The following is a 57,392-nucleotide window of genomic DNA, read 5'->3' on the forward strand; positions in this document are numbered from 1 at the left end:
AGTCGAAGACAAGGACAAGGAAAACCGCGTCGATCTGCGCCACTTGCCGTTCGTGACTATCGACGGCGAAGACGCACGCGACTTCGACGATGCGGTTTATTGCGAAGCCAAACCTGGCAAGCTGCGCTTGTTCTCTGGTGGCTGGAAGCTCTACGTAGCCATCGCCGACGTGTCGAGCTACGTGAAGATCGGTTCCGCGCTGGATGCAGAATCCCAGGTACGCGGCAACTCGGTGTACTTCCCCGAGCGCGTCGTGCCGATGCTGCCTGAGCAGTTGTCCAACGGCCTGTGCTCGCTGAACCCGCATGTCGATCGTCTGGCCATGGTGTGCGAGATGACCATCTCCAAGACCGGCGAGATGACCGACTACGTGTTCTACGAAGGCATAATCCACTCCCATGCTCGCCTGACCTACAACAAGGTCAGCACTATCCTGGAACAGCCGAAAACCGCCGAGGCGAAAAGCCTGCGCGGTGAATATGGCGACGTGGTGCCGCACCTCAAGCAGCTTTACGCGATGTACAAGGTATTGCTGGGTGCGCGGCATGTGCGTGGCGCGATCGATTTCGAAACGCAGGAAACCCGGATCATCTTCGGTTCCGAGCGCAAGATTGCCGAAATCCGTCCAACCACCCGCAATGATGCTCACAAGCTGATCGAAGAGTGCATGCTGGCCGCCAACGTGGCCACCGCGCAGTTCTTGAAAAAGCATGAAATTCCTGCGTTGTACCGCGTTCACGATGGTCCGCCACCTGAGCGGCTGGAAAAGCTGCGTGCCTTCCTGGGCGAGCTGGGTCTGAGCCTGCACAAGGGCAAAGACGGTCCGACACCGAAGGATTATCAGGCGCTGCTCGAAACCGTTCGTGATCGTCCTGACTACCACCTGATCCAGACCGTGATGCTGCGTTCGTTGAGTCAGGCGGTCTACAGCTCGGATAACAACGGCCACTTCGGCCTGAACTACGAAGCGTATACGCACTTCACGTCGCCGATCCGCCGTTACCCGGATCTGCTGACCCACCGTGCGATTCGCAGCGTTATCCGTTCCAAGCAGGATACCCCGCACGTACGCCGTGCCGGTGCCGCAACGATTCCGAAAGCGCGCATCTATCCGTACGACGAAGCGCTGCTGGAGCAGTTGGGCGAACAATGCTCGATGAGCGAGCGCCGTGCCGATGAAGCCACGCGTGACGTGGTCAACTGGCTCAAGTGCGAATACATGAAAGATCGCGTGGGCGAGTCGTTCCCGGGTGTGATCACGGCCGTCACCGGCTTCGGTCTGTTCGTCGAACTGACCGACATTTATGTCGAGGGTCTGGTCCACGTTACGGCCTTGCCGGGGGATTACTACCATTTCGATCCGCTGCATCACCGCCTTGCCGGCGAGCGCACCGGGCGTAATTTCCGCTTGGGCGACACCGTTGAAGTGCGTGTCATGCGTGTCGATCTGGATGAACGCAAGATCGATTTCGAAATATCCGAAACGGCAGCGGCAGCTACGCCGGTCGGTCGCAAGCGTCGTGGTCATGACACGGCTCCGCCTGCAGCCGCTGCGGCTGAGAAAGACAAGGCGCCTGCAGCCAAGTCGGGACGTCGTACGTCTTCGACGAAAGAGACGGGCTCCGAGGCTTATCGCCCAAGCGATGCGGCTGCCAAAAATGCCGAAGTGCGTAAAAGCCGAGAGCTGAAAAAGGCTCTGCTGGCAGACGCGAAGGGCGGTAGCAAGGCGACGTCGGGAAAGTCTGACAGGTCGGGTTCTGCTCCTTCATCGAGCAAACCGGCCAGCAAACACCGTAAAGGCTCGTCAAAAACGGGCTCCGCGCCAACTGCAAAAAGCAGTGGCGCTCGTAAACCCAAGGCCAAGTCATGAGTCAGCTGGAAAAAATCTACGGCGTGCATGCCGTAGAAGCATTGCTTCGTCACCACCCCAAGCGCGTCAAGCACATCTGGCTGGCGGAGGGTCGTAACGACCCTCGTGTCCAGACGCTGGTCGCGTTGGCGAGTGAAAACCGCGTCACCATCGGCCAGGCCGAGCGTCGCGAAATGGACGCCTGGGTCGAGGGCGTCCATCAGGGTGTGGTTGCCGATGTCAGCCCGAGCCAGGTCTGGGGCGAAGCGATGCTCGACGAGCTGCTGGATCGCAGTGAAGGCTCGCCGTTGTTGCTGGTGCTCGATGGCGTTACCGATCCGCATAACCTGGGTGCTTGCCTGCGTACTGCCGATGCGGCAGGCGCGCTGGCTGTCATCGTGCCCAAGGACAAGTCTGCAACGCTGACGCCTGCGGTGCGAAAAGTCGCCTGTGGTGCTGCGGAAGTCATTCCGCTGGTGGCCGTGACCAATCTGGCTCGCACGCTGGAAAAGCTTCAGCAGCGCGGCTTGTGGGTTGTCGGTACGGCCGGCGAGGCGGAAGTCGAGTTGTATCAGCAAGACCTGACCGGGCCTACGATCATCATCATGGGTGCTGAAGGCAAAGGCATGCGGCGCCTGACCCGCGAGCACTGCGATTATCTGGTGCGCCTGCCGATGGCGGGCAGCGTCAGCAGCCTTAACGTGTCGGTTGCTACCGGCGTGTGTCTGTTCGAAGCGTTGCGCCAGCGCAGCGTCAAGGCTACCGGCAAGAAGGCCTGATCTTCTCGCTGTCTGCCGAGTGAGCAGGTCGCGCTCTGCGATCTGCTCAGAAATTCACCAATTGCCTTGCGCCTCCAGCGACCCTTCTCTACAATTGCGCCCCTTGCTGTCACGGCAGGCGCGCATGTGCCTGTCCCTGAGCAAGACCAACAGTGTCATTCACTCCTTGTCTGACCGCTTTTGAGCGGCAGGCTACAACCCGTAAGGAGCATTCATGCGTCATTACGAAATTATCTTTTTGGTCCACCCGGATCAAAGCGAGCAAGTCGGCGGCATGGTAGAGCGTTACACCAAGCTGATCGAAGAAGACGGCGGCAAAATCCACCGTCTGGAAGATTGGGGCCGTCGTCAACTGGCCTACGCAATCAACAATGTTCACAAGGCTCACTACGTGATGCTGAACGTTGAATGCACTGGCAAGGCCCTGGCCGAGCTGGAAGACAACTTCCGTTACAACGATGCTGTGATCCGTAACCTGGTCATCCGTCGCGACGAAGCCGTAACCGGCCAGTCCGAGATGCTCAAGGCTGAAGAGAACCGCAGTGAGCGCCGTGAGCGTCGTGACCGTCCTGAGCACTCCGACAGCGCCGATGGCGATGACGGCGACAACAGCGACGTTAGCGATAACGCTGACGAGTAATCCACGGACCTTTTGAGGAGCCAATTACATGGCACGTTTCTTCCGTCGTCGTAAATTCTGCCGCTTCACCGCTGAAGACGTCAAAGAGATCGATTACAAAGATCTCAACACTCTGAAAGCCTACGTATCCGAGACCGGCAAAATCGTTCCAAGCCGTATCACAGGTACCAAAGCACGTTATCAGCGTCAGCTGGCCACCGCTATCAAGCGTGCCCGCTTCCTGGCCCTGCTGGCCTACACCGACAGCCACGGCCGCTGAGACCAGGTAGTCGACAAAACGTAACAAAGGATAGAAAGCATGCGTGCCCTGGCTGAATTCATCATGCGCGGCCGTATGCAGGCCACTCTCGTAGTGGCTGGATGTGCGGCATTGCCGCTGTTGTTCTGGTTGAGTGCTGCCGCAGGGTGCCTTGTGCTCCTGCGACGCGGGTTCAGTGATGCCGTTGGTGTCCTGTCCTGGGCTCTGCTGCCGGCTTTGGTCTGGTGGTATTTCGGCGAACCTCGTACAGCCATGGTGCTGCTGGGTTCGCTGAGTTTGGCAATGGTTTTGCGTGCCAGCGAGTCCTGGGTCCGCGTGCTGCTGGTCAGCGTGGCGTTGGGTGTGGTGTATGCAGTAGTTCTGGGCACGGTTTTTCGCGAACCTCTGGAAGCAATGTCGCAGGAGTTGCAGAAACATCTGCCGACAATGCTGGCCGGGCTCTACGAGCAGTTGAACGTAGAAGAGCGAGCGCGTCTGGGATCACTGATTGCTCCCGTCCTGAATGGCCTGATAGCGGCTGTGTTGCAGATCGTCAGTGTGCTGTGCCTGATGCTTGGGCGGTACTGGCAAGCGATGTTGTACAACCCGGGTGGTTTCGGGCGTGAATTTCGCGCCGTGAAACTTCCACTGGTGCCTGCGTTGGCGCTGTTGGTGTGCATGCTGGTGGGGCCGAATTTCGGTCCTCAGATAGCGATGATTACACCGCTGTGCAGTGTGCCGCTGGCATTTGCCGGGCTGGCCCTGATTCATGGACTGGTCGCTGAAAAGCGCCTCTCCAGGTTCTGGCTGGTAGGGATGTACATCACGCTGCTGGTGTTCATGCAACTGATTTATCCGTTGCTCGTGGTAATTGCCATTGTCGACAGCCTGATTGATTTTCGCGGTCGCCGGGGTTCGAAAGATTCCGGCAATGGTCCTGCGAACGGTGAAGGTTAAAAGTTAAGAGGATTTCCACATGCAACTGATCCTTCTGGAAAAAGTCGCCAACCTGGGCAACCTGGGCGACAAAGTAAACGTTAAGGCCGGCTACGGTCGTAACTACCTGCTGCCTTATGGCAAAGCAACCGCTGCAACCGCTGCCAACGTGGCTGCGTTTGAAGAGCGTCGTGCCGAGCTGGAAAAACTGGCTGCAGACAAGAAAGCATCTGCCGAAACTCGCGCTGCCCAACTGGCTGAGCTGGAAGTGACTATCACTGCCACCGCTGGTGACGAAGGCAAGCTGTTCGGTTCGATCGGCACCCACGACATCGCTGATGCACTGACCGCCTCTGGCGTTGAAGTTGCAAAAAGCGAAGTTCGTCTGCCGAACGGCACTATCCGCAACGTTGGCGAATTCGACGTAGCCGTGCATCTGCACAGCGACGTAGAAGCGACCGTGCGCGTTGTCGTAGTGGCTGCTTAAGCAACACCGAATCGTCTGGCGGCATTGTCGTCAGGGGATTAACATCGGGCACGATCCTGTTTACAGGTCGTGCCCTTTGTCTTTGTGCCATCCTCATTCTGCAAACCCCGAATTAAAGTGGCCATGAACGATATATCCGCCCCCGAGCAATACGATCTGCAAACCGCTGCCCTGAAGGTGCCGCCCCATTCCATCGAGGCCGAACAGGCTGTGCTCGGTGGTCTGATGCTGGACAACAACGCCTGGGAGCGGGTGCTTGATCAAGTGTCCGATGGCGATTTCTATCGACATGACCACCGCCTGATTTTCCGCGCCATCGCCCGTCTGGCCGATCAAAACAGCCCGATCGACGTGGTCACGCTGGCTGAGCAACTGGACAAGGAAGGGCAGACCTCGCAAGTCGGTGGCCTGGGCTATCTCAGTGAGCTGGCGAAAAACACGCCGTCCGTCGCCAACATCAAGGCCTATGCGCAGATTGTTCGAGCGCGTGCCACGTTGCGGCAGTTGATCGGTATCAGTACCGAGATCGCCGACAGCGCGTTCAACCCCGAAGGTCGAACCGCCGAAGAGATTCTGGACGAGGCCGAGCGGCAGATCTTCCAGATTGCCGAAGCGCGCCCCAAGACCGGCGGCCCGGTCAGCGTCAATGATTTGCTGACCAAAGCCATCGACCGCATCGATACCCTGTTCAACAGCGACAACGCCATTACCGGCCTATCAACCGGTTATACCGACCTTGATGAGAAAACCAGCGGCTTGCAGCCGTCTGACCTGATCATCGTCGCGGGCCGTCCGTCGATGGGTAAAACCACGTTCGCAATGAACCTGGTCGAAAACGCCGTGTTACGCAGCGACAAGGTAGTGCTGGTCTACTCGCTGGAGATGCCAGGTGAATCGCTGATCATGCGTATGTTGTCGTCGCTGGGGCGTATCGACCAGACCAAGGTGCGTGCCGGTCGCCTGGACGATGATGACTGGCCGCGTCTGACTTCTGCGGTCAATCTGCTCAATGACCGTAAGCTGTTCATCGACGATACCGCAGGCATCAGTCCTTCGGAAATGCGCGCGCGCACCCGCCGGATCGTTCGTGAGCACGGCGACATTGCCATGATCATGATCGACTACCTGCAGTTGATGCAGATTCCCGGTTCAAGCGGCGACAACCGTACCAACGAGATTTCCGAGATTTCCCGCTCGTTGAAGGCGCTGGCCAAAGAGTTCAACTGCCCGGTCATTGCCCTGTCGCAGCTTAACCGCTCGCTGGAGCAGCGCCCGAACAAACGCCCGATCAACTCCGACCTCCGGGAATCCGGAGCGATCGAGCAGGATGCCGACGTCATCATGTTCGTGTACCGGGATGAGGTGTATCACCCGGAGACCGAACACAAGGGTATCGCCGAGATCATCATCGGCAAGCAGCGTAACGGCCCCATCGGCACTACGCGCCTGGCGTTCATCGGCAAGTACACCCGCTTCGAGAATCTGGCGCCGGGCAGTTATAACTTCGACGACGATTGATCTCGCCGTCAGATGCTGTTCCCGTTTCATCATGGCTCATGGTGAGACGGCGGCAGCATCTATCGGTGCGTATCCCCGATTCGGTGTGGACGCCATTGCCCTGTTTTGTCGTCTTTTGCCAGTAGCAAGCGGATTTTGCCTCTGCCTTTGGCGCTGGCTACCCCGGCAAGATCCAAGGAGATTTCCTTGCGTACCTTGTGTGCTGATGCGCCCTTAAAGCCTCGCTCATTGAAACTGTCGATCGCTTTGGTGACGGCTGATTCCAGATCATTCTGGCTATATTTATTTTTGGCATCCTCGAACACTGGGGAGCTAAAAAAGTCGCCAATATCAACGTTGATGACGAATTTTTTCTTTTGGGTTTTTTGTGCTGGGGTGTCAGGGCTGGGGGTCGCAGACGTGGATTTACTTGTTGTTCCACCTTCACGGTACTTCTTTTTTTCTGCAGTAGAGATGTCGAATTCCGACATCTGACTAAGAGACGTCAAGTTGCTTAAGTTGCTTATGGCACTCGCTCTGCGCGATGGCCTATATTCCTCCTCAGGGTACACGGGCCCTCTGATTTCACTTTGGAAGAGCACTTTTGTTGTTGAAAGGCTCATGAAGAGGGGGGACTGTTGGTTGTTTTTAAAATACTCTTTTTGCTTCAGGCTGGTCAGGTAGAACGCATTCAGGGCGTTAGTGGTGCTGTCATGCCGGAATGCAATATCCGAGGGCATTGCATTAATGCGGGTCATGAATACGTCAAGTTCCTCAATCTCTTTGCGGTCAAGATTATAGGCGTCGGCCGCTTGATCGAAAAAATCCGCATAGGCCTCTATCTTGGCGTTTTGCTTTGCCCACGCGCTGTACTTTTGAACCGCCCATAATGTCAGTCCTGTAATGATGACTCCCATAAAACCGCCCGCAGCAAGGGTGCCCATGTCATCGAAGTCAACGCTGATCCCGCCCTGCGAGTCGACTCTGCTGATGGGGTTGTTTCGGGTCATTCGGTAAAGATTCAGTCCTTCAACGTCGCCTAAAGGGTCCGCACTTATCCAGCGCATCAGCCAAGGCGCGTAATACCTCATACCGTAGTAGTAAAGCCCTGTGCTGTCCCGCTCCACTCCCGAGTAACGGATGACTTTGCAGGACGCTTCAACCGCTGAGTGCGCAGCCCACCAAGCCGTCCCTCCGAACGGGTAATATCCTTCATAACTGATCAGTCTTGCTTCGGCATCCAGCTCCAGTGTGCTGGAACCCAAGTGGTCATCGACGCTATAGCGCAGCTGATCGTTGTCTATGGCCTCCGGTTTGCCCTGAACCCAATGCAGGTAGCGCACGTTGCTCCGTCCGGCTTGCACGGTGATGACTTCAAGGTGCTCGCCTGTGGCGCTGTCTGTGCGGATTTCCAGGCCTGGGAGATAGCGCACATCGCGTATGTGCCGGACCGTCCGGGCCATGGCTGTTGCCGTTTTACGCAGGCGCTTGCCGCCAGCGTCGTAAGCATAGTGTTCGCTGTCGTCTGGTTGATCGGGCCGAGTAACGGCATCCGCCTTGATCAGACGGTTTCGTGAGTCCCAGTACAGCGCTCGCCCCGCAATCAACACCTGCTGATTGCCATTGGCGTCGAACGCTTTATCGAAGTCTGGTGGCGCGTCACCCTCGTTCCAAGGCAAAGCCCGGTTGCTTTTGGTATCGACGAGCATGTGACGGGTATACGCTTGTGTACCCTCGTGGCTGAGCCTTAGAAGGTTGCCCGCTTCGTCGTAGCAATACCGTTGGATGTAATTGAGCAGCTGACTTTTATCCACGGGCAGTTGGACAAGCTCCGGCAGTTCAGGGCGGATCCCCGCACGGGCGGTTTCGCGACCACTCGCTTTGATCAACTGGTAAAGGCTGTCGTATTCGTATTCATTGACCGCATCAATGCGCTGGCCTGAAAAGTGTCTTACAGGCTGTGCCTTATCCTCAATTCGGGTGACATTACCCGTCTGATCGTAACCATACAGCAGGTGCTGCAGAGGCTTGGCGCCCGGACGTTTGGTGATTAGTTCGTGCAGACGGCCATCGGCAGGGTCAAAACTTGCGCGGCTGATGACTCCGTTACCGGCCGTTTGCGACTCGGTACGGCCAAGAGCGTCGTACCTCAACTCATGCACCAGTACTTGATCGCTTCCGTTCATTGGCTTCAGGCGGAGGGTCTTTAGCTGGCCCGACACGTCATAGGTGCAGGTACGACGATTGCCTGATGCGTCGATCTGGGCCAGTACCTCGCCCATGACGTCGACGTGTGCGTTGCTTGAGAAGCCGGGGCCTGACTCCAGCAACGCCTCTTGGTTTAAAGAGTCTTCAGGCCAGTTCGGTAAATCGGTTGTCCGGAGAAAACGACGGGTCTGGCGCAGAATGTGTCCTGAAATGCCGCACGCCTCAATGAGGTCGGTACCCGCGCCGTCGCACGTCCGAATCAGACTCCCACAAAGGTTATTGGCAGCAGCCAGCTCTGAACTATCAGCATAGGAGAAACGTTCGGACGTTCGGGAGGCTTGCCCCCAGAGCTGTTCGCTTACCGCCGAGGGACGGTGCAGTTCGTCGTAGCGGGTTTTCCAATGGGTGCCACGTGCGTCCCAGTGCTCCAGCAAATGACCTGCCTCGCCATAGAGGAAAACCTGATAGCCTGCGTCGACACTGTCTACTGCCAAAGGCGCTCCGGTGAGGCTGAATACAGTAGTCAGATTCGGGCGGGTCAATGGCTCGGTGGTCAATTGCCTGAATCGTCTGGCGTCCCATTTTGCGACGGGTCTTGCCGCTGCATCATATTGCTGGCGTTCCGGGCGCCCCTCTGGGGTTTCACCCTGTGTGCCGCGGTACTGACTCACGCTGCGGATTGACAGCCCCCGACTGTCATTAACCAGTAGCGAGGGTGTATGTCGGTGCATGGCGTCAGTCATGGGCTTCGATTTCCATCAGGTATCGAAATCAGGGTATTCCCACTTGATAAGTGCCGGTACTGTCATAAATGGCAGTGAGGCACGTCAGACGAATCATCTGGCATTTCCGACCATCGCCGTCGGACTTGATCAAAAAATGTGCTATATTCCGCACCCGCGATTTTTCCAACGTGCAAACGTAGGTCCTGAACATGCAAGCAGCCAAGCCGTTATTTGACTATCCCAAGTACTGGGCCGAATGTTTCGGACCAGCACCTTTCCTGCCCATGAGCCGGGAAGAAATGGATCTGCTTGGCTGGGATTCCTGCGACATCATCATTGTGACCGGTGATGCCTACGTCGATCACCCGTCTTTCGGCATGGCAATCATTGGTCGCCTGCTTGAGTCCCAGGGCTTTCGGGTCGGGATCATTGCGCAGCCGAACTGGCAGTCCAAAGACGACTTCATGAAGCTCGGCGAGCCGAACCTGTTTTTCGGTGTCGCTGCCGGCAACATGGACTCGATGATCAACCGCTACACCGCCGACAAGAAAATCCGCTCCGACGACGCCTATACGCCCGGCGGCATGGCCGGCAAGCGTCCGGATCGCGCGAGTCTGGTTTACAGCCAGCGTTGCAAGGAAGCCTATAAGCACGTGCCTATCGTGCTGGGCGGCATCGAGGCTTCGTTGCGCCGCATCGCCCACTATGACTACTGGCAGGACAAGGTTCGCAACTCGATCCTGATCGACGCCTGCGCCGACATCCTGCTTTATGGCAACGCCGAGCGGGCCATTGTCGAAGTCGCCCAGCGTCTGTCCTACGGCCACAAGATTGAAGACATCACCGATGTGCGCGGCACCGCGTTCATTCGGCGCGACACGCCACAGGGCTGGTACGAAGTCGATTCGACCCGCATCGATCGTCCGGGCAAGGTCGACAAGATCATCAACCCGTACGTCAACACCCAGGACACTCAGGCCTGCGCCATCGAGCAGGAAAAAGGCAACGTCGAAGACCCGAACGAAGCCAAGGTGGTGCAGATTCTTGCCAGCCCGCGCATGACCCGTGACAAGACGGTTATCCGTCTGCCATCGGTGGAAAAAGTGCGCAACGATGCCGTGCTGTACGCACACGCCAACCGCGTGTTGCACCTGGAAACCAACCCGGGCAACGCCCGCGCGCTGGTGCAAAAGCATGGCGAAGTCGACGTCTGGTTCAACCCGCCGCCGATTCCGATGACCACCGAAGAAATGGACTACGTGTTCGGCATGCCTTACGCGCGCGTCCCGCATCCTGCGTACGGCAAGGAAAAAATTCCTGCCTACGACATGATCCGCTTCTCGGTGAATATCATGCGTGGCTGTTTCGGCGGCTGCACGTTCTGCTCGATCACCGAGCACGAAGGCCGGATCATCCAGAACCGCTCTGAAGAGTCGATCATTCGCGAAATCGAAGAGATCCGCGACAAGGTGCCAGGCTTCACAGGGGTCATCTCCGACCTGGGCGGGCCGACTGCGAACATGTATCGCATCGCCTGCAAAAGTCCGGAAATCGAGTCGGCCTGCCGCAAGCCATCGTGTGTGTTTCCTGGCATCTGCCCGAACCTGAACACCGATCACTCGTCACTGATTCAGCTGTACCGCAGCGCCCGCGCCTTGCCGGGCGTGAAGAAGATCCTGATCGCCTCCGGGTTGCGTTACGACCTGGCGGTCGAGTCGCCGGAATACGTCAAGGAACTGGTCACGCACCACGTTGGCGGCTACCTGAAGATTGCCCCGGAACACACCGAGGAAGGTCCGCTCAACCAGATGATGAAACCGGGCATTGGCAGCTATGACAAGTTCAAGCGCATGTTCGAGAAGTACACCAAGGAAGCGGGCAAAGAGCAGTACCTGATTCCTTACTTCATCGCCGCCCACCCGGGCACTACCGATGAAGACATGATGAACCTGGCGCTGTGGCTCAAGGGCAACGGCTTCCGGGCGGATCAGGTGCAGGCGTTCTACCCGTCGCCGATGGCAACGGCCACCGCCATGTACCACTCGGGCAAGAACCCGCTGCGCAAGGTGACTTACAAAAGTGATGGCGTCACGATTGTGAAGAGTGAAGCCCAGCGTCGCCTGCACAAGGCGTTTCTGCGCTATCACGACCCGAAAGGCTGGCCGATGTTGCGTGAGGCGCTGGAGCGTATGGGGCGTGCCGATCTGATCGGGCCGGGCAAGGATCAGTTGATTCCGTTGCATCAGCCAGCGACCGACACCTACCAGAGCGCCCGCCGCAAGAATTCGACGCCGGCGGGTAGCCATAAGGTGGGCAAGAACACCAAGACCACGCTGATCCAGACCCAGCACACCGGTCTGCCGCCACGCGCAAGCGACGGCAGCAAACCGTGGGACAAGCGCGAAGAAGCCAAGGCTGCGGCAATGGCGCGCAACAAGCAGGCTGCCAAAGAACGTATGGACGCAGCCAAAGGCAAAGGCCCCAAGCCAGCCAAGCGCAAACCGGTAGTGCCGCGCTGACGCGAGGTACCAGGGCAGACGCAGAGCGTTGCACGATAGTTGAGATTATCGTTCCTCACTCTGTGGGAGCGACCGGGGTGGCGATCCACATTGCTCGGGAAAGCGATTGTTCAGTGATGACGCTTTCGCGAGCAAGCTCGCTCCCACAGGGGGCAATGTGTGCCTGTCATGCGTTCGTGTGCTGATGTGCCGGAAATCTAGGATCGGGCAGTGCTGAAACCCGCCTGCGATTTCCTGTGGGAGCGACCGGGGTGGCGATCCACATTGCTCGGGAAAGCGATTGTTCAGTGATGATGCTTTCGCTAGCAAGCTCGCTCCCGCAGGGGGGATGTATCGGGTGAAGCTGCGCATCACACACCTGCAACGCGTCGGATGCGTATCCAGACCGCTCCACAATTCTTTACCCCCCATTCAATCCCTCTGCCACACTGTCTGCCTTATTACTGTGCAACCCTTGCACCGTCTGCTCAGGCGGACACGATTTTGGTGCTGCGCCTTGCGGGGCGGGCAGTGCTGGTGTCGTTGGCGCCTGACTTTGACTGGATGGCATAAGTCTTGCGCGGCTCATTTACCGTTCAGGCTCGCAGGAGGCACGCCGTGTCGATTCATATTGCCTTGCACCATGTCACGCATTATCGCTACGAACGCGCGGTCGAACTGGGCCCTCAGATCGTTCGCCTGCGCCCGGCCGCCCACAGCCGCACCCGCGTGCTGTCGTACTCGCTGAAAGTCCTGCCTGAAAACCACTTCATCAACTGGCAACAGGACCCCCAGGGGAATTATCTGGCGCGCCTGGTCTTCCCGGAAAAGACCAACGAGTTTCGCGTGGAAGTCGACCTGGTCGCCGAGATGGCGGTGTTCAACCCGTTCGACTTCTTTCTGGAGCCGTACGCCGAGAACATTCCTTTCACGTATGCCAGCGAAGAACAGCGTGAGCTGGCGCCGTACCTCGAAAAGCTGCCGCTGACGCCGAGATTCCAGGCCTATCTGGACAGCATCAGTCGCGAGCCGATTCCCGCCATTGATTTTCTGGTCGGTCTCAACCAGCGCCTGAGCCAGGACGTCGCGTACCTGATCCGCATGGAGCCGGGTGTTCAGACCCCGGAATTTACCCTCGAAAATGCGTCGGGCTCATGCCGTGACTCTGCATGGCTGTTGGTGCAACTGCTGCGTCATCTGGGCATGGCTGCGCGGTTTGTGTCGGGCTATCTGATCCAGCTCAAAGCCGATGTCGAGGCGCTGGACGGGCCTTCTGGCACCGAGGTCGATTTCACTGACCTGCATGCGTGGTGCGAGGTGTATCTGCCGGGCGCAGGCTGGGTCGGGCTGGATGCCACCTCCGGCCTGTTTGCAGGCGAAGGGCACATTCCGCTGGCGTGCAGCCCCGAGCCATCCTCCGCCGCACCGATCAGCGGGCTGGTCGAACCGTGCGAAACCGACTTCAGCCACGAAATGTCGGTCGAGCGCATCTGGGAGGCGCCGCGCGTCACCAAGCCTTACACCGAAGCGCAATGGCAAGACATCCAGACACTGGGCCGGCAGATCGACGCCGATCTGGTGCGTGACGATGTGCGCCTGACCATGGGCGGCGAGCCGACGTTCGTGTCGATTGATGATCGCGACGGCGCTGAATGGAATACCGCAGCGCTGGGGCCTCGCAAGCGCGAGCTGTCTGCCGAGCTGTTTCAACGCATGCGGGCGCATTACGCACCGCTGGGGATCGTGCATTTCGGTCAGGGCAAGTGGTACCCCGGCGAGCAACTGCCGCGCTGGTCGCTGAACTGTTTCTGGCGCAAGGATGGCAAGCCGGTGTGGCGCAATAACGCGCTGATCGCCGATGAAACACAGGATTACGGCGCGACGGGTGAGCTGGCCGGGCGTTTCCTGGCCAGCGTTGCCGAGCGCTTGAAACTGCCGAGCCGTTTCGTTTTTCCGGCTTACGAAGACAATTTCTATTACCTGTGGCGCGAAGGTGCGCTGCCCGTGAACGTGACCGCTGAAGATTCAAGGCTCGGCGACGAGATGGAGCGGGCACGTCTGCGCAAAGTCTTCGCGCAAGGTCTGGACAAAATGATAGGTCAGGTTTTGCCGCTGGCCCGTAGCGCTGACAGCGAAAGCTGGCAGAGCGGTCGCTGGTATCTGCGCGACGAGCACTGCCGTCTGGTGCCGGGCGATTCTGCGTTGGGCTATCGACTGCCGCTGGCGTCGCAGCCGTGGGTCAAGGCAGCGGAATATCCGTTCATTCATCCGACCGACCACAATCAGGACTTCCCTGAACTGGCAGACAGCGACTCGCTGACCGCGCAACTCCGGTCCACAGACACCGATGCCGAGCGCGCACCGAAGGTTGACGAGTCCGCCGACTGGCTGACCCGCACGGCGTTGTGTGCCGAGGCGCGTGACGGGCGTTTGTACCTGTTCATGCCGCCGCTGCAGAAGCTTGAGGAATACCTTGAGCTGGTGGCTGTGATCGAAGCGACCGCCGAAGAACTGCAGTGCCCGATTTTGCTGGAAGGCTATGAGCCTCCGAGTGATCCGCGTCTGTGCAACTTCCGCATCACACCTGACCCGGGCGTGATCGAAGTCAACGTGCAGCCGTCCGCCAGTTGGGACGAACTGGTTGAACGCACCGAGTTTCTTTACGAACAGGCCCGCCTCACGCGCCTGACCACGGAAAAATTCATGATCGATGGCCGGCACACCGGCACCGGCGGCGGCAACCATTTTGTGCTGGGCGGGGCGACGCCTGCGGACTCACCGTTTCTGCGTCGTCCGGACCTGCTGCGCAGCCTGATCAGCTACTGGCATAACCATCCTTCGCTGTCGTACCTGTTTTCCGGCCTGTTCATTGGGCCGACCTCCCAGGCGCCGCGTATCGACGAAGCGCGCAACGATTCGCTGTATGAAATGGAAATCGCTTTCGCGCAGATGCCTGAACCCGGCGAAGACGTCGCGCCGTGGGTCGTGGATCGCCTGCTGCGCAATCTGCTGATCGACGTCACCGGCAACACGCACCGCGCCGAGTTCTGCATCGACAAACTGTACTCGCCGGATGGCGCGACCGGACGTCTTGGCCTGCTGGAACTGCGTGCGTTCGAGATGCCACCCCATGCGCGCATGAGCCTCGCCCAGCAATTGCTGCTGCGGGCGCTGGTCGCACGTTTCTGGCGTGAGCCTTATGCACCGGCCAAGCTGGCGCGTTGGGGCACGCAGTTGCACGACCGCTTCATGCTGCCGCACTTCATCGAGCAGGATTTTGCCGACGTGGTCGCCGACCTCAACGCCGCCGGTTACCCGGTCAAGGCCGACTGGTTTGCCGCGCACCTGGAGTTCCGCTTCCCGAAAGTGGGCGACTACGCTGTCAACGGTATCGAACTGGAACTGCGTCAGGCGCTGGAACCCTGGCATGTGCTGGGCGAAGAGGGCTCGGCCGGTGGTGCGGTGCGCTATGTCGATTCGTCGCTGGAACGCCTGCAAGTGCATCTCACCGGGCTGCCGCCGCAACGCTACCTGCTGACCTGCAACGGCATACCCGTGCCATTGCAGCCGACCGGCCGGGTCGGTGAGTTTGTCGCGGGCGTGCGCTATCGCGCCTGGCAGCCTGCCAACTGCCTGCAACCGACCATCGGTGTGCATGCGCCGCTGGTATTTGACCTGCTCGACACCTGGATGCATCGCTCGCTGGGCGGCTGCGAGTATCATGTCGCCCACCCGGGCGGTCGTAACTACGAAACCTTGCCGGTCAACGCCAACGAAGCGGAAAGCCGTCGCCTGTCACGTTTCTTCCGCATTGGTCATACACCCGGCAAACTGGACGTCCCGTTGCTCAACATTAACGACGAGCTGCCGATGACGCTGGATATGCGTCTGCATTAAAAAAACAGTGGTTTTGTGCGTCAGATGCACACGGACGTGACATCTGGCTGCACTACTCTGAAGTCCTTACGTTGCCTGCCGAGCCTTCCATGCCTGACCTGCTTGACCGCTACCCTCTTTCCGAGGGTACTTACCACGAGATGCTCGACGCTGACGGTGCCGTTCGCCCGCATTGGCGACGCCTGTACGAGCACATGCAACGCAGCACTTCAGCGCAATTGATCCAGCGCCAGGCCTTGTTGACCCGGCAAATTCAGGAAAACGGCGTCACCTACAACGTTTACGCCGACCCCAAAGGCGCAGACCGGCCGTGGGAGCTGGACCTGTTGCCGCACATTATTGCGGCGGATGAGTGGCAGCACGTCGCGGCAGGGATTGCCCAGCGTGCGCGGCTGCTCAACGCCGTGCTGGCTGACCTGTACGGCCCGCAAACCCTGATCGCCAATGGCTTGCTGCCCGCTGAACTGGTGTTCGGTCACAACAATTTTCTGTGGCCGTGCCAGGGCGTCAAACCGCCGGAAGGCACCTTTCTGCACATGTACGCCGTGGACCTGGCGCGCACGCCGGACGGGCGCTGGTGGGTCACCGCCGACCGGACTCAGGCCCCGTCGGGTGCCGGCTATGCGCTGGAAAATCGCCAGAGCGTTGCGCGCGCCTTGCCGGAAACCTACCGCGACTTGCAGGTCAGGCATCTGTCAGGCTTTTTCGACACCCTGCAACAGACCCTGGCCCGTCAGGCGCCGACCAGCAGCGAAGCGCCGCTGGTGGTGTTGCTGACACCGGGACGCTTCAACGAAAGTTATTTCGAGCATCTGTATCTGGCGCGGCAGTTGGGTTATCCGCTGGTCGAGGGCGGCGACCTCACCGTGCGTGATGCGACTGTCTACCTGAAAACCCTCAGCGGCCTGCGCCGGGTTCACGCGATCATGCGCCGCCTGGACGATGACTTCTGCGACCCTCTGGAATTGCGTACCGATTCCGCACTTGGCGTGCCGGGCTTGCTGGAGGCGGTGCGTAGAGGCAATGTGCTGGTCGCCAATGCGTTGGGCAGCGGCGTTCTGGAGTCCCCGGGCCTGTTGGGCTTTTTGCCGAAAATCAGTCAGTACCTGTTTGGCGAGGACCTGATCCTGCCCTCGGTTGCGACCTGGTGGTGCGGAGAGCCGACAGTGCTGGCGCAAGCGCTGGAGAAACTGCCTGATCTGCTGATCAAACCGGCCTTCCCCTCGCAGCACTTCGCCCCCGTGTTTGGTCGCGACCTCAACGAAGAGCAACGTAATGCGCTCGCCCTGCGCATGCAGTCGCGGCCTTACGCTTATGTTGCCCAAGAGCTGGCACAGTTGTCTCATGCGCCGGTCCTGCAAGCAGACGGCACCGGCCTGCAACCCCGCGCCATTGGCATGCGGGTGTACGCCGTGGCCAGCCTCGACGGCTATCGCGTGTTGCCGGGCGGTCTGACCCGCGTCGCCGCTGAAGCCGATGCCGATGTAGTGTCGATGCAGCGCGGCGGTGCGAGCAAGGACACTTGGGTGCTGGGCGAGCGTTCGCACCTTGGCGAACCCTGGAAAGGCCAGCGCACCCTGGGCGTCTATGATCTGATCCGCCGCGATCCTTACCTCCCGTCGCGAGTGGTAGAGAACCTGTTCTGGTTCGGGCGTTATTGCGAGCGTTGCGACGACAGTGCGCGTCTGTTGCGCATCATGCTGACGCGCTATGTCGATGATGACGATCCTCTCGCGTTGCAGGCCGCCGTGGCTCTGGCGGAAAGCCTGGGCATGCTGCCGGAAGCGGAGGAGGACGAAGAACTGAAGGACCGTCTGCTCGTTGCCTTGCTGGGTGACGAGTGGCCTTTCAGCCTGCGCGCCAATTTGCAGCGCCTGCAATGGGCTGCGTCGCAAGTGCGTGGCAAGCTTTCACGGGAAAACTGGCAGACGCTGGTCGAGTTGCAGCGTGAAGCCCTGAGCCTGGAAACCGACGAGCCGGATTTCGGCGAATTGCTGGACTTCCTCAACCGTCTGGTGATGTCGCTGGCGGCCCTTTCCGGTTTCGCGCTGGACGACATGACCCGCGACGAAGGCTGGAGCTTCCTGATGATCGGTCGGCGTATCGAGCGATTGAAATTCCTCAGTACCAGCCTCGCGGCGTTTCTGCGCGGTTCGGTGGCTTCGGAACAGGCCGGGCTGGAATGGCTGCTGGAGCTGGGTAACAGCAGCATCACCTACCGTTCGCGTTACATGGCCGTTCCGCACCTTATTCCGGTGCTGGACCTGCTGTTGCTCGATGAGCAAAACCCGCATGCCGTGCTGTTTCAGCTCAAGCTGGTCCAGCGCTCGCTGCGCCGCCTGAACGATGAGTTCGACGCGCCGCGCGATAACAGCCTGGCGGTACTGGCCCAGCGTCTCGCCGCCTTCGATCTGGGCAGCCTGGAAAATCCGCTGTTTGGTCAGAGCAGCATCGACGCTGTCCTCGACGGGCTGGCGGATCTGCTGCACAGCATCGGCGACAGCAGTGGGCAGGCTTCAGACCGTCTGGCCCTGCGCCATTTTGCCCACGTCGATGACGTCAGCCAACGCACGGTATCTGTCTGATGAGCGCCTTCTACCAGATTTTTCACGACACGCATTACAAGTACGACAGTCCGGTTTCCCTGGCTCAGCAACTGGCGCATCTGTGGCCGCGCAGCAGTCCGTGGCAGCGTTGCACCGAGCAGGCACTTGAGATTTTTCCGACGCCCACAACGCGTCGCGATGAACTGGATGTGTTCGGCAATCCGCTGACCCGCCTGGCATTCGAGCGCCCGCATGATGAACTGCAGGTCAATGCCCGGCTGCGTATCGAGGTGCTGGAACGGCCATTTCTGGATTTCAACCTGTCGCCGGAATGGGAAGTGACCCGCAGTGCGCTGACTTACAGCGCCAAGCCGATGACCGAGGATATTCTTGAAGCCTGCCGCTACCGCTTTGAATCACCTTACGTCCACCTGAAGCGTTCGTTCGTCGAGTTTTCTCAGGATTGTTTTCCTGCGGGGCGGCCTTTGCTGCTGGGCGCGCAGGCCCTGATGGAGAAGATCTTTACCGAATTCACCTTCGATGAAGAGGCGACTCAGGTCGCTACGCCGCTGGTGGAGGTGCTGGAGCGGCGACGCGGCGTGTGCCAGGACTTTGCGCACTTGATGCTGGCGTGCCTGCGCTCACGCGGGCTGGCGGCGCGTTACGTCAGCGGTTACCTGCTGACCCAGCCACCGCCTGGCCAGCCCCGGTTGATTGGCGCGGACGCTTCGCATGCCTGGGTGTCGGTGTTCTGCCCGGCGTCGGGCTGGGTCGATTTTGACCCGACCAACAACGCCCAGCCTGCGCTGGAGCACATCAGTCTGGCCTGGGGGCGGGACTTCTCGGACGTTTCACCGTTGCGAGGCGTTATTCTGGGTGGCGGCAACCACGATCCCGAGGTTCGGGTCACGGTCATGCCTGTCAGCGCCTAATTCACGGCCTTCGCGAATCGTTCTTCAGGGGTGCAATGGCGACGAGGGCCTTTCGACGTACGTCCTTGGAACCCCGGCCCTGATCGGGCACTCTCTTGTAACGTCAATTCTTACGTTTTTTAAATAGCCTGCCCTGGAGATTCAAATGATTCGCAAGCTCGTAGCGATTTCGCTGTTGTCGTTGGCCAGTGGTCAGTTGTTGGCTGCCGAGTGCTCGGCCACAGTCGATTCGACCGATCAGATGATGTACGACACCAAAGCCATCCAGATCGACAAGAGCTGCAAGACGTTTACTGTCAACCTGACGCACTCCGGCAACCTGCCGAAGAATGTCATGGGGCATAACTGGGTATTGGGCAAGAAAGCCGATGCTCAGGCGATCACCAACGATGGCATGGCGGCAGGCATCGACAAGGATTACCTGAAGCCGGACGACGACCGCATCATCGCCCACACCAAAGTCATTGGCGCCGGTGAAAAAGACTCGGTGACGTTCGATGTGTCGAAACTGGACCCGGCGCAGGAATATGAGTTTTTCTGCACCTTCCCGGGGCACATCAGCATGATGAAAGGCGCCGTGACCCTCAAGTAACGATACGTTTCCAGAGTCGGACGCAGAGCGTCCAGAACGGCATGCCCATGCGGAGCGGGGGCACGAGAGGTGTTTTTCCCGGACACCGCTCGTTCCTCACGCTCCAGCGTGGGAATGCCTTGCGTGACGCTCCGCGTCACAGATCTGCGCCGCGCCCATCCGGCATGCCCATGCGGAGCGGGGGCACGAGAGGTGTTTTTCCTGGACACCGCTCGTTCCTCACGCTCCAGCGTGGGAATGCCTTGCGTGACGCTCCGCGTCACAGATCCTTGCCGTGCCAATCCCTCACGGGGCGTAGGGCAATTCGCGTTTGTGCTGGGTCTTGTCGTAGGTTTCGCAAATGATCCTGAACGCTTCCTCACGCACCGGCTCGCCGTGCAGGAAGGCGTCGATCTCGGCGTAGGTGATGCCGTGTGAGGCTTCGTCCGGTTTGCCGGGTGACAGGTCTTCCAGGTCGGCCGTCGGTACTTTTTCCACCAGTGACTCCGGCGCGCCGAAATGGCGGGCGATGGCGCGCACCTGATTTTTCACCAGACCGCTCAACGGTGCGAGGTCGCAGGCACCGTCGCCGAACTTGGTGAAGAAACCCATGACGGCTTCGGCCGCGTGATCAGTGCCGATCACCAGGCCCTGATAAGCCCCGGCGACGGTGTATTGGGCAACCATGCGCATGCGGGCCTTGGTGTTGCCGAGTACGAAGTCCACGGAACTGGCCGGCAGCCCGTCGAAGGCTTTCACTTCAGCAGCCAGCGCCTTGACGCTGGAGCCGATATTGATGGTGTGACGCTCGTCCGGCTCGATGAAGTCCACGGATGCCTGAGCTTCGTGTTCGTCGGCCTGCACGACGTAGGGCAGGCGCACGGCGACGAAGCGATAACCGGCGTCACCCGTGCTGGCGCGCAGCTCTTTGACGGCGCGTTGTGCGAGCAGGCCGGCCGTCAGGGAATCGACCCCGCCGCTGATGCCCAGCACCAGCGTTTTGAGGCGTGCGTTCTGCAGGCACTCCTTGATGAAGTTGACGCGGCGGGCGACTTCGGCCTGCAATGCGTTCTGGTCCGCAAAAGGTGGCTGGACCTTGAGCTGTTCAGCAATCTGGCGCTGTACGGCGTGCATGATTCACTCCTCGTAAATAGGACAATTCAAGCGGGTGTGTCAGGCGTCGGCAAGGCGGGCACCTTGAACACATGCCGCAGGTAGGCGACAAAATTCGGGTCCTTGCATTGCGTCTTGCCGGGCTCGTCGGAAATTTTCGCGACGGCCTGACCTGCGCAAGCGGTCATTTTCAGCACCATGTTCATGGGCGCGATGCCTGGGATGTCGGCGGTCAGGTTGGTGCCGATGCCAAAGCTGACATTGATGCGCCCGCGCAACGCCCGAAAGATCTCCAGCGATTTGGGCAGATTCAGGCCATCGGAAAACACCAGCGTTTTGCTCATCGGGTCGATGCCCAGTTTCTGGTAGTGCGAGATGCATTTTTCGGCCCACTTCACCGGGTCACCCGAATCGTGGCGCAAACCGTCGAACAGCTTGGCGAAGTACAGATCGAAGTCGTTCAGAAACGCGTCGGTGGTGATGCAATCCGTCAATGCGATGCCCAGCAGGCCTCGGTACTCGCGAACCCAGCAGTCGAGCGCGGCGATCTGGCTGTCGATCAGGCGCGGCCCCAATTGCTGGTGAGCCATGATCCACTCGTGAGCCATTGTGCCCAGCGGTTTCAGGTCAAGCTGGCGCGCCAGATGGACATTGCTGGTGCCGACGAGTTGGCCCGGAAAATCCTTTTTGAGTACGCAGAGGATTTCTTCCTGAACCCGGTAGGAAAAGCGTCTGCGAGTCCCGAAGTCCGCGACTTTCAGCTCGGCCAGTTCATCAGGTGTGGCGTGAGTGCTCAGCCATTCGAACTTGTCATACAGGCGGTCGCGGGCCTGGCTGAGCAGGGTGTCCGGGTAACGGTGGCGGTTCCGGACTTCGCTGACAATTGCCAGCAGTGGCACCTCGAACAGAATGACGTGCAGCCACGGCCCATGCAGGCGGATGCACAGCTCACCGTCTTCGATGCTGGTTTTGACATAGCGGGTGTTGAAGCGGAACAGCCCCAGAAACCTCAGAAAATCCGGTTTGAGAAACGTGATGCGCTCCAGAAAGCCCAAGTGCTCAGGGGTCAGCGACAGCTCGCACAGCAACTCGATCTGATGCTTGATCTCGTCCAGATAGGGGCGAAGGTCTTCCCCGTTGCGGCAGCGAAACTCCCACTCGACGTCCACGTTGGGGTAGTTGTGCAGGACGGCCTGCATCATGGTCAGCTTGTAGAAATCGGTGTCGAGCAGGCTTTGCACGATACGATTTGAAAAGGCGCTCTCGCTCATTGAATCGGGCTCTCCAGAGCAGCCGGATAATGTCGGACCCGCGACTTCCTGTCTGTCACCACGGAAAGCTCACGGCCGGATGGGTGTGCATTGTCGCCCTTAACGTGGCGATTGTTCCAACTGTTCCAGCATCCACTGCAGAAAAACCCGGATTTTGGGCACGTCGGCAGTGTGTTCCGGATAGGACAGGTAATAGGCGCTGTTAGTGCTGGGCAATGGGTAATCCCATGGAATGACCAGCTTGCCCTCGGCCAGTTCTTCCTCCACCAGAAAGCGCGGCAGCAGCGCAACACCGCAGCCGACCTGGGCGGCGCGGATGCACATGTAGAAGGTTTCAAAACGTGGGCCGTGATAACTGTGATCAGTATGAAAGCCCTGGCTTTCGAACCATTCATGCCAGGCCTGAGGGCGAAAAGCGTTCTGCAACAGGACCAGTTCGCTCAACTGGGTCGGGTCGGTGAAGGGCGTATCAGGAAGGCTGTCGGGGGCGCAGACCGGTACCAGTTCCTCGCCAAACAGCTTCACGCTCTCCGCACCGGGAATGGCGGCCTGACCGAAATAGAACGACACGTCGCACCGGCCCTTGATCAGGTCATCGGATTCCTGCTCGTTGATCAGGTCCAGGTGGATGTGCGGATGACGCAGGCGCCAGCCCTTCAGGCGCGGCACCAGCCAGCGGGCGCCGAAGGTGGAAGGTGTCGAGACCCGCAGCACCTCGGTTTCGCCGCCGTAGGAGCGCAGAAAGTGGGTGGACATCTCGATCTGAGTAAGAATCTTGCGCACTTCCGCCAGGTACAACGCGCCGGCCGGTGTGAGTTGCAAGCGACGCCGCACCCGCTGAAACAACAGGTGCTGGACCAGCTCTTCAAGCTGCGCGACCTGTTTGCTGACGGCGCTCTGGGTCAGGTTGAGTTCTTCTGCGGCGCGGGTGAAGCTCAAATGCCGGGTCACCGCCTCAAAGCATTGCAGGGCGGCGATCGAGGGCAGATGACGTTTGTTCAGCATGATGACTTCTCTGTATTCCAGCGCGAGCGTGCGTGAGCACCATGAATAATCGGAATGATATCTCGCTTAAAGGTTGTTTGTCGGCCAGGCCCCTCTCGCATTATTAATGCTCAAGGGATCCGCACCTGCTTTTTCTGACAAATCCACTAGCCTCAAATGGTGCGTCTCGTAGCGTTCGCGCACCGGGCGTGTGCAATTCGGTGACGTGTGTTGTTACAGGGGGGTTGCACGACCTGTGCTTTGCCGGTTGCTATGCAGTCCGGTCAAGGTTGCTCTTTTTCTTGGGTGGGTTGCACCTTTTGCGTTCTAGAGGGTTGCACGGCCACGGCGCGGGTTGATCAGGTCCTTGAATGAAAAGAAAAACACGACATTTTCAATAATGAAAAAGTGATGGCACGCGCCTTGCTCTACGCAATTCTGTAGTTGAGCAAGCCGGTATCCGAGCAGTCACGCAATCGCAGTGCCTATTAAAAAAATATCCTCAGGAGCACCACTCATGTCGCATACGTTTTACAGGAAAGGCTTTCTGGCAATTGCAGTGGCAACTGCATTGGGCGTGTCTTCGTTTGCACAGGCTGACGTGAAAATCGGCGTCGCGGGTCCCATGACGGGCGCCAACGCATCGTTCGGTCAGCAATACATGAAAGGTGCCCAGGCAGCGGCTGACGCGATCAACGCGGCAGGCGGTGTGAACGGGGAGAAAATCGTTCTGGTTGCGGGCGATGATGCCTGTGAGCCAAAGCAGGCCGTCGCGGTGGCCAACCGGTTGGTCGATAACGACAAGGTCATCGGCGTCGTCGGCCACTTCTGTTCGTCGTCGACCATTCCAGCTTCCGAGGTCTACAGCGATGCAGGCGTGATTGCCATTACGCCTGGCTCGACCAACCCGACGGTGACCGAGCGTGGCCTGAAGGAAATGTTCCGTATGTGCGGGCGTGACGATCAGCAAGGTATCGTCGCCGGTGATTACATCGTTGATGTGCTCAAGGGCAAGAAAGTCGCCGTCATCAATGACAAAGACACCTATGGCAAAGGCCTCGCAGACGCTACCGCCAAGCAACTGACGGCACGCGGCGTCAAGCCAGTGCTTGAAGAGGGCCTGACCCGCGGCGAAAAAGACTTCAGCGCACTGGTCACGAAGATCCGTTCGACCGGTGCTGACGTCGTGTACTTCGGCGGCCTCCACCCTGAAGCCGGCCCGCTGGTTCGTCAGATGCGCGAGCAGGGTCTCAAGGACGTCAAATTCATGTCCGATGACGGCATCGTCACCGACGAACTGGTCACCACCGCCGGCGGTCCGCAATACGTGGACGGCGTGTACATGACCTTCGGTGCAGACCCGCGCGTCCTGCCGGACAGCAAGGCGGTCGTAGACCAGTTCCGTAAGTCCGGTTACGAGCCTGAAGGCTACACCCTCTACGCTTACGCTTCGATTCAGGCCCTGGCTGCCGGCTTCAATGGCGCCAAGTCCAACAAAGGCGACAAGGCCGCCGAGTGGCTCAAGGCGAACCCCGTCAAAACGGTCATGGGCGAAAAAGCCTGGGACAGCAAGGGTGACCTGAAAGTCTCCGACTACGTGGTTTACCAGTGGGACGCCAACGGTAAATACAAGCAACTCGAAAAACAGAAGTGAGACAGACCTCTGTCAGCCCTGCCTTCGGGGGCTGACGCGGTGATGGGCTCGCCCATGAGCGAGCCTGCATCTCTGTTGTTGTTTTCGGACCTGCCGGTCGCGCCTCACGAGGGCGCGACCGTCAGGGTGCTGAGCTGCCTTTCAGTGTGTGAGCGTGCGTGATGGATGGAATCTTCCTGCAACAAATGGTCAACGGACTCACTCTGGGGTCGGTCTACGGCCTCATCGCCATCGGTTACACGATGGTCTACGGCATCATCGGCATGATCAACTTCGCCCACGGCGACGTGTACATGATTTCCGCCTACCTGGCCGCCATCGGCCTCGCGGTTCTGTCTTTCTTCGGGCTGGAGTCTTTTCCCTTCCTGATTCTCGGCACGCTGGTGTTCACCATCGTGGTGACCGGCGTGTACGGCTTCGTGATCGAGCGAGTGGCCTACAAGCCATTGCGCAACTCGACCCGGCTGGCACCCCTGATCAGTGCCATCGGTATTTCCCTGATCCTGCAGAACTACGCGCAGATCAGTCAGGGCGCTCGTCAGCAGGGCGTGCCGACGTTGCTTGAAGGCGCATGGCGCTTCGAGATCGGCAGTGGCTTTGTGCAGATCACCTACACCAAGATCTTCATCCTCATTGCCGCCTTCGTCGGCATGGGTGTGCTGACCTACATCATCAAGTACACCAAGCTGGGCCGCATGTGCCGGGCCACTCAGCAAGACCGCAAGATGGCGTCGATTCTCGGGATCAACACCGACCGGGTGATTTCCTACGTGTTCATCATCGGTGCTGCGATGGCTGCACTGGCCGGTGTGCTGATCACCATGAACTACGGCACTTTCGACTTTTATGCCGGCTTCATTATCGGTATCAAAGCGTTTACCGCTGCGGTGCTGGGCGGGATCGGGTCGTTGCCGGGCGCCATGCTGGGCGGACTGATCCTGGGGGTTGCCGAGTCGCAGTTCTCCGGTCTGATCAACTCCGACTACAAAGACGTGTTCAGTTTCGGCCTGTTGGTTCTGATCCTGATTTTCCGTCCCCAAGGCCTGCTGGGTCGCCCACTTGTGGCGAAGGTATAAGTATGTCCGTTACTGCTGCTGGTCCTGTCACCAAACCTGTAGAAATCAAAAAAAGCCTGATTGATGCCGTGATCGCGGGGCTGCTGGCGTTGATCGTGTTCGGTCCGATTGTGGGCATCGTGCTCGACGGCTACAGCTTCAACCTGCAACCGACCCGCGTAGCGTGGCTGGTGGCTGTGGTCATGGTCGGTCGATTCCTGATCAGTCTGTTCCTGCAGACACCCAAGGGCATACGCATGTCCCAGAGCTTCGAAAGCTCGGACTCTGGCGTGCATGTGCTCAAGCCGGATCACAAATCCAGCCTGTACTGGATCATTCCGCTGCTGATCGTGATCGCCATCGTGTTCCCGATCTTCGCCAACAAGTACATCCTGACCGTGGTCATTCTCGGGCTGATCTACGTGTTGCTGGGGCTGGGGCTGAACATTGTGGTCGGCCTGGCGGGGCTGCTCGATCTGGGTTACGTCGCGTTCTATGCCATCGGCGCCTACGGTCTGGCGCTGGGGTATCAGTATCTCGGGCTGGGCTTCTGGTCGGCGCTGCCGCTGGCGGCGATTGCGGCGGCGCTGGCCGGATGCATTCTAGGCTTTCCGGTACTGCGCATGCATGGCGATTATCTGGCCATCGTGACGCTCGGGTTCGGCGAAATCATCCGGCTGGTGCTGAATAACTGGCTGTCGTTCACCGGCGGCCCGAATGGCGTGCCGGTGCCGTCGCCCACCTTTTTCGGCCTGGAATTCGGGCGTCGTGCCAAAGACGGCGGTGTCCCCATTCATGAATATTTCGGCTTCGATTACAACCCGGACCTGAAATTCATCTTCATCTACACCGTGCTGTTTCTGGTGGTGCTGGCGGTGCTGTTCATCAAGCACCGTCTGACCCGCATGCCGATCGGCCGTGCCTGGGAAGCCTTGCGCGAGGACGAGATTGCCTGCCGTTCGATGGGGCTCAATCACGTGCTGGTGAAGCTCTCGGCATTCACCATCGGTGCGTCGACAGCGGGGCTGGCGGGTGTGTTTTTTGCCAGCTATCAGGGCTTCGTCAACCCGACTTCGTTCACGTTTTTCGAGTCCGCACTGATTCTGGCCATCGTGGTGCTGGGCGGCATGGGCTCGACCGTAGGCGTTGTGATCGCCGCCTTCGTGCTGACCGTGGCACCTGAACTGCTGCGCAGCTTCTCCGAGTACCGCGTGTTGCTGTTCGGGATTCTGATGGTGCTGATGATGATCTGGCGTCCGCGCGGGCTGATCCGCATCAGCCGTACCGGCGTGAAACCACGCAAGGGCGCACTGGTGACAGAAGGAGGCGCACGATGAGCAATGAAGTGATTCTCTCCGTCGAGCACCTGATGATGCACTTTGGCGGTATCAAGGCCCTCAGCGACGTCAGCCTCAAGGTTCGCCGCAACTCGATCTTTGCCTTGATCGGCCCCAACGGCGCGGGCAAGACGACGGTTTTCAATTGCCTGACCGGTTTCTACAAGGCCACTGGCGGGCGCATCGAGCTGCACACCCGCGACAAGACCACCAATGTGATCCGGCTGCTGGGCGAGCCGTTCAAGGCGACCGATTTTGTCTCGCCCAAAAGCTTCCTCAGCCGGGTGTACTACAAGATGTTTGGCGGCACCCACCTGGTCAACCGGGCAGGGCTGGCGCGCACGTTCCAGAACATCCGCTTGTTCAAGGAAATGTCGGTGGTGGAAAACCTGCTGGTTGCCCAGCACATGTGGGTCAACCGCAGCCTGATCAGCGGCATCCTCAACACCAAAGGCTATCGCAAGGCCGAAGAGGATGCGCTCGGTACGGCGTTCTACTGGCTGGAAGTGGTTGATCTTGTGGATTGCGCCAATCGCCTGGCTGGCGAGTTGTCCTACGGCCAGCAGCGGCGTCTGGAAATCGCCCGCGCCATGTGTACGCGTCCTCAAGTGATTTGCCTGGACGAACCGGCCGCCGGCCTCAACCCACAGGAAACCGAAGCGCTGAGTGGCATGATCCGGCTGTTGCGCGATGAACATGACATGACCATTGTGCTGATCGAGCATGACATGGGCATGGTGATGGGGATTTCGGACGACATTGTGGTGCTGGACCACGGCAACGTGATTGCAACCGGCGGGCCGGAGCAGATCCGCAATGATCCGAAAGTGATCGCCGCGTACCTGGGCGCTGATGAAGAGGAACTGGTATGAGCAAGCCGATCCTCGAACTGAAAGACATCGATGTGTTTTACGGGCCGATTCAGGCCCTCAAAAAGGTCTCGCTGCACATCAATGAAGGCGAAACGGTGAGCCTGATCGGCTCCAACGGCGCAGGCAAGTCCACGCTGTTGATGTCGATCTTCGGCCAGCCGCGTGCCGCCAGCGGGCAGATCATTTATCAGGGCACTGACATCACGCAGAAGTCGTCGCATTACATTGCGTCCAACGGCATTGCGCAGTCGCCCGAAGGGCGGCGGGTATTCCCCGACATGTCGGTCGAGGAAAACCTGATGATGGGCACCATCCCGATTGGCGACAAGCATTCGGCGCAAGACATGCAGAGCATGTTCGAACTGTTTCCGCGCCTCAAGGAGCGTCGCAATCAGCGCGCCATGACCATGTCCGGTGGCGAGCAGCAAATGCTCGCCATTGCCCGCGCACTGATGAGCCGCCCGAAGCTGTTGCTGCTTGATGAGCCGAGCCTGGGGCTGGCACCGATTATCGTCAAACAGATCTTCTCGACCCTGCGCGAGCTGGCAGCCACCGGCATGACCATTTTTCTGGTCGAGCAGAACGCCAACCATGCGCTCAAGCTGTCTGACCGTGCGTACGTGATGGTCAATGGCGAGATTCGCTTGTCCGGCACGGGCAAGGAATTGCTTGTAAATGAAGAGGTCAGGAACGCGTATCTGGGCGGTCACTGAGTTCGTCAAAACCCTGCCGTTTCCGGTCAGCGCCCCGCCTGTTCATACATTCGGGGCGCTGTTGTTTTCAATTGTGGAAAACAATTCTGACGCGCCTGCCGGATGCGACATAAAACCGCTGCAAACGGTTGTTTTGTCACCGTTTTGACTTGTTCACCATTACTGTGGAACTGGCTGTTAATAACTTGGGAGTATGTGCCTGCAGCCCTTTATGCACAAGGTGTGTAGCGCTCTGGTTGAATTTTGATCAGTGCTTTCGGGCCAACTTTTCGCGGGTGTTGTCAACTGCTTTTGGGCTGGTTGTTCATACAGCTTTCCTGAGTGCAAACCCTGTGGATAAGTCTGTGAACAAGCGTTGGAAAGAGTGACCTGACCGTTACTGCATCGGGGCTACAGGCCATCACGGTTTTCTGACGGTCATGCCGCGCCTTCCGGTCTCGATCAAAGTCAAGGGAAAAACTTCTCCTGTTCTGCTGGAGGCCCCGAACGGCGGGACTTTCAGCCGGGCTGACTTGCCCCCAGAGTTTGTGTGCCTGACTGTGGATAAGGTGGGCAAAACTGGCTGCGAGGCCCGTAATGTCTGGCTTTGCCCGTGCTGGTTGTTTTTTGTACAAATGCGTTCGGTTGTTGCGTCGCAGGGCAGCAGACGGGCATTCTTCGGCCCTGCCGATCACTTATTAACAGGCTGCGCTCTTTTCGCGCCATGTCAGGAGAACCCAATGACTTCCACGGTATTCATTACAGGCGCTACGTCCGGTTTCGGTGAGGCCTGCGCCCGCCGGTTTGCGCAAGCGGGCTGGTCGCTGATATTGACCGGTCGCCGCAAGGATCGTCTGGATGCCTTGAGTGCTGAATTGTCCGGTCAGACCAAGGTTCATACGCTGGTGCTGGACGTGCGGGACCGCGCAGCGATGGAGGCTGCCATCGCTGACCTGCCTCCAGCGTTTGGCACGGTTCGGGGGCTGATCAACAACGCGGGCCTTGCGCTGGGTATCGATCCTGCACCCAAGTGCGATCTCGATGACTGGGACACCATGATCGACACCAACGTCAAAGGCCTGGTGTACACCACTCGACTGTTGCTGCCGCGCCTGATTGCGCACGGTCGCGGGGCGAGCATCGTCAACCTGGGGTCGGTGGCCGGTAACTACCCTTACCCGGGCGGCAACGTTTACGGCGGCACCAAGGCGTTCGTTGGTCAGTTTTCGCTGAACCTGCGCAACGATCTGGTCGGCACTGGCGTGCGTGTGACCAACCTGGAGCCTGGGTTGTGTGAAAGCGAGTTCTCGCTGGTGCGTTTCGGCGGCGATCAGGCCAAGTACGACGCCACTTACGCGGGTGCCGAGCCGATCCAGCCGCAGGACATTGCCGACACCATTTTCTGGATCATGAACACGCCGGCGCACGTCAATATCAACAGCCTGGAACTGATGCCTGTCAGCCAGACCTGGGCCGGTTTCGCGATTGATCGCAATCGCGGCTGATCAGCCCTCTACGGGCGTCGGCGGCGGGAAGGCGGTGATGAAGCGATTCGCGAGAGCGTCGGCCAGGCCGATGTAGCAGGTCGCCAGATGGTAGGGCGTGGTCGAAGGCATATCGCTGCGACTGACGCTGCCATCCGGTTCGACGCACTCGTTCCAGCCCTTGACGTGCAGGAAGCGCTGTTCGAACGCGAGTAACTGTTCGGGCAGCGCCGCTTCGCACTCCGGCCTCAGCGCCATTGCCCGCAAGTATTCGGCCTGGGCCCAGATACGCTGTGTGGCGTCGAGCACCGTACCCTCCGGCGTCAGCATGGCGTTCACCGCCCCGGTCTGCGGATCGACGCCTTGCGCCTGGGCATAGGCGAATGCGCGGGTCATGGACACGTGCAACTCGCGACCGTGCAGGTCAGGCGAGGACTGCAGCAGGAAAAACCATTCGAACTGATGACCTGGCTCGTACCAGTTATCCACAGCGCCCAGCGGTTTCTCCAGCATCACGCCGGTCGCGGTGTCGACGAAGCGTCGCTGCATGTGGATAACCAGCCCCTCCATCGCTGACTGAGTGGCCGGATCGGCCCGCACCGACAGCGTCGCCAGAAAGGCTTCCGCCAGATGCATCAGCGGGTTTTGCAGAGGGCCCGTGCCCAGCGTTGACCAGTCTTCGCCGAGTTGCGCTTCATACAGCCCGTCATTGTCGGCAAACCGCTCGGCCACGACAGTGAGCGCCGCATTGAGCACCGACTCGGCCAGCGGGTCGCGCACGTTGGCCCAGTAATGCGCGCAGGCAAAAATGATGAAGGCGTGGGTGTAAAGGTCCTTGCGGCGATCCAGCGGTTTGCCCTGTGGATCGATGCTGTAGAACCAGCCGCCATGCTCTGCATCATGAAAGTGCTGTTGCAACGAGCGAAACAAGGCGCCTGCCCGCGCTCGCGCATCCGGTACTTCAGGATGATCGATCAGGCTGGAAAACAGGAACAGCTGCCGCGCACAGGCCATCGCCCGATAGCGCTGCGGCGGCAACGGCTGATCGGCGGCATCGAGTGCTTCATAAGGGAGCGCCAACTGCGCATTCCAGCCCGGCCCCTGCCAGAGCGGCACGACGACTTTCAGGAAATGCTCCTGCAAGGCGGCAAACACCGCTGTCAATTCAGGGGTAGGGGTAGCGCTGGAAACATGAGGCATCGGCGGGCATCGCGGCAGTGTCGAAGTGCGCAGCATGTTATCAGGATTGCCGCGCCGGTGAGTATTCGGGGGACGCTGTGCTTGCAATGCTCGTTGCGCACGCTTCCGCGCTCAGCGTTACACACATCTGCTTTTGATGCTGGCCGAGGGCCGTGGGAGCGAACGTGTTCGCGAAAGGGCCGATACAATCGCCGAAATGCATCGTCTGAAATACCGTTTTCGCGAACACGTTCGCTCCCACAAAAGCTCTGCCTTTCGGGGTCTTCCAGGCCTGTGTATCACGCGGAGCGTTGGCACAAGCGTCAGTTATCAGCCCGCCAGCAACCACACGCCGGTCGCGGCCGAGGCTGCACCTGCGAGGCGAACCAGTGGCGCAGCCGCTTGCGGCAGTACGCGCACCACGGCATAACCCGCTGCATGCAACGCTGCAGTCGCCGCGACGAAACCTGCGGCGTAAGCCCACGGGCTGGACATGTCAGGCAGTTCAAGGCCGTGCGCCACGCCATGAAACAACGCGAAGAGTGCAGTCGCCGCCACCGCCAGTGCCAAGGGAGGACGAATCGCCAGTGCCACCGCCAGGCCCAGTGCCAGTACCGATGCGGCAATACCGCTTTCCAGCCCCGGCAGGTTCAGGCCTTCGAAACCCAGAACGCCACCGATCAGCATGGTGCCGACAAAGGTGCAAGGCAGCGCCCAGCGCGCCGCGCCTTGTTGCTGGGCGGCCCACAGACCTACCGCGAGCATCGCCAGCAGGTGATCCAGCCCACCGAGCGGATGGCTGATACCGGCGATCAAACCGTTATCACCGTGGCCGGGGTGAGCCAGCGCCAGTGTCGGGACCAGCAGCAGGGCGAGGGCGCCCAAGGCTTTTTTGTAGTTCATCAACGGATTCCTTATGAGGTTGAATTCAGGCGGCCGCCGTCAGCAAGCCCTGGCGCTCGATGAAGGCAATGATCTGTTCCAGACCCTGGCCGGTTTTCTGGTTGCTGAAGACAAACGGCTTTTCGCCGCGCATCTTGCGCGTGTCGCTGTCCATCATTTCCAGCGAGGCGCCTACCAGCGGTGCCAGGTCGATTTTGTTGATCACCAGCAGGTCGGACTTGCAGATGCCCGGCCCGCCCTTGCGTGGCAGTTTGTCGCCCGCCGAGACGTCGATCACGTAGATCGTCAGGTCCGAAAGTTCGGGGCTGAAGGTGGCTGACAGGTTGTCGCCGCCAGACTCGACGATGATCAGGTCCAGGCCTTCAAAACGACGATTGAGCTGGTCCACGGCTTCGAGGTTGATCGAGGCGTCCTCGCGAATGGCGGTGTGCGGGCAGCCGCCGGTCTCGACGCCGATGATGCGTTCGGGCGCCAAGGCTTCGTTGCGCACCAGAAAGTCGGCGTCTTCACGGGTATAGATGTCATTGGTCACGACCGCCAGGTTGTAGCGATCACGCAAGGCCAGGCACAGTGCCAGGGTCAGTGCGGTCTTGCCGGAGCCTACCGGGCCACCGATGCCGACGCGCAGGGGTTGGCTGTTCATTGAGTTCTCCATAGGTGCTGATCAGGACCGGAATAACCGGCTGTATTGACGTTCGTGCGCCATGCTCGCCAGCGCCAGGCCAAAGGCTGCACTGCCGACAGGGTGAATGTCCTGCGTGGTTGCGTTGACCTGAGCCTGCTGCAACAACGGCAGCAACTCACTGGTCAGGCGCTGCGCTGCCTGCTGGCCCAGTGGCAAGGTTTTCATCAAAACCGCTAGCTGGTTTTCCAGCCAGCTCCATAGCCAGGCGGCCAGCGCATCCTGCGGGCTGATCTGCCAGGCACGTGCGGCCAGTGCCCAGCCAAGGGCCAGATGCGGTTCTGTGGTCTGTTCGAGAAAACGGCGAGCGTCGCGATCCAGTTCCGGCAAACCGTTGAGCAACTGTTGCAGGGAATAGCCCATCTGACGGCTTTCCTGATGCAACTCACGGGTCTCGCGGCTGGCGCGATGCTGCTCGCTGACCTGCAACAGCTGCCCCCAGTCTCCGGCCGCTGCTGCCTCGCAGTGCGCCAGTAACAGAGGCGCCTCGAAACGGGCGAGATTGAGCAGCAGTTGGTCACCGATCCAGCGCCCGGCCGTTTGCGGGTCGATGACAATGGATTGCTCCACCGCCATTTCCAGCCCTTGCGAATAGCTGTAACCGCCAATCGGCAGCTGCGGACTGGCCAGGCGCAAAAGCGCCCAGGCGCTGTTCACGTGCGCACGCCGAACTGGTGCATGCGCGGCGGATAGTTGAAATCCTCTTCCCCGGCACGCGAGTGATGGTGCCCACCGCCATAGGCGCCATGTTCCGGCTGGAACGGCGCTTCGATGGTTTCAGTGGTGGCCCCCAGTTGATCGAGCATGGCCTTGAGTACGTAATCGTCCAGCAGGCGCAGCCAGCCGTCTCCGACTTGCAGGGCAACGTGTCGGTTACCCAAATGGTAAGCAGCGCGAGTCAGTTCGAAGGTGCTGCTGCAGGTGACATGCATCAGTTTCTCGGGGCGGGCACAGACACGCACAATGCGCCCGTCCTCGGCCTGTAGAAACTCGCCATCACGCAACGGTGACTGGCCACGCTGTAGAAACAGCCCCACGTCTTCGTTTTCTGCACTGAAGCAGCGCAAACGGCTCTTGCTGCGCGCTTCGAAATTCAAATGCAGCTCGGCGGCCCATTCGGCCTGAGGTTCGATTCGTTTGTGAATCACCAGCATCAGATAGCTTCCAGCCAATTGCGATGCTTCAAATCAGAGCAAGGTGCTTGCCAACAGAGCAAGGTGTAGGAAATGGCTGGCGGACGTGGATGAAGGGGCATGAGTGAGGCGTGTTCGTGGCGCGTTATGGTGCGAATTCACAAGGATGCTTTAATTTGGTGCGCAACCTTTCGCCAGTCGTAGGAATGAGCTTCAATCGTGACTGCCAAGCCCTCGCCAGTGACGTGCGCCGATGAAGATGAAGCGCAGTTGCTGGGTGATCTTGGCCTGTGGTGTCAGGTGCGGGGCCAGCGAGGCGGGCGGGGGGTCGATCAGTTCCGGCAGCATGGCGAAGACACTTTTCACCACCAGGTCGGCGATGATCGACAGGGCATCGGCGTTCAGGTGTCGCCATTTGGGCATTTTGGCCAGGTCGGCGGTCAAGTCGGCGCTGATGCCTTCGCGCAGGGCACCGAGCGCCTGACGCACCTTCAACGAGCCGCCATATTGCTCACGGGCCAGGAACAGAAACTGTGAACGGTTGGCGGCCACACGCTCCAGAAAGATCTTCACCGACGCGCGAATAAGGCCGCCCACGGCGAACTCGTTCTGCCGCACCAGCCGGATGGTTTCGCGAAAGGTCTGACCGACCTCGCTGACCAGGGCCAGGCCCAATTGGTCCATGTCTTCAAAATGCCGGTAAAAGCCTGTGGGAACGATGCCCGCTGTTCGCGCCACTTCCCGCAGGCTCAGGCTGCCGAAACCACGCCCGCTCTCCATCAACTGGTGGGCGGCATCCAGCAAGGCTCTGCGGGTTTGTTGTTTCTGTTCGGCGCGGGGCAGCATGGCTCAAATGTTTCTTGGATTAGGCTATGTAGCACTTTAGCAAATGCGCTTCGCCCGCGTCGAAGGGGTTTTCAGGCAGGTCTTTGGATGTCTGCACAGCATTGGTGCTGGTCTTTGCCTCGAATTCATATTCAAATCAAACCCTCGGCGCGTTTGTCAGTCGAACATTGATGTCATATTCAGCGCGCCAGGGTCGGGGTGCTGTTTTCTGGAGAGTCACGCATGACGCGCAGCCGCAAGATTTTCGCCTGGACGGGCGCCACGCTGTTACTGGTGCTGGCCCTATTGGTCATCGTGATCGCCACTTTCGACTGGAACCGCATCAAACCCACCCTCAACGAAAAAGTCAGCGAAGCGCTGCATCGCCCGTTCGCCATCAATGGCAATCTGGACGTACGCTGGACGCGTGAGCCTGAACTGGGGGGCTGGCGCGCCTGGGTGCCGTCGCCGCACTTTGTGGCTGATGATTTGATGCTGGGCAATCCGGAGTGGTCGAAAACCCCGCAAATGGTGACCCTCAAGCACGTTGAGTTTCGCCTCTCGTTGCTGCCGCTGCTGGTGCAGCACGTGGTCATCCCGCGCATCGACCTGACCGCGCCGGAAGCCAGGCTGGAGCGGCTTGCTGATGGTCGCGCCAACTGGGTGTTCGACCTGCCCAAGTCCGATCCGAATGCCGAACCGTCCAAATGGGAGGTGGACATCGGTGCCATCAAGTTCGACAAGGGGCTGGTGAGCTTCAATGACCAGACGTTGAATGCCAATCTGGATGTCGTGATCGATATGCTGGGCAAGCCGATCCCGTTCGGTGAAATCGTCGGCAGCAAAGAGGCGCAAAAGGCGCAGGAGAAGGGCGCTGTGCCGCAGGACTATGCCTTTGGCCTGGCTGTCAAAGGCCAGTATCACGGCCAGAAACTGAACGGCACCGGCAAGATCGGTGGCTTGCTGGCGCTCAAGGATGCCAACCAGCCATTCCCGGTGCAGGCCGACGTCAAGATCGGTGACACCCATGCGGTGATTGCCGGGACCCTGACCGACCCGCAAAACCTCGGCGCGCTCGACCTTCGCCTGAAACTGTCCGGTGCGAGCCTGAGCAATCTCTACCCGCTGACGGGCGTGACCTTGCCGGATTCTCCTGCCTACTCCACTGACGGGCGGCTGGTTGCCAAGCTTCATGATCCGGCAGGCGCGAACTTTCGCTATGAAGGCTTCAACGGCAAGATCGGCAACAGCGATATTCATGGCGACCTGGGTTACGTTGCCAGTCAGCCTCGGCCCAAGTTGAGTGGCGTGCTGGTCTCCAATCAACTGCTGTTCAGCGACCTTGCCCCGCTGATCGGCGCGGACTCCAACGCCGCGCAGAAAAAGCGCGGCGGCGAGAGCAAGCAGCCGTCGGGTAAGGTGCTGCCCGTCGAAGAGTTCCAGACCGATCGCTGGCGTGCCATGGACGCGGACGTGGAATTCACCGGCAAGCGCATCGTGCAAAGCCCCGATCTGCCCTTCACTGACCTCTATACGCACCTGATACTCAACGACGGTCAATTGAGCCTTGAACCGCTGCGGTTCGGTGTGGCGGGTGGCAAGCTGGACGGCGACATCCGGCTCGACGGGCGCAACAAACCCCTGCTGGGCCGGGCAAAACTGTCGGCGCGCAACTTCAAGCTCAAGCAACTGTTCCCGACCTTCGAGCCGATGAAAACCAGTTTCGGTGAGCTGAACGGCGATGCCGATATCAGCGGACGGGGCAATTCCATTGCTGCTTTGCTCGGCACCGCCAATGGCGAAATGAAAATGCTGGTCAACGACGGTGCCATCAGCCGTGGCCTGATGGAGATTGCCGGGCTCAATGTCGGCAACTACGTGGTGGGCAAGTTGTTTGGCGACAAGGACGTGAAGATCAACTGCGCGGCGTCCGACTTTGGCATCAAGGACGGGCTGGCGACCAGCCGCCTGTTTGTCTTCGATACCGAGAACGCGATCATCTACATCAGCGGCACCGCGAACATGAAGACCGAACAACTGGATTTGCAGATCAACCCTGAGTCCAAAGGCTTCCGCATCTTCTCGTTGCGTTCGCCCCTGTACGTCAACGGCCCGTTCGCGAAGCCCAACGCTGGCGTGCATTCCGGTCCGTTGCTGTTGCGCGGCGCGGGCATGGTCCTGCTCGGCGCGACGGTAGGCCCGGCAGCAGGCCTGCTGGCGCTGGTCGCCACTGGCGACAGCGAGCCTAACCAGTGCGGCCCGTTGCTGGAACAGATGCGCACCGGCAAGGCGCCGAAGACGGTGAAGTAGTTTCCTGAGACTGATCGTTCTTCACGCTCCGGCCACCCTTGCAGGTGCCGGCGTGTTCAGGGGTGAAGAAGGCTGCCGGGTCAGCATAAAAAAAGGCACCTGAGTCAGGTGCCTTTTTCATGTGCGCTTTACCGGGTATCAGAACTTGTAACCCACGCCCACCATGTACACCCACGGGTCGATGTCTACGTCGACTTTGGTCTTGCCGACGGCCAGGGCAGAGGGGCCGTCCACCGTGGCTTCGGTGTCGATGTCGACATACCAGACCGAAGCGTTGACCAGGACGTTTTCGGTGATCATGTAGTCCATGCCCAACTGGGCGGCCAGGCCCACCGAGTCCTTGAGTTTGAGGTTGCTGAACCCCTGACTCTTGCGCTCGCTGGTCAGGTCATTGTCGAAGAATGTGGTGTAGTTGATACCGACGCCCGCATACGGCTGGAAGCGGGACGAAGGCTCCATCGGGTAATACTGCAACGACAGGGTAGGCGGCAGTTGTTTGATGTCTGCCAGCTTGCCGTCAAGGCCCGGCCCCAGGCCTTTGACAGACACTGTATGGCTGAAAGGCGTGGCGGCCAGCAGTTCGATACCGACGTGTTGGGTGAGCATGTACGCGAAGGTCAGGCCGAGCTGGTTTTCGCCATCGACAGTCGCTTTGGTGCCGGAAACCCTGGCGCCATCGAGCCTGACTTCGCCGCTGTCTTCGTTGGGCTGGACGTGCGCGACACCGGCACGAACGATGAAATCGCCTTCTTCATAAGCGTTTGCGGCGGCCGGGGCGGTAATGGCAAGCGCGACAAGAGACGCGCGTAGCAGGTGCTTGTTCATGGAGGCTCCAGGATCAGTCAAAATTTATGGGCATAATGTTAAAGCGCTGTCGAACGGCGGCTTTGACTCAGCTCAATGAAATCGCTGGGAACCTCGTCATCCTTATGAATCCGGCAACTCGTAGACAAGAATCTTGTCTGCCTGCATCTGATAACCCGCTTCTGCCAGTTCGCTGGTAGACGATTTGGCCTGCATCGGTCCTTCGATCCAGTACGGCTGATACAGCTCATCGACCTTCACGCCCAGCTCACTCGTGACATGCACGATCTGGTTCGCTGGCGGCGGCGGCACATGGATGCAGGCACCGAAATACGGCACCAGCAAAAACTCCGTCACTCTGCCTTCCTCACTGACCTCAAGCGGCACGATGTAGCCCGGCAAACGCACCATTTGCCCATCCAGTGCTTTGACCACCGGTGCATGCGGGGCCAGTTGATGGGCCGCAGGCGCCGCTTCCATAGCCAGTGCATCGGACAGCTTGGACATATCGTGGATGGGAGCCGTCACCGGCTTCACCACGGGTGCATCGGGCGGAATCATGTCATTCCAGGTCAGTACCCGCGGCTCGGCGGCCCACAATGGCGTGGTAACCGAGAGCAGCAGAGTGAGTAGCATGCGCCGCATCATGAAGGTCCTCATAAACGAATCGACAGTCCATCGGCCAGTGACTGCCTGTAGGCTCGCCAGGCTGGCACGGTTCCCATCAACAGCGCGCAACCGAGAATGCCACCCAGTAAAGTCCATTCATATTGGCCAGGTGGCATAGACGAGAGGTACAGACCGTAGTTGTCGAGTACGTAGTCGCGGGCCGCGAAAATGCCGATATAGAGCAGTGCGAGGCCGCTGATGACACCGGCCAGCGCGAGTGCGAAGGCCTCGAGTATAAGCAGGCTTGCGATGTGCCAGGGGCGTGCGCCGACCGAACGCAGGATCGCCATTTCCCGACGTCGCTCGTTGAGGCTGGTGAGAATCGCGGTGAGCATGCCGATCAGGCCGGTCAGCACCACGAACAGTGAAATCACGAACAGCGCCTTCTCGGCAGTGCCCATCAGGCCCCACAGCTCTTGCAACGCCACGCCTGGCAGAATCGCCAGCATGGGCTCGCCACGGTACTCATTGATCTCGCGTTGCAGGCTGAACGTCGAAATCTTGCTGTTCAGGCCCAGCATGAACGCGGTTATCGCGGTGGGCGTCAGGTCCATGTTGCGCGCCTGATCGGCCGAGATACGTTCATTGCCGCGTGCCGGCGCGCCGTTATGCCAATCGATGTGAATGGCCTCCATGCCGCCCAGGCTGATATGCAGCGTACGGTCCACCGGGGTGCCGGTCGGTTTGAGAATGCCGACCACGGTGAACGGTTTGTCGTCATGCTTGACCAGACTGATTGCCGCGACACCGTGCGCCAGCACCAGCTTGTCGCCCAGCGAGTAGTGCAATGCCTTGGCAACTTCAGAGCCCAGCACCACTTCGAACGGGTCAGTCTTGAACTCGCGGCCTTCGGCCATCTGCAGATGTTGCTGACGACCGAACTGATAATGCTCGAAATACGAGGCATTGGTGCCCATCACCCGATAGCCGCGGTGGGAATCGCCCAGGGAAATCGGGATTGCCCATTTGACCTGCTTGTTTTCAGCAAAATGTTCGAAGCTGTCCCAGCGAATATTGTTGGTGGCGTTGCCGATGCGGAATACCGAATACAGCAACAGATTGATGGACCCGGAGCGCGCACCGACGATCAGGTCAGTGCCGCTGATGGTGCTGGCGAAACTGGAGCGTGCTTCGGTGCGTACGCGCTCGACGCCCAGCAGCAGGCAAACCGACAGCGCGATGGCGAAGGCGGTGAGAAACGCGGTGAAACGGCGATTGGCCAGGCTGGCAAGCGCCAGACGAAACAGATACATCTCAACTCTCCACGGCAACGGCGGCGCGATTCAGGTCGCTCAGCGACAGGTTGCGATCGAACAGCGGCGCAAGGCTCTGATCGTGGCTGACAAACAACAGGCTGGCTCCGGCTTCGCGGCACTCGGCGAACAACAGGCGAATGAACGCTTCACGTGAGTCGGCATCCAGCGCAGAGGTCGGCTCGTCGGCAATCACCAGTTCCGGTTGCCCGATCAACGCCCGCGCAGCGGCCACGCGCTGCTGCTGGCCGATGGACAGCGAATCGGCACGTCGGGTGAGCATCGCCGGGTCTTTCAGGCCCAGGTGGGCGAGCAGGGTGGTCGTGGCGTTTTCTACGCTGCCGTGGCGCTGTCTGGCGCGTTCTGCGCGGATACTGGAGAAGTGACAGGGCAGCTCGATGTTTTCCCGCACCGACAGAAAGGGCAACAGGTTGAACTGCTGGAAGATGTAGCCGGTGTGATCGACGCGAAAGCGATCACGCGCCGCAGCCGACAGCCCCGACAAATCCTGATTCAACAGACGGATACTGCCGCTGACGGGTTTTTGCACGCCGCCCAGCAAGCCCAGCAAAGTGGTTTTGCCGCTGCCACTGGGGCCTTTGAGGAACAGGGTTTCGCCGGTTTCCAGGCGAAAGCTGGGGATGTCCAGCAACTGCGGGTGACCTGGCCAGTTGAAGCTCAGGTCCGACAGCTCGATCAGTGCTTGGGTCATGGCTGACTCACGCTCGGTTGGAAATTAAAAGACCGGGCCAGGCCCGGTCAGGATGCTGCAACGTGCGATCAGAATTTCAGGGTCGGGTTCGCTGCAATCACTTCGGCACCGGATTGGCCGCCCGGCGAGATCAGTTGTACCTGAAGCTTCTTGGTGTCCGGGAACGTTTTGAATATTTGCGACAGGTCGAGCTTTTTCAGAACCGCGGGTGCGTCACAGACAAATGTGTAATGACCGTGAATTTCACTGTGTTCGTGATGATCAGCATCGCCTGCCTGGGCGTGGTCTTTGTGATCATCTTCATCTTTGTCGCCAAACAGCGGACTTTCCAGTTTCACTGAAGTGGCTGAGCAGTTGGCAGCATCGGCAATGCTGAACAATGCATTGGGTTTGAGCAGCAACTCACGCGCCTTGGCCACTTTGGCTTTGTCTTCGGCCGATGTCGCAACGTGCTCGAAGCCTACGATGTTCATGGCCGGGCTGTCGAATTCGAACTCCAGTGTCTTGCCTTCCAGCACCACATCCAGACGGCCGACGCCGTGTTCATGAGCGCCAAGGCTGCCGTGCTCCTCACCGTGATCATGGTCATGATCGTGTTCTTCTGCCGCATGAGCGGCAACGAGTGGCAGCAGGGCAAAAGGCAAAGCAAGTAGCAGGCGGCGCATAGCGGACTCCGGAACAATGATCGGGAAAACTGTTATGTAATCTTATAACAAGTATCGGCTTGGGTGGACGTGTTTTTACTCGGTATCTGGAATACCTCGTCCAGTGCTTATGCATAAGTAATCTCACACTTTGCGTCATCAAGTCCTACTCTGGAAGATGAAAATCGCTACACCTGCGCCGGATGCGTCGGAGGGTTTTCATCGCCAGCCGGGACCTGCGCCTGACTTGGGTCGAGTGAGATATCAAGGAAGATATTAATGAAAATCTTAATGAACAAGCTCCATTCGAACAGAGAAATCCTGCACGCGGTGTACAAGGATCTGACACGCATTATCGAATTTGCCGACCCTGACATCGTGCTGCACAAGGCCGATCAAGGCGCTGGCGGCGGCCTGTCCATTGCCATCGGCAAAGATGCGGTGCTGTCCCACGAGATCAATCTGCTCAGGCGTACGCGGCAGACGTTGTACATGGATGTCCATGAGATCGTTGCCAACGATTACTTCGGTTCGGCGGTGGGGGATATGCGCGCCAGTTGCCAAGGGCGGAAAATCATCATGCCGTTCTGCGGCCTGTGGCGGTTTCGTGATGGCCGGATCGTCGAGTATTGGGAGAATGTCTACGACGTGCGGGCGCTGGGCAATTTCTTGAATGGCAAAGAACCGGCAGTCAATCAATGGCGTTACGGTTGAACATGGGCATATGCGTCTGCCTGTGGGAGCATGTGCGCCTGACTGTCAGCAGGTACACATCATGTTGCGTATTCGTGGAACCGTAGGCCAGTGGCCGGTGGATTTGACCCTTGAACTGGACGACGGCGACTGGGCTCAACTGGGCGCGCAGCTCAAGGCGGCGGCCCCCGACCTGTCGGCCACAGCGGTCGAGAGCAAGCCAGTCAATCAGGACGACAGGTTATGGCAGGTCGCTCAGGAATTACTGCAGAAGGCCGGGCAGATGAGCGGGCCGGATCTGTTGGGGCAACTGGAAGGGCTGGCCGGCAGTACGGCAGCTGGCAAGCACCTGCTGGTGCGCCTGCGGCACTGCGCGAGCGTGAAAGTCGAGAGCAGCGGGGATGCGCCGCTGTACAGCTGGATTGGAGTGGCGTGACTTGAATCTGTCCGGCGGCAGGCACCCGTGCGATGCCTGTCGCCGGAAATGTCAGTACAGCGCAGCAAACAGCTTGCGGCGGTAAGCCGTGACCAGCGGATGATCGTTGCCCAACAGGTCGAACACTTGCAGCAGTGTCTTGTGCGGCAGGCCTTCGGCGTAGTTGCGGTTGCGGATGAACAGCTTGAGCAGGCCTTCCAGCGCTGCTTCGTATTGCTGACGCGACAACTGCTGAATCGCCAGTTGATGCGCGGCTTGGTCATCCTGCGGGTTTTGCGCCAGACGGCTTTTCAGCTCGGCGGCATCCGGCAGAGTGGCTGCTTCGGCCAGGAACGTCAGTTGCGCCTTGGCGCCGGCCAGCTCGGCTTTGTGTGCATCGCCAGTGACCGCATCCAGCACCGCTCTGGCTTCGCCCAGTTCGCCGCGTTCGGCCAGGCAGCGCGCATACAGAATCAGCGCGGCGGCGTTGGTGTTGTCTTCGCCCAGCAGCACCTTGAGTACGGCTTCGGCATCGGCAAAACGGCTTTCCGCGAACAGTTCCTGCGCCTGCTTGAGCGGATCGGCGGCGGGCGGTGGCGGCATCACCACGTGCTGTTCGAGAATCTTGCGGATCTCCGACTCCGGTTGCGCACCGGCGAAGCCATCCACCGGCTGGCCGTCTTTGAACAGCACCACGGTCGGCAGACTGCGAATACCGAAACGGCTGACGACATCCGGCTCGGCGTCGCAATTGACCTTGGCCAGCAGCAGTTCGCCCTGATAACTCTCGGTGATCTGCTGCAACAGCGGCATCAAGACCTTGCAGGGCGCACACCACTCGGCCCAGAAATCGACCAGTACGGGCTGATCGAATGACTTGTCGATCACCGTCTGATCGAAATTCGCAGTGGTCGCGTCGAAGATGTAAGCAGTGTCCTGGCTCATTGCACGTCTCGAAGAATCTGAATGCCGCCAACTATAAAGCCCGCAGGGCAATGCTGAAAGCGGTGTTATTCATGGGGCTGGGAACTGACTCTCGTGCCAATGTTCCACGTTGGCATGCCGTTCGTGACGCTCTGCGTCGCAATTCTGCGCCGCACCGTACGCTCAACGTCGGACGCAGAGCGTCCGGAAATACATTCCCACGCTGGAGCGTTCGCAACGATAAGCGTGAGTCAGCATGCTGAGCGCACCGCGTGATACACACTCACCTCCCGAAACTCATGGGGTTCAGCCAGGTCGGGCAAGGTGTGCGCATGCAGCATCGTCAGGCGCTGGTAGGCATCATGCTTGAAGTCGCGAACGCGCGAGTCTGCCACCAGGGCTTCGCGGCCTCGGGAGAGAAACTGATCAAGCAGCGGCAGGTTGGCGCGGTCGTAAAGAACGTCGGCGACCAGAATCAGATCGAAGCGGTCCGCTTCGGCAAAGAAGTCTGCCGAATAACCCAACTGCACCTGATTGAGTTCGGCATTGGCCCGACAGGCCTTGATCGCCAGCGGGTCAAGGTCGCAGGCCACCACGTCGAGCGCCCCGGCCCTGGCCGCCGCGATGCCGGCCACACCCGAACCCGCGCCGAAATCCAGCACCCGCTTGCCTGCCACCCACTGCGGGTTTTCGGCCAGAAAGCGTGCCAGTGCCAGACCGCTGGCCCAGCAGAAGCTCCAGTAGGGCGGATCTTCCAGAATACGGCGGGTTTCATCGGGGCTGAAGGCGCGATCCATATTGGCGTCGTCGATCAGCCACAGCTTCAGTTCGGTCCCCGGCAGCGTTGTCGCCACCAGCCGGGCATCGCCGAGCAGTTCGCCCAATGCATGTTGCAAGTGTTGCGGAGCAATCACGGCGCTTTGACGAACTGCAATTGGCCCAGCATCTGAGTGGTGGGTTGATCAATGCGCATCGAAGGCAGGTGCAGGATCAGTTGCCCTGATTGGCTGGCGCGACCACGCAGTTCAACGCGTCCGCCCACCGGGAAGGCTTCCGGGTTGAAGCGCAGCTGGAACGGCAGCGACTGGCCGTTGCCCTTGAGCAACGTGTTGGTCAGCAGTTTCTGCGGACGACCGCGGTCATCGATCACCAGCATTGCCAGCTCGACCTCGGCCCCGGCCGGCACGCCCAGCAATTGACCGCTGAGTTCACGTTGATACGGTTGCAGCGGGCCAGGCCCGGCAGGCACTTTAATTGCCGGGGCAACGGGAGGGGGCGCAGCGGGTTTCGGGGCATCGTTGCTGCTGCACGCGGCCAGCAAGCCGACAAGGCCCAGCAAAAACAGGGTTCGTAGCGTCATCAAGAGCTCCACAAGGCAAATATCGAAAGGCTGTGCGACGCCAGAGGTGCAGTATTACCGAGCCAAGGCAATTTAACATCGCTTTAATGCGCGTCTATATACCGTAAACCCCCAGCCTTGTCTTGCCGACAGGATGCGCTAACATGGCGCTCCCCATTCTTTCGTTGCCAGCCACCATGCACTGTCCCTTCTGCGGTGCCAATGACACCAAAGTCATCGACTCCCGCCTTGTCGCCGAAGGCGAGCAAGTCCGCCGCCGCCGTGAATGCCTGGCCTGTGGCGAGCGCTTCACCACGTTCGAGACCGCCGAGCTGGTCTTGCCGCGCCTGATCAAGCAGGACGGCAGTCGCCAGCCCTTCGATGAAGAGAAGCTGCGTGCCGGTATGCAACGCGCCCTTGAAAAGCGTCCGGTAAGCGTCGAACGTCTTGAAGCGGCGCTGGCCCATATCAAGCACAAGTTGCGCGCAACCGGCGAGCGTGAAGTCAAATCGCTGGTCGTGGGCGAACTGGTCATGACCGAGCTGCAAAAGCTCGATGAAGTGGCCTATATCCGCTTCGCTTCGGTGTACCGCCGCTTTCAGGACCTCAACGAGTTTCGTGAAGAAATCGACCGTCTGGCCCGCGAGCCGGGTAAGGAATGAGTGCATTGTTGACTGAGCAGGCTGCCCTCGACGTTCATTACATGGCCCGCGCGCTGGAGCTGGCGCGCAAAGGCCTTTATTCCACACACCCCAACCCGCGAGTCGGCTGCGTCATCGTGCGCGACGGCCAGATTGTCGGAGAAGGCTGGCATGCACGGGCGGGCGAGCCTCACGCCGAGGTCCATGCCTTGCGTCAGGCCGGCGAGCTGGCAAGAGGCGCCACCGCTTACGTCACGCTTGAGCCTTGCAGTCACCAAGGGCGTACGCCGCCCTGTGCCGACGCGCTGGTCGAGGCCGGGCTGGTCCGTGTCGTGGCGGCAATGCAGGACCCCAATCCCGATGTCTCGGGCCGTGGGCTGCTGCGTCTGATGAATGCCGGCATTGGCGTTCAATGTGGCGTGCTGGAAAGCGAAGCGCGTGCGCTGAACAAAGGTTTTCTCAAACGCATGGAAACGGGACGGCCCTATGTCAGGGTCAAGCTGGCCATGAGCCTGGACGGCCGGACTGCAATGGCCAGTGGCGAAAGCCAGTGGATCACCGGCCCTGAAGCCCGTTCTGCCGTGCAGCGCCTGCGAGCGCAGTCGAGCGTGGTCCTGACCGGTGCCGACACCGTGCTGGCGGACAACGCCCGGCTGACCGTGCGGCCTGAAGAGTTAGGGCTGAGTGCAGAATTGACCGCATTGGCAAGTGCGCGTCCGCCGCTGCGCGTGCTGATTGATGGGCGCTTGCGCGTTCCGCTGGATGCGCCGTTCTTTCAGGCGGGCAGTGCGCTGGTCGTGACCTGTGCCGCCGCGTCGGCGCGAGGCCGTTATCAGGAAGACGGGCACGAAATGCTGGCGCTGGCTGACAGCGCTGGCCATGTGGACCTGCGCAAACTGATGAGCGAGCTGGCGAACCGTGGCGTCAATGACGTGCTGGTCGAGGCTGGGCCGCGTCTGGCGGGTGCTTTCACGCGGCTGGGCCTGGTCGACGAATTTCAGCTATTCATCGCCGGGAAGTTTCTCGGCTCATCGGCCCGGCCGCTGCTCGATCTGCCGCTGGCGCAGATGAGTGAAGCGCTGGAGCTGAACATCGTGGAAATGCGGGCCGTCGGTAATGACTGGCGAGTCATTGCTCTCCCTGTCTGCGCGCTCGGCGTATAATTACCGTCTTCGCCTAGCGCAGCCCTTGTTCTCCCGGAGGACCCATGTTTACCGGCATCATCGAATCCATTGGCAGCATCCGCGCCCTGACTCCGAAGGGCGGCGACGTCCGCGTGTACGTGGAAACCGGCAAGCTCGACCTGAGCGACGTCAAACTCGGCGACAGTATTGCCGTCAACGGCGTATGCCTGACCGCCGTGGAATTGCCCGGCGACGGCTTCTGGGCTGACGTCAGCCGGGAAACCCTGACGGTTACCGCGTTTGTCGATCTGAAAAGCGGCAGCCGGGTCAATCTGGAAAAAGCCCTGACGCCGACCACGCGCCTGGGTGGCCATCTGGTCAGCGGACATGTCGACGGTGTCGGCGAAATCGTCTCCCGTGCCGATAACGCTCGCGCCATCCAGTTTACGGTGCGTGCGCCGCGCGAGCTGGCCAAGTACATCGCCCACAAGGGCTCGATCACGGTCGACGGCACCAGCCTGACCGTCAACTCGGTCAATGGCGCCGAGTTCGAACTGACCATCGTGCCGCACACGCTCAGCGAAACCATCATGGCCGACTACCTGCCGGGCCGTAAGGTCAATCTGGAAGTCGACCTGCTGGCGCGCTATCTGGAGCGTCTGTTGCTGGGCGACAAGGCCGCCGAGCCGGGGCACGGCACGATCACTGAAAGCTTTCTGGCCGAGAACGGCTACCTGAAATCCTGAATCAAGGGGGTGCCGCGTGGCGCTCAATAGTATCGAAGAGCTGGTTGAAGACATTCGCCAGGGCAAGATGGTCATCCTTATGGATGACGAAGACCGCGAGAATGAAGGCGACCTGATCATGGCCGCCGAGTGCGTGAAGCCCGAGCACATCAATTTCATGGCGCGTTTCGCGCGTGGCCTGATCTGCATGCCGATGACCCGCGAGCGCTGCGAAACCCTCAAGCTGCCGCTGATGGCGCCGCGCAATGGTTCCGGTTTCGGCACCAAGTTCACCGTGTCCATCGAAGCCGCTGAAGGCGTGACCACCGGTATCTCCGCAGCGGACCGTGCGCGCACCGTGCAGGCGGCCGCAGCAAAGGACGCGAAAGCCGAAGACATCGTCAGCCCGGGGCATATTTTCCCGCTGATGGCTCAGGCCGGTGGCACACTGGCTCGCGCCGGTCACACCGAAGCGGCGTGCGATCTGGCGCGCATGGCCGGGTTCGAGCCGACGGGCCTGATCTGCGAAGTCATGAACGACGACGGCACCATGTCGCGTCGCGCCGAACTTGAAGCCTTTGCACAGCAACATGACATCAAGATCGGCACCATCGCCGACCTGATTCACTATCGGATGATCCACGAACGTACCGTTCAGCGGATTGCCGAGCAGCCGATGGACAGCGAACTGGGCAGTTTCAACCTGGTGACCTACCGCGATTCGGTCGAGGGTGACGTGCATCTGGCGCTGACCCTGGGCAAGATTTGCGCAGAAGAACCGACGTTGGTGCGTGTCCACAACATGGACCCGCTGCGCGACCTGTTGATGGTCAAACAGCCCGGCCGCTGGAGCCTGCGCGCCGCCATGCGTGCGGTTAACGAGGCTGGCAGCGGTGTGGTGCTGTTGCTCGGTCACCCGCTGGATGGCGATGTGTTGCTGGCCCATATCCGGGAAACAGCCGGGCAGCAACCGATCAAGACGCCGACCACGTACAGCACGGTCGGCGCCGGTTCGCAGATCCTTCGTGACCTCGGCGTGCGCAAAATGCGCCTCATGAGTTCACCCATGAAGTTCAATGCGATATCCGGTTTCGATCTGGAAGTTGTAGAATACGTGCCCTCCGAATAAATACCGGCAGGTCGAGGCAGGCGGAGGACGTTTTTTCGCAGGTTTTGGCCTGACAGTTGCGATTCGTGGCCTAATATCCCTCAAAGCCCGCCTCAAGGCGCGCTTGCTCTTTAATACGAGACTCACCGAATGACCTTGAAGACCATCGAAGGTACTTTCATCGCCCCCCAAGGCCGCTACGCCTTGGTCGTTGGCCGTTTCAACAGCTTCGTCGTGGAAAGCCTGGTTAGCGGTGCCGTCGATGCGCTGGTACGCCACGGCGTCAGCGAAAGCGACATCACCATCATCCGTGCGCCGGGTGCTTTCGAAATTCCGCTGGTTGTGCAGAAAGTTGCCCAACGCAGCGAGTTCGCCGCCATCGTCGCGCTGGGCGCGGTAATCCGCGGTGGTACGCCGCACTTCGAATACGTTGCAGGCGAGTGCGTCAAAGGCTTGTCTCAGGTTTCCATGGAGTTCGGCGTTCCGGTCGCGTTCGGCGTCCTGACTGTCGATTCCATCGAGCAGGCCATCGAGCGTTCCGGCACCAAGGCCGGTAACAAGGGCGCTGAAGCTGCCTTGTCCGCGATTGAAATGGTCAGCCTGCTGTCGCAGTTGGAGGCCAAGTGATTTCCGACGACACCGATCAGTTCAACCCGCGCGACGCCAAATCGCCGGAAGCCGCCAAAGGCAAGAGCGCCAAACGTCGCGAAGCGCGTCAGATGGCGACCCAGGCCTTGTATCAGTGGCACATGGCCGGCCACGCGCTGAACGAGATCGAAGCACAGTTCCGTGTCGACAACGATTTCAGCAATGTCGATGGCACCTACTTCCGTGAACTGTTGCACGGTGTGGCGACCAACAAGACCGAGATCGACACTGCACTCTCGCCTTGTCTGGACCTGACCATCGAAGAGCTTGATCCGGTTGAGCTGGCGGTATTGCGCCTGTCCACCTTCGAACTGCTCAAGCGCATCGACGTGCCGTATCGCGTAGTGATCAACGAAGGCATCGAGCTGGCGAAAGTCTACGGCTCCACTGACGGCCACAAGTTCGTCAATGGCGTGCTGGACAAGCTGGCGCCGCGCTTGCGTGAAGTCGAAGTGAAGGCCCACAAGCGCTGATCTGCGCCTGACCTTCATGGGAGAGTTCGAGCTGATCCGTAACTACTTCGCTGCCGCGCCTTGTGCGCAGGCAGGTGAGGAGGTGGCCTTAGGGATCGGCGACGACTGCGCGCTGCTGGCGTTGCCGCCCGGCGAGCAGTTGGCGATCTCGACCGACACCCTTGTGGTCGGGGTGCATTTTCCCGACAACAGCGACCCCTTTTTGCTCGGCCAGCGCGCGCTGGCAGTGTCTGCCAGTGATCTGGCGGCGATGGGCGCTCGTCCTGTTGCATTCACCCTTGCCTTGACCCTGCCGCACGTCGACGCCGACTGGCTGCAGGCGTTCGCGCGTGGCCTGAGCCTGATGGCGCAAGGCTGTTCTGTGCGCCTGATCGGTGGTGACACCACGCGCGGCCCGCTGAGCCTGACGTTGACGGTGTTTGGCGGTGTGCCTGCAGGGCTTGCCCTGACGCGCAGCGGTGCTCGCGAAGGCGACCTGTTGTGCGTTGGCGGTGCGCTGGGTGATGGCGCCGGTGCGTTGCCGCTGGTGCTGAATCAGCGCAGCGCCGAGGCTTCGATTGCCGAGCCGTTGCTGGCTCGCTATTGGTCGCCACAACCGCAATTGGCGCTGGGTCAGGCATTGCGCGGCAAGGCCACGTCGGCGCTGGACATCTCCGACGGCTTGCTCGCGGACTGCGGGCATATCGCCCGTGCGTCAGGTGTCCGTCTGGTGATCGAGCGTGACAGGTTGCCCCTGTCCGAGCCGCTGCTGGCGCTGCTTGATCTGCCGGCCGCGCAACAGGCTGCGCTCAGCGGCGGTGACGATTACGTGCTGGCATTCACCCTGCCACCTGACCACCTTTCCGGTTTGCACCGTGAAGGCTGGCCGGTGCATGTGATCGGCCGGGTAGACGCCGGACAGGGCGTGATCCTGATCGACAGTGCCGGTGCCGACATCACGCCTGACACCCGTGGTTACCAGCATTTTGGTGGTGTGCAGTGAAGGAATGCCTCAGGTCTATCTATCGAACTTTATGATCTAAATGCCCGAGAATTCAGCCTGAGCGTCCGTAGGGACCTGCTGTTACAATGCAAATCTTGCGAATTTCCAGTCTTCATACTGATCAGGAGCACACGGTGCCCGTCGTATTTGTCGCCGCTTCCAAACTGCCCACACCCTTTGCAGAGTTCGCCATGCACGGCTTTATCGAGTCGGCAACCGGCCGTGAACACGTTGTCCTGAGTCTGGGCGACGTCGCGGATGGCGCCCCGGTTCTCGGCCGCGTCCATTCGGAATGCCTGACAGGCGATGCCCTGTTCAGCCAGCGTTGCGATTGCGGCTCTCAACTGGAAGCCGCCTTGCGCGCAATCGCAACCGAAGGGCGCGGTGTGTTGTTGTACCTGCGTCAGGAAGGGCGCGGTATCGGCCTGATGAACAAGATTCGCGCTTATGAGCTCCAAGACGGCGGTGCCGACACAGTCGAAGCCAACGAGCGTTTGGGGTTTGCTGCCGATCAGCGCGATTACGCCATCTGCCTGCCCATGCTTCAGCACCTTGGCGTGCAGTCGCTGCGCCTGATGACCAACAACCCGCGCAAGGTCAAAGCGTTGACCGATATGGGTATCAATGTTGCCGAGCGTGTGCCGCTGCACACCGGGCAAAATCCGCATAACCGCCTTTATCTGGCGACCAAGGCCGGTAAGCTGGGGCACATGATGGGCAATGAGCATCAAAGCGAGGTCGGCCCCGCGTGACCCGCAGCCAGGTGCGTCAGAAGCTGGAGATGGCCTGGTGGCGCCAGTTGGGTCTGACCCTGGCGCCGTTGCTGGTGATCTGTCTGTTTTTCGGCTCCAGTGAACCGCTTATCCCGGTGCTGGCGATACCGCTGTTCATTGCCGGGATTGGCTCGATGTTTGTCAGCCTGAAGCCGCTCGGGGCTTACAAGCGTGCATTGGCGGCTACCCAGGCTGCGCTGGATACGCCAGAAGAACCCGCCGCCTGGATCAAGCTTGCGGCGGTCCGCCGTCTGGCCTTTCTGGCAGCCGGGCTTCCTGCATGGATCGCTGCCATCGCGGTGCTGTTCGGCCTGCACCCGCTGCCGGTCTGCCTGTTGGCGTTCTCCAGCGTGGTGTTGCTCTACCTGTACCGGATTCCGATGGCCTGACGCTGAGCGACAGGCCTCGGGCCTTCGGTCAGCGTCAGAAGCGGACGTGTGTAACTGTCAGCCAATCAGCGTCAGGCGCTCATTGATCGCCGCTTCAATCCCCTCGGCATTCAGCCCACACTCGGCGAGCATTTGCGCCGGCTTGGCATGCTCGACATAAACGTCCGGCAAGCCCAGGTGCAGCACTGACTTGAGGATGTTGGCACGGGCCAGAAACTCGCTGACTGCCGCACCTGCACCGCCCATTACCGCATTCTCTTCTAGCGTGACCAGCAGTTCGTGGCTGGCGGCTGTTTCGCGCACCAATGCCTCGTCCAGCGGCTTGACGAAGCGCATGTCGATGACGGTAGCGTCCATCTTCTCGGCCACTACCAGCGCATCGGCCAGTTGCACGCCGAACACCAGTATCGCGACGCCCTGGCCTTGTCGACGCACCACACCCTTGCCGATTTCAACCGGGTCCAGATTGGCGTCGATTACAGCGTTGGGGCCGGTGCCGCGCGGGTAGCGTACGGCCGCAGGGCCGGTGTGCAGATAGCCGGTGCTGAGCAATTTGCGCAGTTCGTTCTCGTCGCTAGGGGTCATCACCACGATGCCGGGGATGCAGCGCAGGTAAGACAGGTCGAAGCTGCCGGCGTGAGTCGGACCGTCCTCGCCCACCAGCCCGGCACGGTCGATGGCAAACAGCACGTCGAGGTTCTGCACCGCGACGTCATGCACCAGCTGATCGTAACCCCGTTGCAGGAATGTGGAGTAAATCGCCACAACCGGCTTGCTGCCCTCGCAGGCCATACCCGCCGCCAGGGTCACGGCGTGCTGTTCGGCAATGGCGACATCGAAGTAACGTTCGGGGAAACGCTCGCTGAAATCCACCAGGTCCGAACCTTCTTTCATCGCTGGCGTGATGCCGACCAGGCGCGAGTCTGCCTCGGCCATGTCACAGATCCACTGGCCAAATACACCGGAATACTTGGGTACACTGACCTTTTTCTGGACGCTGACAGGGGCATTCAGCGGTTCAAGCTTGGTAATGGCGTGATAGCCGATCGGGTCGACTTCGGCGGGTGCGAAGCCTTTACCTTTCTTGGTCACGACATGCAGGAACTGCGGGCCTTTCAGGTCGCGCATGTTGCGCAGCGTGGCGATCAGGGTTGGCAGATCATGACCGTCGATAGGGCCGATGTAGTTCCAGCCCAGCTCTTCGAAGAGCGTGCCGGGGACCAGCATGCCCTTGGCGTACTCTTCAGTCCGACGTGCGATTTCCCACGCGCCCGGCAGTCGCGAAAGCACTTTCTTGCTGCCTTCACGCATGCTGGTGTAAGTGCGGCTGGAAAGAATCTTGGCCAGATAATTCGACAGCCCGCCGACGTTGCGGGAAATGGACATGTCGTTGTCGTTGAGAATGACCAGCATGTTTGCTGCCACTTCAGGCGCGTGGTTCAACGCTTCGAACGCCATGCCTGCGGTCAGCGCACCGTCGCCGATCACCGCGATGGATTTGCGCTCGCTGCCTTGCAGGCGCGAGGCAATGGCCATGCCCAGTGCAGCGCTGATGGACGTGCTGGAATGGCCCACGCCAAAGGTGTCGTACTCGCTTTCACTGCGACGCGGGAAGGCGGCCACGCCGTCCTTCTGGCGCAGGGTGGACATGCGCGCGCGACGGCCAGTGAGGATTTTGTGCGGATAGGCCTGATGGCCCACGTCCCACACCAGACGGTCGTCCGGCGTGTCGAAGACGTAATGCAGCGCAATGGTCAGCTCGATGACCCCAAGGCCGGCACCAAAATGCCCTCCGGTCTGGCCAACGGAGTACAGCAGCTCCAGGCGCAGTTCATCGGCCAGGGTTTCCAGCTCGGCTTCGCCCAGGCGGCGCAAGCCGTCCGGCGTATCTGCTTGATCGAGCAACGGAGTAACCGGGCGCTCGCGGGGGATCTCTTTGAACGTCTTGGGCATCAGGCGAATCGTTATAAGTAAAAGAGGTGGCAGTTTACCTTATGCATCGCACGCTGCCCATGAAGTGAGTCGGCGGAAGGTCCGTCGACTGACAAGCTTGATGATTCAGACCGGATGAATCGAGGTTGATTCATCGGATTTCAGGTTGATTGTGTTCAGTGTCGGCGTTCGACGATATAACGCGCCAGATCGCGCAATGGCTCTGCCGCCGGGCCGAACGTGCGCAATGCGTCGAGCGCCAGATCGCGCAACTCCAGGGCGTAGCCCTTGGCCGCATCAAGGCCCAGCAGCGCGGGGTAAGTCGGCTTGTCGCGCGCTATGTCGGCGCCCTGGCGTTTGCCCAGTGTGGCGGTGTCGCTTTCGACGTCGAGAATGTCGTCCTGAACCTGAAAGGCCAGCCCGACCGCCCGCGCATAGACCTGCAAGGCATCCAGACGTGGCTGATCGGCATGACCGCTGGCCAGGGCACCAAGCCGAACACTGGCTTCGATCAACGCTCCGGTCTTGTGGCGATGCATGTATTCCAGCGCGGCCTGGTCCAGTTTCAGTCCCACCGAGCCCAGGTCGATCGCTTGTCCGCCAACCATTCCTGCCGGGCCGGCAGCTTGCGCCAGCGTACTGACCATTTGTAACCGGGTGTCGGCGTCACGCGAAGTCAGGTGCGGGGCGAGCAGGGCGGTGAAGGCGAGACTCTGCAGACCATCGCCCGCCAGAATCGCGCAGGCTTCATCGAAGGCCTTGTGCGTGGTGGGCTGGCCGCGACGCAGGTCGTCATCGTCCATCGCGGGCAGGTCATCGTGTACCAGTGAGTACGCATGGATCAGCTCAACCGCGCAGGCCGCGCCGTCGGCATCTTCGGCCGCACCGCCCAGCGCTTCACATGCCGCGTAGGCCAGCAACGGACGAACACGCTTGCCGCCGTTCATCACGCTGTAGCGCATGGCGTCGTACAGGCGCGTCAGTTCAGGGCCTGGCGCCTGAAAAAGGCCTTCCAGGGCTGCGTTGACGCGGATCTGGCTTTGCGCCTGGTAGCTCGCGATCATTCAGGGAGTTCCGCGTCGTCGAAAGGCTCTTCGGTCAACTCGCCGTCGCGTTCCAGCAGAACCTGAACCTTCTGTTCTGCCTGGGTAAGGGCACTCTGACAGTCGCGGGTGAGGCGCACGCCTTGTTCGAAAGCGGTCAGAGAATCTTCCAGCGACAACTCGCCATTCTCCAGACGCTCTACCAGCGCTTGAAGATCAGCGAGGGACTGTTCGAAATCCAGTGCAGCTTTCTTGCGGGCCATGAGGGCATTTCCGGTAGAGATTAAACCGCGCGACACTAGCAGAGCGACGGCCTTGGGGCAAATGACGGCGATAGGCGCATGCCTTGGCAGCGAGCAAAAGGCTCAAGCCGCAGCAAACCCGTTCTGCAGGTCGGCGATCAGGTCTTCCGGGCTTTCCAGGCCAACCTGCAGACGCAACATGGGGCCTGCGCCCCGATCTGGACCGTGCTGTTCGACCTCGGTAATCAGGCTCTCAAAACCGCCCCACGAATAGCCGATTCCGAACAGCTTCAGTGCGCTGACAAAGCGGTCCAGGGTCTGGCGATCAGGTGTTTTGAGCTCGAAGCTGAGCAAGCCGTTGCAGCCGTGGAAATCACGTTTCCAGAGGGCATGACCCGGATCATCCGGCAAGGCGGGGTACAGAACCCGGGCAACCTGTGGCTGAACCTGCAACCATTGGGCAATTTGCAGCGCATGGCGTTCGTGCATGGCCATGCGCGCTGCCAGGCTGCGGGCGCCACGTAGCACCAGATAGGCGTCGTCCGGGCTGACGGTATTGCCGACAGCGGTGTTCATGGTTTTGAGGGTTTTCCAGTGCGCCTCGGTGGTGCTCACACTGCCCATCATGACGTCCGAATGCCCGGCTACGTATTTGGTCAGCGCCATCAGCGATATGTCCGCACCCAGCTCCAGCGGCTTGAACAAGACGCCCGACCCCCAGGAATTATCCACCGCCAGCAACAGGTTTTTCGCTTTGCACACTTGCGAAAGCGCAGGCAAGTCGCACATGTCGAAGGTCAGTGAACCCGGGACCTCGGCGTAGATCATGCGGGTGTTGGCTTTGATCAGGGAGGCCACATCGCTGCCGTTGGCGGCGTAGAAGTCGAATTGAATATCGAACGCCGTCAGCATCGTGTGCGCCAGGCGCCGCACCGGCCCGTAGACCGATTCGGTGATCAGCACGTGATCGCCAGGGCGCAGAAACGCTTGAAACATCTGCGCCACCGCGGCCAGCCCGGTGGGGTACAGGCAGGTGCCGTGAGCGTTTTCAAGCGCCGAGACAAGATCCTGCAAGGCAAACGCTGTCGGATTTCCATTCGCGCCGTACGTCAGCGAGCGTTCCGGACCTGCCGTGCGAACCTCCGCTTGCCGCAAACTCTCCAGGCTGTCGAACAGCACCGTGCTGACGCGCACCACCGGTGGATTGACTGAAAGCCCCGGACCGCTGCTGGCGCTGCGGCCGCATTGCGACAAGGCCGTGTGAGCGCGAGGGTCTTTGCTGTGCGGCATTCGGGACTCCGTGGGGAAAGTGGCGTTCTGACAAGCGTAATGCATCCACGCGACTGGCAGGTATTACTGATCGTCCTTTGCAACGTTCAGGGCATAAAACTCATGCAGTTTGGCCTGTAACAATTGCTTGTCCGGTAATCGGGTCTGGTATTCGGCAATCAGCGCTGGCGATAACGAGCGGTTCAGAGCGTACTCGACCACCTCATCGTTTTTGCTGGCGCATAGCAACACACCAATGGCGGGGCTTTCATGAGATTTGCGCTCGGTCTGGTCCAGCGCCTCCAGATAGAAGTTCAACTTGCCCAGGTATTCCGGCTCAAAGCGCCCGACCTTGAGTTCGATGGCAACAAGGCAGTTGAGGCCCCGATGGAAAAACAGCAGGTCCAGCGCGAAATCCTGACCCCCCACCTGCACCGGGTACTCGGAGCCGACGAAGCAGAAGTCACGGCCCAGTTCGATCAGAAAGTCTTTCAGGCGTTGCAGCAGACCGCGATGCAGATCAGCTTCGGCGTGGCCCGCAGGCAACTCCAGGAATTCCAACATGTAGGCGTCGCGAAACACATCCAGTGCGTCCGGTCGGGTTTCCTTGAGTATGGCCGAGGCCTTGGCGGGGTGGGTAATACTGCGCTCGAACAGTGCCGTCTTGAACTGGCGTTCCAGCTCGCGGCTGGACCATTTTTCCCTGATTGCCATTTGCAGGTAAAACTCGCGCTCTTCGGGCCGCTTGCTTTGACTGAAGATGATCAGATGGTGAGTCCATGGCAATTGTGTCAGCACTGCTGACACTTTCTCGTTGTCACGGTAAGCCTCGAAGAATTGGCGCATGCGGAACAGATTGCTGCGCGTGAAACCGCGCAGTCCCGGCTGGGTGTTGGCCAGGTGCCCGGCGAGCTGGCTGACCACCGAATCACCCCATTCGGCGTTTTCAATCTTGCGGCTGATGTACGCGCCGACCTGCCAGTAAAGCTCGATCAGGCGTGTATTGACGGCCTGCGCGGCCTGCTGTCGAGCGCTCTGGGTCATGGCGAGCACTTCATCAAAGCGATCATGTTCCGGTGTCTGCGGTGCGTTGGGAGTACTCATAGGGCAAGTACTCCGCAACCTGACAATCTGGCAGAGAATGGCAAGAGAGGGGCTTGGCGGGTAGTTCCCTGATGCATGCGAGCGCGTCCTTGGGGGGGCAGTGAGGCCGGCTACTTTACGTGCAGATGACACCCGCCAGACACCGCATTTTCGCCGGGTTTGTCACATCAGGTTTCTCTTCGCGCAGAC

General features: G+C 60.0%; 53 protein-coding genes (1 of these 53 running past the window's edge). 30 read left to right on the forward strand and 23 right to left on the reverse strand.

Annotated features, from left to right (window positions below; all coding sequences use genetic code 11):
- The 7 genes from rnr to dnaB all read left to right on the forward strand — a co-directional run.
- Nucleotides 1-1,870: the 3' portion of a ribonuclease R gene (gene rnr, locus BW686_RS03195; protein ID WP_084914180.1), read on the forward strand. 764 nt of this gene lie to the left of the window's left edge; only the last 1,870 of its 2,634 coding nucleotides appear in the window; its start codon lies beyond the left edge, outside the window; the stop codon is at nt 1,868-1,870.
- The gene (rlmB, locus tag BW686_RS03200; protein WP_084914181.1) at nt 1,867-2,628 is read left to right on the forward strand and encodes a 23S rRNA (guanosine(2251)-2'-O)-methyltransferase RlmB; all 762 of its coding nucleotides are present in this window, start codon (nt 1,867-1,869) and stop codon (nt 2,626-2,628) included. The genes rnr and rlmB overlap by 4 nt, the downstream gene beginning before the upstream one ends.
- A gap of 214 nt (nt 2,629-2,842) precedes the next feature.
- Entirely contained in the window at nt 2,843-3,268 is a 426-nt protein-coding gene (rpsF, locus tag BW686_RS03205; protein WP_002551828.1) for a 30S ribosomal protein S6, read from the forward strand.
- A gap of 28 nt (nt 3,269-3,296) precedes the next feature.
- Nucleotides 3,297-3,527 carry a 30S ribosomal protein S18 gene (gene rpsR / locus BW686_RS03210; protein WP_002551829.1) on the forward strand — a complete coding sequence of 77 codons (231 nt, stop codon included), beginning with the start codon at nt 3,297-3,299 and terminating at the stop codon, nt 3,525-3,527.
- A 39-nt stretch (nt 3,528-3,566) separates the two neighbouring features.
- A complete protein-coding gene (locus tag BW686_RS03215; protein WP_084914182.1) occupies nt 3,567-4,463 on the forward strand; it encodes a hypothetical protein in 897 nt (298 codons plus the stop codon).
- Between the two features lie 19 nt (nt 4,464-4,482).
- Nucleotides 4,483-4,929, forward strand: a complete 447-nt coding sequence (gene rplI / locus BW686_RS03220; RefSeq protein ID WP_003317208.1) for a 50S ribosomal protein L9 — start codon at nt 4,483-4,485, stop codon at nt 4,927-4,929.
- Nucleotides 4,930-5,052: 123 nt separating this feature from the next.
- A complete protein-coding gene (dnaB, locus tag BW686_RS03225; protein WP_016567072.1) occupies nt 5,053-6,447 on the forward strand; it encodes a replicative DNA helicase in 1,395 nt (464 codons plus the stop codon).
- 59 nt (nt 6,448-6,506) lie between these two features.
- Here dnaB and BW686_RS03230 read toward each other — a convergent pair whose 3' ends face one another.
- On the reverse strand, nt 6,507-9,377 hold the full coding sequence (locus BW686_RS03230; RefSeq protein WP_084914183.1) for an RHS repeat-associated core domain-containing protein: 2,871 nt from the start codon (nt 9,375-9,377) through the stop codon (nt 6,507-6,509).
- A gap of 191 nt (nt 9,378-9,568) precedes the next feature.
- Between BW686_RS03230 and BW686_RS03235 the strand changes: the two genes are divergently transcribed.
- The 5 genes from BW686_RS03235 (at nt 9,569) to azu (ending at nt 19,824) form a co-directional block, all read left to right on the forward strand.
- Nucleotides 9,569-11,878: a YgiQ family radical SAM protein gene (locus tag BW686_RS03235; RefSeq protein ID WP_084914184.1), complete on the forward strand. Its 2,310-nt coding sequence runs from the start codon at nt 9,569-9,571 to the stop codon at nt 11,876-11,878.
- A 597-nt stretch (nt 11,879-12,475) separates the two neighbouring features.
- Nucleotides 12,476-15,754, forward strand: coding sequence for a transglutaminase family protein (locus BW686_RS03240; protein WP_084914185.1), 3,279 nt, complete (start codon nt 12,476-12,478; stop codon nt 15,752-15,754).
- An 89-nt stretch (nt 15,755-15,843) separates the two neighbouring features.
- Entirely contained in the window at nt 15,844-18,339 is a 2,496-nt protein-coding gene (locus BW686_RS03245) for a circularly permuted type 2 ATP-grasp protein (protein WP_084914186.1), read from the forward strand.
- Nucleotides 18,339-19,232 (forward strand): transglutaminase family protein, encoded by an 894-nt coding sequence (locus BW686_RS03250; RefSeq protein ID WP_084914187.1) that lies wholly within the window; start codon nt 18,339-18,341, stop codon nt 19,230-19,232. The genes BW686_RS03245 and BW686_RS03250 overlap by 1 nt, the downstream gene beginning before the upstream one ends.
- 145 nt (nt 19,233-19,377) lie before the next feature.
- Nucleotides 19,378-19,824 carry an azurin gene (gene azu, locus BW686_RS03255; RefSeq protein ID WP_084914188.1) on the forward strand — a complete coding sequence of 149 codons (447 nt, stop codon included), beginning with the start codon at nt 19,378-19,380 and terminating at the stop codon, nt 19,822-19,824.
- Between the two features lie 285 nt (nt 19,825-20,109).
- Here the strand turns inward: azu and nadE are convergent, their stop codons facing one another.
- The 3 genes from nadE to BW686_RS03275 form a co-directional block, all read right to left on the reverse strand.
- The gene (nadE, locus tag BW686_RS03265) at nt 20,110-20,937 is read right to left on the reverse strand and encodes an ammonia-dependent NAD(+) synthetase (protein WP_084914189.1); all 828 of its coding nucleotides are present in this window, start codon (nt 20,935-20,937) and stop codon (nt 20,110-20,112) included.
- Nucleotides 20,938-20,963: 26 nt separating this feature from the next.
- Nucleotides 20,964-22,187: a nicotinate phosphoribosyltransferase gene (gene pncB, locus BW686_RS03270; RefSeq protein ID WP_084914190.1), complete on the reverse strand. Its 1,224-nt coding sequence runs from the start codon at nt 22,185-22,187 to the stop codon at nt 20,964-20,966.
- Nucleotides 22,188-22,286: 99 nt separating this feature from the next.
- Complete coding sequence (locus tag BW686_RS03275; RefSeq protein ID WP_084914191.1) at nt 22,287-23,192, reverse strand: LysR substrate-binding domain-containing protein; 906 nt, start codon at nt 23,190-23,192, stop codon at nt 22,287-22,289.
- Nucleotides 23,193-23,688: 496 nt separating this feature from the next.
- On the opposite strand from BW686_RS03275, the gene BW686_RS03280 reads away from it, so the two are divergent.
- The 6 genes from BW686_RS03280 (at nt 23,689) to BW686_RS03305 (ending at nt 30,286) form a co-directional block, all read left to right on the forward strand.
- A complete protein-coding gene (locus tag BW686_RS03280; RefSeq protein WP_084914192.1) occupies nt 23,689-24,825 on the forward strand; it encodes a branched-chain amino acid ABC transporter substrate-binding protein in 1,137 nt (378 codons plus the stop codon).
- Nucleotides 24,826-24,986: 161 nt separating this feature from the next.
- The gene (locus tag BW686_RS03285; RefSeq protein ID WP_002551844.1) at nt 24,987-25,901 is read left to right on the forward strand and encodes an ABC transporter permease subunit; all 915 of its coding nucleotides are present in this window, start codon (nt 24,987-24,989) and stop codon (nt 25,899-25,901) included.
- Between the two features lie 2 nt (nt 25,902-25,903).
- Entirely contained in the window at nt 25,904-27,217 is a 1,314-nt protein-coding gene (livM, locus tag BW686_RS03290) for a high-affinity branched-chain amino acid ABC transporter permease LivM (RefSeq protein WP_084914193.1), read from the forward strand.
- Nucleotides 27,214-28,089 carry an ABC transporter ATP-binding protein gene (locus tag BW686_RS03295; protein WP_084914194.1) on the forward strand — a complete coding sequence of 292 codons (876 nt, stop codon included), beginning with the start codon at nt 27,214-27,216 and terminating at the stop codon, nt 28,087-28,089. Before livM ends, BW686_RS03295 begins: the two co-directional genes overlap by 4 nt.
- Entirely contained in the window at nt 28,086-28,802 is a 717-nt protein-coding gene (locus BW686_RS03300; RefSeq protein WP_084914195.1) for an ABC transporter ATP-binding protein, read from the forward strand. Before BW686_RS03295 ends, BW686_RS03300 begins: the two co-directional genes overlap by 4 nt.
- A gap of 719 nt (nt 28,803-29,521) precedes the next feature.
- Nucleotides 29,522-30,286 carry an SDR family oxidoreductase gene (locus BW686_RS03305; protein WP_084914196.1) on the forward strand — a complete coding sequence of 255 codons (765 nt, stop codon included), beginning with the start codon at nt 29,522-29,524 and terminating at the stop codon, nt 30,284-30,286.
- Here BW686_RS03305 and BW686_RS03310 read toward each other — a convergent pair whose 3' ends face one another.
- The 6 genes from BW686_RS03310 to BW686_RS03335 all read right to left on the reverse strand — a co-directional run bounded on the left by BW686_RS03310 (nt 30,287) and on the right by BW686_RS03335 (nt 35,008).
- Nucleotides 30,287-31,501, reverse strand: coding sequence for an AGE family epimerase/isomerase (locus BW686_RS03310; RefSeq protein ID WP_084914197.1), 1,215 nt, complete (start codon nt 31,499-31,501; stop codon nt 30,287-30,289).
- A 273-nt stretch (nt 31,502-31,774) separates the two neighbouring features.
- Nucleotides 31,775-32,347 carry a HupE/UreJ family protein gene (locus BW686_RS03315; RefSeq protein WP_084914198.1) on the reverse strand — a complete coding sequence of 191 codons (573 nt, stop codon included), beginning with the start codon at nt 32,345-32,347 and terminating at the stop codon, nt 31,775-31,777.
- Between the two features lie 25 nt (nt 32,348-32,372).
- A complete protein-coding gene (ureG, locus tag BW686_RS03320) occupies nt 32,373-32,990 on the reverse strand; it encodes an urease accessory protein UreG (RefSeq protein ID WP_055009376.1) in 618 nt (205 codons plus the stop codon).
- A 21-nt stretch (nt 32,991-33,011) separates the two neighbouring features.
- The gene (locus BW686_RS03325) at nt 33,012-33,686 is read right to left on the reverse strand and encodes an urease accessory protein UreF (protein WP_084914199.1); all 675 of its coding nucleotides are present in this window, start codon (nt 33,684-33,686) and stop codon (nt 33,012-33,014) included.
- The gene (gene ureE, locus BW686_RS03330; protein ID WP_084914200.1) at nt 33,683-34,183 is read right to left on the reverse strand and encodes an urease accessory protein UreE; all 501 of its coding nucleotides are present in this window, start codon (nt 34,181-34,183) and stop codon (nt 33,683-33,685) included. The genes BW686_RS03325 and ureE overlap by 4 nt, the downstream gene beginning before the upstream one ends.
- A 192-nt stretch (nt 34,184-34,375) precedes the next feature.
- Complete coding sequence (locus BW686_RS03335; protein ID WP_024670370.1) at nt 34,376-35,008, reverse strand: TetR family transcriptional regulator; 633 nt, start codon at nt 35,006-35,008, stop codon at nt 34,376-34,378.
- Between the two features lie 222 nt (nt 35,009-35,230).
- On the opposite strand from BW686_RS03335, the gene BW686_RS03340 reads away from it, so the two are divergent.
- Entirely contained in the window at nt 35,231-37,297 is a 2,067-nt protein-coding gene (locus BW686_RS03340) for an AsmA family protein (protein ID WP_084914201.1), read from the forward strand.
- Between the two features lie 138 nt (nt 37,298-37,435).
- On the opposite strand, the gene BW686_RS03345 is transcribed toward BW686_RS03340, so the two are convergent.
- The 5 genes from BW686_RS03345 to BW686_RS03365 all read right to left on the reverse strand — a co-directional run bounded on the left by BW686_RS03345 (nt 37,436) and on the right by BW686_RS03365 (nt 41,400).
- Nucleotides 37,436-38,122 (reverse strand): OmpW/AlkL family protein, encoded by a 687-nt coding sequence (locus BW686_RS03345; RefSeq protein ID WP_084914202.1) that lies wholly within the window; start codon nt 38,120-38,122, stop codon nt 37,436-37,438.
- A 102-nt stretch (nt 38,123-38,224) separates the two neighbouring features.
- Nucleotides 38,225-38,749, reverse strand: coding sequence for a DUF3299 domain-containing protein (locus BW686_RS03350; protein WP_084914203.1), 525 nt, complete (start codon nt 38,747-38,749; stop codon nt 38,225-38,227).
- Between the two features lie 8 nt (nt 38,750-38,757).
- Nucleotides 38,758-40,023, reverse strand: a complete 1,266-nt coding sequence (locus tag BW686_RS03355) for an ABC transporter permease (RefSeq protein ID WP_084914204.1) — start codon at nt 40,021-40,023, stop codon at nt 38,758-38,760.
- A gap of 1 nt (nt 40,024) precedes the next feature.
- Entirely contained in the window at nt 40,025-40,735 is a 711-nt protein-coding gene (locus BW686_RS03360) for an ABC transporter ATP-binding protein (RefSeq protein ID WP_084914205.1), read from the reverse strand.
- Between the two features lie 68 nt (nt 40,736-40,803).
- Nucleotides 40,804-41,400, reverse strand: a complete 597-nt coding sequence (locus BW686_RS03365) for a DUF2796 domain-containing protein (RefSeq protein WP_084914206.1) — start codon at nt 41,398-41,400, stop codon at nt 40,804-40,806.
- 270 nt (nt 41,401-41,670) lie between these two features.
- On the opposite strand from BW686_RS03365, the gene BW686_RS03370 reads away from it, so the two are divergent.
- Both BW686_RS03370 and BW686_RS03375 read left to right on the forward strand, forming a co-directional pair.
- A complete protein-coding gene (locus tag BW686_RS03370; protein WP_084914207.1) occupies nt 41,671-42,093 on the forward strand; it encodes a nuclear transport factor 2 family protein in 423 nt (140 codons plus the stop codon).
- A gap of 61 nt (nt 42,094-42,154) precedes the next feature.
- On the forward strand, nt 42,155-42,508 hold the full coding sequence (locus BW686_RS03375; RefSeq protein WP_084914208.1) for a hypothetical protein: 354 nt from the start codon (nt 42,155-42,157) through the stop codon (nt 42,506-42,508).
- A 51-nt stretch (nt 42,509-42,559) separates the two neighbouring features.
- On the opposite strand, the gene trxA is transcribed toward BW686_RS03375, so the two are convergent.
- The 3 genes from trxA to BW686_RS03390 form a co-directional block, all read right to left on the reverse strand.
- Nucleotides 42,560-43,432: a thioredoxin gene (gene trxA / locus BW686_RS03380; RefSeq protein ID WP_084914209.1), complete on the reverse strand. Its 873-nt coding sequence runs from the start codon at nt 43,430-43,432 to the stop codon at nt 42,560-42,562.
- 230 nt (nt 43,433-43,662) lie between these two features.
- A complete protein-coding gene (locus BW686_RS03385; RefSeq protein ID WP_084914210.1) occupies nt 43,663-44,325 on the reverse strand; it encodes a class I SAM-dependent methyltransferase in 663 nt (220 codons plus the stop codon).
- Nucleotides 44,322-44,771 carry a hypothetical protein gene (locus tag BW686_RS03390; protein WP_084914211.1) on the reverse strand — a complete coding sequence of 150 codons (450 nt, stop codon included), beginning with the start codon at nt 44,769-44,771 and terminating at the stop codon, nt 44,322-44,324. The genes BW686_RS03385 and BW686_RS03390 overlap by 4 nt, the downstream gene beginning before the upstream one ends.
- A gap of 176 nt (nt 44,772-44,947) precedes the next feature.
- Here BW686_RS03390 and nrdR point away from each other — a divergent pair, with 176 nt between their 5' ends.
- The 9 genes from nrdR to BW686_RS03435 all read left to right on the forward strand — a co-directional run bounded on the left by nrdR (nt 44,948) and on the right by BW686_RS03435 (nt 51,613).
- Complete coding sequence (nrdR, locus tag BW686_RS03395) at nt 44,948-45,412, forward strand: transcriptional regulator NrdR (protein ID WP_005887199.1); 465 nt, start codon at nt 44,948-44,950, stop codon at nt 45,410-45,412.
- Nucleotides 45,409-46,554, forward strand: a complete 1,146-nt coding sequence (gene ribD / locus BW686_RS03400; protein WP_084914212.1) for a bifunctional diaminohydroxyphosphoribosylaminopyrimidine deaminase/5-amino-6-(5-phosphoribosylamino)uracil reductase RibD — start codon at nt 45,409-45,411, stop codon at nt 46,552-46,554. The genes nrdR and ribD overlap by 4 nt, the downstream gene beginning before the upstream one ends.
- A 44-nt stretch (nt 46,555-46,598) precedes the next feature.
- The gene (locus BW686_RS03405) at nt 46,599-47,261 is read left to right on the forward strand and encodes a riboflavin synthase (RefSeq protein WP_084914213.1); all 663 of its coding nucleotides are present in this window, start codon (nt 46,599-46,601) and stop codon (nt 47,259-47,261) included.
- Nucleotides 47,262-47,277: 16 nt separating this feature from the next.
- The gene (gene ribBA, locus BW686_RS03410; RefSeq protein WP_084914214.1) at nt 47,278-48,369 is read left to right on the forward strand and encodes a bifunctional 3,4-dihydroxy-2-butanone-4-phosphate synthase/GTP cyclohydrolase II; all 1,092 of its coding nucleotides are present in this window, start codon (nt 47,278-47,280) and stop codon (nt 48,367-48,369) included.
- A 129-nt stretch (nt 48,370-48,498) separates the two neighbouring features.
- A complete protein-coding gene (gene ribH / locus BW686_RS03415) occupies nt 48,499-48,975 on the forward strand; it encodes a 6,7-dimethyl-8-ribityllumazine synthase (protein ID WP_002555427.1) in 477 nt (158 codons plus the stop codon).
- A complete protein-coding gene (nusB, locus tag BW686_RS03420; protein ID WP_084914215.1) occupies nt 48,972-49,469 on the forward strand; it encodes a transcription antitermination factor NusB in 498 nt (165 codons plus the stop codon). Before ribH ends, nusB begins: the two co-directional genes overlap by 4 nt.
- Nucleotides 49,470-49,485: 16 nt before the next feature.
- Complete coding sequence (gene thiL, locus BW686_RS03425; protein ID WP_084914216.1) at nt 49,486-50,451, forward strand: thiamine-phosphate kinase; 966 nt, start codon at nt 49,486-49,488, stop codon at nt 50,449-50,451.
- A 134-nt stretch (nt 50,452-50,585) separates the two neighbouring features.
- Complete coding sequence (gene ribA / locus BW686_RS03430) at nt 50,586-51,203, forward strand: GTP cyclohydrolase II (protein ID WP_179149154.1); 618 nt, start codon at nt 50,586-50,588, stop codon at nt 51,201-51,203.
- On the forward strand, nt 51,200-51,613 hold the full coding sequence (locus BW686_RS03435) for an MFS transporter (RefSeq protein ID WP_084914218.1): 414 nt from the start codon (nt 51,200-51,202) through the stop codon (nt 51,611-51,613). Before ribA ends, BW686_RS03435 begins: the two co-directional genes overlap by 4 nt.
- A 57-nt stretch (nt 51,614-51,670) precedes the next feature.
- On the opposite strand, the gene dxs is transcribed toward BW686_RS03435, so the two are convergent.
- The 5 genes from dxs to BW686_RS03460 form a co-directional block, all read right to left on the reverse strand.
- A complete protein-coding gene (dxs, locus tag BW686_RS03440) occupies nt 51,671-53,566 on the reverse strand; it encodes a 1-deoxy-D-xylulose-5-phosphate synthase (protein ID WP_084914219.1) in 1,896 nt (631 codons plus the stop codon).
- A gap of 155 nt (nt 53,567-53,721) precedes the next feature.
- Nucleotides 53,722-54,609, reverse strand: a complete 888-nt coding sequence (locus BW686_RS03445; RefSeq protein WP_084914220.1) for a polyprenyl synthetase family protein — start codon at nt 54,607-54,609, stop codon at nt 53,722-53,724.
- On the reverse strand, nt 54,606-54,851 hold the full coding sequence (locus BW686_RS03450) for an exodeoxyribonuclease VII small subunit (RefSeq protein WP_003379121.1): 246 nt from the start codon (nt 54,849-54,851) through the stop codon (nt 54,606-54,608). The genes BW686_RS03445 and BW686_RS03450 overlap by 4 nt, the downstream gene beginning before the upstream one ends.
- A gap of 102 nt (nt 54,852-54,953) precedes the next feature.
- Nucleotides 54,954-56,120, reverse strand: coding sequence for a cystathionine beta-lyase (gene metC, locus BW686_RS03455; protein WP_084914221.1), 1,167 nt, complete (start codon nt 56,118-56,120; stop codon nt 54,954-54,956).
- 63 nt (nt 56,121-56,183) lie between these two features.
- Nucleotides 56,184-57,203 (reverse strand): PDDEXK nuclease domain-containing protein, encoded by a 1,020-nt coding sequence (locus BW686_RS03460; RefSeq protein ID WP_084914222.1) that lies wholly within the window; start codon nt 57,201-57,203, stop codon nt 56,184-56,186.
- Nucleotides 57,204-57,392 lie beyond the last annotated feature (189 nt).

Origin of the sequence: Pseudomonas syringae (assembly GCF_002157375.1) — a bacterium.
Lineage (GTDB): Bacteria > Pseudomonadota > Gammaproteobacteria > Pseudomonadales > Pseudomonadaceae > Aquipseudomonas > Aquipseudomonas syringae_T.

Bases quoted from the DNA above. Each gene is read 5' to 3' on its own strand.
- BW686_RS03280 (WP_084914192.1), top strand. From the start codon at position 23,689: ATGTCGCATACGTTTTACAGGAAAGGCTTTCTGGCAATTGCAGTGGCA.
- livM (WP_084914193.1), top strand. From the start codon at position 25,904: ATGTCCGTTACTGCTGCTGGTCCTGTCACCAAACCTGTAGAAATCAAA.
- BW686_RS03300 (WP_084914195.1), top strand. From the start codon at position 28,086: ATGAGCAAGCCGATCCTCGAACTGAAAGACATCGATGTGTTTTACGGG.
- BW686_RS03460 (WP_084914222.1), bottom strand. From the start codon at position 57,203: ATGAGTACTCCCAACGCACCGCAGACACCGGAACATGATCGCTTTGAT.
- BW686_RS03315 (WP_084914198.1), bottom strand. From the start codon at position 32,347: ATGAACTACAAAAAAGCCTTGGGCGCCCTCGCCCTGCTGCTGGTCCCG.
- rlmB (WP_084914181.1), top strand. From the start codon at position 1,867: ATGAGTCAGCTGGAAAAAATCTACGGCGTGCATGCCGTAGAAGCATTG.
- BW686_RS03285 (WP_002551844.1), top strand. From the start codon at position 24,987: ATGGATGGAATCTTCCTGCAACAAATGGTCAACGGACTCACTCTGGGG.
- BW686_RS03390 (WP_084914211.1), bottom strand. From the start codon at position 44,771: ATGACGCTACGAACCCTGTTTTTGCTGGGCCTTGTCGGCTTGCTGGCC.
- BW686_RS03345 (WP_084914202.1), bottom strand. From the start codon at position 38,122: ATGAACAAGCACCTGCTACGCGCGTCTCTTGTCGCGCTTGCCATTACC.
- BW686_RS03250 (WP_084914187.1), top strand. From the start codon at position 18,339: ATGAGCGCCTTCTACCAGATTTTTCACGACACGCATTACAAGTACGAC.
- BW686_RS03310 (WP_084914197.1), bottom strand. From the start codon at position 31,501: ATGCTGCGCACTTCGACACTGCCGCGATGCCCGCCGATGCCTCATGTT.
- nadE (WP_084914189.1), bottom strand. From the start codon at position 20,937: ATGCACGCCGTACAGCGCCAGATTGCTGAACAGCTCAAGGTCCAGCCA.
- rpsR (WP_002551829.1), top strand. From the start codon at position 3,297: ATGGCACGTTTCTTCCGTCGTCGTAAATTCTGCCGCTTCACCGCTGAA.
- BW686_RS03215 (WP_084914182.1), top strand. From the start codon at position 3,567: ATGCGTGCCCTGGCTGAATTCATCATGCGCGGCCGTATGCAGGCCACT.
- BW686_RS03365 (WP_084914206.1), bottom strand. From the start codon at position 41,400: ATGCGCCGCCTGCTACTTGCTTTGCCTTTTGCCCTGCTGCCACTCGTT.
- pncB (WP_084914190.1), bottom strand. From the start codon at position 22,187: ATGAGCGAGAGCGCCTTTTCAAATCGTATCGTGCAAAGCCTGCTCGAC.
- BW686_RS03370 (WP_084914207.1), top strand. From the start codon at position 41,671: ATGAACAAGCTCCATTCGAACAGAGAAATCCTGCACGCGGTGTACAAG.
- rplI (WP_003317208.1), top strand. From the start codon at position 4,483: ATGCAACTGATCCTTCTGGAAAAAGTCGCCAACCTGGGCAACCTGGGC.
- BW686_RS03295 (WP_084914194.1), top strand. From the start codon at position 27,214: ATGAGCAATGAAGTGATTCTCTCCGTCGAGCACCTGATGATGCACTTT.
- ribH (WP_002555427.1), top strand. From the start codon at position 48,499: ATGACCTTGAAGACCATCGAAGGTACTTTCATCGCCCCCCAAGGCCGC.
- dxs (WP_084914219.1), bottom strand. From the start codon at position 53,566: ATGCCCAAGACGTTCAAAGAGATCCCCCGCGAGCGCCCGGTTACTCCG.
- BW686_RS03360 (WP_084914205.1), bottom strand. From the start codon at position 40,735: ATGACCCAAGCACTGATCGAGCTGTCGGACCTGAGCTTCAACTGGCCA.
- BW686_RS03230 (WP_084914183.1), bottom strand. From the start codon at position 9,377: ATGACTGACGCCATGCACCGACATACACCCTCGCTACTGGTTAATGAC.
- thiL (WP_084914216.1), top strand. From the start codon at position 49,486: ATGGGAGAGTTCGAGCTGATCCGTAACTACTTCGCTGCCGCGCCTTGT.
- BW686_RS03375 (WP_084914208.1), top strand. From the start codon at position 42,155: ATGTTGCGTATTCGTGGAACCGTAGGCCAGTGGCCGGTGGATTTGACC.
- nrdR (WP_005887199.1), top strand. From the start codon at position 44,948: ATGCACTGTCCCTTCTGCGGTGCCAATGACACCAAAGTCATCGACTCC.
- BW686_RS03355 (WP_084914204.1), bottom strand. From the start codon at position 40,023: ATGTATCTGTTTCGTCTGGCGCTTGCCAGCCTGGCCAATCGCCGTTTC.
- ureG (WP_055009376.1), bottom strand. From the start codon at position 32,990: ATGAACAGCCAACCCCTGCGCGTCGGCATCGGTGGCCCGGTAGGCTCC.
- azu (WP_084914188.1), top strand. From the start codon at position 19,378: ATGATTCGCAAGCTCGTAGCGATTTCGCTGTTGTCGTTGGCCAGTGGT.
- rpsF (WP_002551828.1), top strand. From the start codon at position 2,843: ATGCGTCATTACGAAATTATCTTTTTGGTCCACCCGGATCAAAGCGAG.
- BW686_RS03405 (WP_084914213.1), top strand. From the start codon at position 46,599: ATGTTTACCGGCATCATCGAATCCATTGGCAGCATCCGCGCCCTGACT.
- ureE (WP_084914200.1), bottom strand. From the start codon at position 34,183: ATGCTGGTGATTCACAAACGAATCGAACCTCAGGCCGAATGGGCCGCC.
- BW686_RS03245 (WP_084914186.1), top strand. From the start codon at position 15,844: ATGCCTGACCTGCTTGACCGCTACCCTCTTTCCGAGGGTACTTACCAC.
- BW686_RS03450 (WP_003379121.1), bottom strand. From the start codon at position 54,851: ATGGCCCGCAAGAAAGCTGCACTGGATTTCGAACAGTCCCTCGCTGAT.
- BW686_RS03340 (WP_084914201.1), top strand. From the start codon at position 35,231: ATGACGCGCAGCCGCAAGATTTTCGCCTGGACGGGCGCCACGCTGTTA.
- metC (WP_084914221.1), bottom strand. From the start codon at position 56,120: ATGCCGCACAGCAAAGACCCTCGCGCTCACACGGCCTTGTCGCAATGC.
- dnaB (WP_016567072.1), top strand. From the start codon at position 5,053: ATGAACGATATATCCGCCCCCGAGCAATACGATCTGCAAACCGCTGCC.
- BW686_RS03275 (WP_084914191.1), bottom strand. From the start codon at position 23,192: ATGCTGAACAAACGTCATCTGCCCTCGATCGCCGCCCTGCAATGCTTT.
- trxA (WP_084914209.1), bottom strand. From the start codon at position 43,432: ATGAGCCAGGACACTGCTTACATCTTCGACGCGACCACTGCGAATTTC.
- BW686_RS03335 (WP_024670370.1), bottom strand. From the start codon at position 35,008: ATGCTGCCCCGCGCCGAACAGAAACAACAAACCCGCAGAGCCTTGCTG.
- BW686_RS03305 (WP_084914196.1), top strand. From the start codon at position 29,522: ATGACTTCCACGGTATTCATTACAGGCGCTACGTCCGGTTTCGGTGAG.
- ribD (WP_084914212.1), top strand. From the start codon at position 45,409: ATGAGTGCATTGTTGACTGAGCAGGCTGCCCTCGACGTTCATTACATG.
- BW686_RS03445 (WP_084914220.1), bottom strand. From the start codon at position 54,609: ATGATCGCGAGCTACCAGGCGCAAAGCCAGATCCGCGTCAACGCAGCC.
- BW686_RS03235 (WP_084914184.1), top strand. From the start codon at position 9,569: ATGCAAGCAGCCAAGCCGTTATTTGACTATCCCAAGTACTGGGCCGAA.
- BW686_RS03350 (WP_084914203.1), bottom strand. From the start codon at position 38,749: ATGATGCGGCGCATGCTACTCACTCTGCTGCTCTCGGTTACCACGCCA.